Consider the following 57,671-nt stretch of genomic DNA (forward strand, 5'->3'; position numbering starts at 1 on the left):
TCGACCTGAGCCGGACCCTCGGCTGGTTCACCAGCCTCTATCCGGTCCGGCTGACCGACCAGGCCGATCTCGCCACCAGTCTCAAGACGGTCAAGGAAGGGCTACGCCTCATCCCACGTGGCGGCCTGGGCTATGGCCTGCTCCAGGCCCAAGGCGAAGCGGGATTGCCGGAGACCGCCGGTTCGCTGCTGTTCAACTACCTGGGCCAGCTCGACAGCGACCTAGGCGGCTTCCGTCTGGCGGAGGAGTCGGCCGGGCGGGCCCGCGACTCCCGCACCCCACTCGAAGCTGAACTGGCCGTGGAAGGCGCCGTCGGCGGTGGCGAGCTGCACTTCGTCTGCACCTACAGCGGCCAGCGCCATGAGTCATCGCGCATCCAGGCGCTGCTGGATGCCTTTGGTGCGGCGCTGGACGAGGTCCTCGCCCTGTGCCGCCAGGCCCGCGGCGCGACCCCCTCGGACTTCCCGCTGCTGGCCCTGACCCAGCCGCAACTCGATGCGTTGCCGCTGGCCACCATCGAAGAGCTCTATCCCCTCACGCCCATGCAACAGGGGCTGTTGTTCCATGCCGAACTGGGCGGCGCGGGCGATCTCTACGTCAACCAAGTCAGCGTCGAGTTGGACGGTCTGCCCAAGGCGGCCTTCCTCGACGCCTGGCGGCAGGCCATGCGGCGCCATGCCGGGCTGCGCGCCGCCTTCCTGCGGCTGGCCGGTGAAGGCCGGGCGGTGCAGGCCATCTGGCGCCACGTCGAACTTGCCGTGCGCGAACTGGACTGGCGCGACCGCCCTCTGGACCCGGCCGCCCTGGCTGACCTGCAGCGGGAAGAGCGCGAGCGTCTCTTCGATCTCGCCACGCCACCGCTGATGCGCCTGCTGCTGGTGCGACTGAACGACGAGCGTTGGCAACTGGTCTGGACGCTGCATCACATTCTGCTGGATGGCTGGAGCAGCGCGGCGCTGCTGGCGGAAGTCCTCCAGGCGACTCGTGGCGCGGTACTTCCTGCACCGGGTCGCTACCGCGATTACCTCGCCTGGCTGGCCAGCCGCGACGCGGCCCGCAGCAGCCAATTTTGGCAAGGGCAACTGGCCGACTTCGAATTGCCGACCCGTCTGGCCGACAGCCTCCGCCGCTCGGCCACGGCGGACGACCCCCGCAGCGGCGAACAGCACCTGATCCTCGACCGGGCTCCCCTCGAAGCCGCCGCGCGGCGCTTGCGCGTCACCCTCAACACCCTGGTGCAGGCGGCCTGGACGCTGCTGCTGCAACGCTACACCGGCCAGCGCCGCGTCGCCTTCGGCGCCACCGTCGCCGGTCGTCCGGCCGAGGTTGCCGGCAGCGATCGGCTGCTAGGGCTGTTCATCAATACCCTACCGGTGGTCCAGGCACCCGGGCCAGAACTGACTGCCGCCCAGTGGTTGCCGGCCTTGCAGGCGCACAACCTGGCCCTGCGCGAGCACGAGCATACGCCGCTGTTCGAGGTGCAGCGGCTGGCCGGGCATGCTGGTCAGGCACTGTTCGATACGCTGCTGGTGTTCGAGAACTATCCGGTGGACGCGGCTCTGCGCGGCGCCACGCCCGCGGCGCCGGCCATCGGCGCGGTGACAGTGAGCGAGCGCACCCACTATCCGCTGAGCATCGCCGTCATGGCCGGTGAGCGTTTGGAACTGCACCTGCATTACCAGCGCGCCCGCTTCGCGCCGGTGCAGGTGCAACACCTGGCCGCCCACCTGGGGCAGTTGCTCGACGGCCTGGTCCGCCAGCCGGAAACGCCCCTGGGCGACCTGCCGCTGCTCGACACCGAGGGCCTGGCAACCTGGCAATGCTGGAATCCACCGGCAGCGGCGCGCCTGGACGAGCCACTGCTTCCTGCCCTGATCGCCGAGCAGGCCCGCCGCCAACCCCAGGCCATCGCTCTGGTGCATGGCAAGGAGCGGCTGGACTTCGCCACCCTGGAGGCCCGTTCCAATCGCCTCGCGCACTGGCTGCGCGGGCAGGGTGTCGCGGCGGAAACCCGGGTAGGCGTGGCCTGCGAACGGGGTGTCGAGTTGTTCGTCGCCCTGCTGGCGGTACTCAAGGCGGGTGGTGCCTATCTGCCGCTGGACCCGGACTATCCAGCCGAGCGCCTGGCGCTGATGCTGGAAGACAGTGGAGCTCGTCTGTTGCTGACCCAGCAGCACCTGCTCGACCGGCTGCCCCAGGTGGCTAGCGTCGAAGCTGTCGCCCTGGACCGACTGGATCTCACCCCTCAGCCCGACACGGCGCCGGACGTGGCCCTGCATCCCGAGCAGCTGGCCTACGTCATCTACACCTCCGGTTCCACCGGGCGGCCCAAGGGCGTGGCCGTAGCCCATGGTCCCCTAGCGCTTCACTGCCGGGGGATCGCGCAACGTTATGAACTCACCACGCAGGACCGCGAACTGCACTTCCTCTCCATTAGTTTCGATGGCGCCCAGGAGCGCTGGCTGACGCCGCTGAGCCAAGGCGCCCGCATCGTCATCCGCGACCAGGCCCTGTGGAGCGTGCAGGAGACCTGGCAGGCGCTGGAGGAGGAGGGCATCACCGTGGCCGCCTTCCCACCCAGCTATCTGCGCCAACTGGCCGACTGGGGCCGGGTGCAGGGTCGCGGCCCTGGTGTGAAGACCTATTGCTTCGCCGGTGAAGCCTATGACCGGGACCTGCTGCGCGAGGTGGTGGAGTACCTGCAGCCCGAGTGGGTCATCAACGGCTACGGCCCGACCGAAACCGTCATCACCCCAACCCTCTGGCGCGCCGCGGCGGCGACTGCGGACTTCACCAGCGCCTATGCGCCTATCGGCGACCTGGTCGGCGAACGCCAGGGTTATGTGCTGGACCAGGATCTCAACCTGCTGCCCGTGGGCGTTGAAGGCGAGCTGTACCTGGGCGGCGCCCTGGCTCGTGGCTACCTGGAGCGCCCCGGCGAAACGGCGCAACGCTTCGTGCCCAATCCCTTCCGCGCCGGCGAGCGGCTCTACCGCACCGGTGACCGGGTGCGGCTCAATGCCGAGGGGCTGCTGGAATACCTCGGCCGTGCCGACCAGCAGATCAAGCTGCGTGGCTTCCGTATCGAAACCGGCGAGATCGAGGCGGCGCTCAAGGCCTGTCCCGGCGTACGCGAGGCCCTGGTCATGGTCCGCGAGACCCCGGCCGGCATGCGGCTGGTGGGCTATGTCGGTGGCACCCAATTGCAGGAGGCGGCGCTGCTGGAGCGACTGCGCCAGCAACTGCCGGGCCATCTGGTGCCGCAGCATCTGGTGCTGCTGGAGCGCCTGCCGCAACTGCCCAATGGCAAGCTGGATCGGCGGTCGTTACCGCTGCCTGAGGTGGCGTCGAGCGACGCCTATGAGGCGCCGGCCACTGCCCTGGAGCAGCGCCTAGCCGAATTGTGGCAGGCCCTGTTGCATGTCGAGCGGGTGGGGCGTCAGGACAACTTCTTCGCCCTGGGCGGCCACTCCCTGCTGGCGACCCAGCTCATCTCCCGTCTGCGTCTGGAAGAAGGGCGGGAGGTGCCGCTGCGCCTGGTATTCGAGGCCCCGCACCTGGCGGAACAGGCCGAGCGGATCGCCGCCTTGGCGTCCGCGCGCCAGGGGCCCGAGCTGCACGCCCAGGCGCTGGACGAGGCGCCACAATCCCATGCCCAGCAACGGCTGTGGTTCCTGGCGCAGCTGGAACCCGAGAGCGCGGCCTATCATCTGCCGGGGGTACTGGAGTTGCAGGGTGTCCTGGATGAGCAGGCCCTGAACTCGGCCTTTACCGCCCTGGCGGCGCGGCATGCCAGCCTGCGTACGCTGTTGCTGCCGGGCGAGCCGCCCCAGCAGCGCATCCTGCCGCCGGCCCCCGTGGCAGTGGAGCGCTTGCCGCTCGCCGTCGGCACCGACGAGGAGGCCGAGTTCGCCCGCCTGTTGCAGGCTTTCATCGCCCGGCCTTTCGCCCTCGCCAGCAGTCCGCCCTGGCGGCTGGCCCTGGTGCGCCTGGACGAACAGCGCCATCGCCTGCTGCTGTGCCTGCACCATGCCATCTCCGATGGCTGGTCCGTCGGTATCTTGCTACGTGACTTCGCCGAACTCTATCGGGCAGCGCTCAGCGGCGCGGCACCGAAGCTGCCGGCGCTGCCGGTGCAATACCCCGACTATGCATGCTGGCAGCGCGAGCAACTGAGCGCCGGCGAGGCGGAACGGCAACTGGCCTACTGGCGCGCCCAACTGGGCACCGAATCGCCCACCCTGGACCTGCCAGCGGACCGGCCACGTCCGGCGCGGCGCAGCGGTGCCGGGCAGCGGCTGGACTTCCGCCTCCCCGCGGAGCAGGCCGCGGCCTTGCGCCAGACCGCCCGCGCCCAGGGCGTCACGCCCTTCATGCTGCTGCTGGCCAGCTATGGCGTGCTGCTGGGCCGGCTCAGCGGACAGCGCGACCTGCGCATCGGGGTCCCGGTGGCGGGGCGCACGCGCGCCGAGCTGCACGACCTGATCGGCTGCTTCGTCAATACCCAGGTCTTGCGCCTGGACCTCACCACCCCAGCGGATTTCACGGCCCTGGTGCACCAGGTGCGCGAGACCCTGCTCGAAGCCCAGGCCCACCAGGATTTGCCTTTCGAGCATCTGGTGGAGCACCTGCAGCCGGAGCGGAGTCTCAGCCAGCATCCGCTGTTCCAGGTCAGCTATGACCATCAGCTGCGCGATCACCGCGCCCTGGCCGACTTGCCGGGGCTGCAGGCCCGTATCCTCAAAACGCCAGCCACCCAGACCCAGTTCGACCTGGCCCTGGCGACCTGGGAAGACCCGGACGGGCAACTCGGCGGTAGCTGGACCTTCGCCCTCAACCTCTTCGAACCGGCGCGTATTGAGCAGTTGCACGCCCGTTTCCTGGTGTTGCTGCAGGCACTGCTCGACGCGCCACAGCAACCCCTGGCCGAAGCACCGCTGCTGTTACCCGAAGAGCCCAAGCGCCTGGCCTCCTGGAATGCCACCACGGAAAGGTATGCGCCACTGCCGGCTGCTGGCGTGCTGGGCGGTTTCCTCGCGCAGGTTGCCGCCCACCCTGAGCGCGAAGCCCTATGCCTGGACGAGCGCCGCCTGAGCTACGCCGAGCTGGACCAGGCCGCCAATCGCCTGGCCCACCACCTGCGCCGGCGCGGCATCGGTCGCGAGAGCCGGGTCGGCGTGGCCATGCTGCGTTCGGTGGAGATGGTGATCGCCCTCTACGGGGTGCTCAAGGCCGGCGCCGCCTATGTGCCGCTGGACCCGGATTACCCGGCCGAGCGCTTGGCTTTCATGCTGGAAGACTGCGGCGCCAGCCTGCTGCTCAGCCACGGGCCAGCAATCGCGTTGTTGCCTGAAAAGCTGTCGCTGGATGTCCTGGATCTGGAACGGCTTGACCTATCCAGCGAACCGGCCAGTGCGCCCGACCTCCAGGTACATCCCGAGCAACTGGCCTATCTGATCTACACCTCGGGCTCCACCGGCCGGCCCAAGGGCGCCGGCAATACCCAGGCGGCGCTCTACAACCGCCTGCAGTGGATGCAGGCAGCCTATGGCTTGGATTCCCGCGATCACGTCTTGCAGAAGACCCCCTTCAGCTTCGATGTCTCGGTCTGGGAATTCTTCTGGCCGCTGCAGACCGGCGCCCGCCTGGTGTTGGCCCGTCCGGGCGAACATCGTGATCCGGCGGCGTTGAGCGCCCTGATCGCTCGCGAAGGCATCACTACGCTGCACTTCGTACCCTCCATGCTGGCCGCCTTCCTGGCCCAGGACGATCTGTCCGATTGCGCCAGCCTGACCTGCATCGTCTGTAGTGGCGAAGCCCTTCCAGCGGAGCTGGCCCAAGAAGTCCGCCGACGGCTGCCCCAGGCGGCGCTCTACAACCTCTATGGTCCCACCGAGGCGGCCATCGACGTCACCCACTGGACCTGCCAGCCGGAGGACCGCCTGGCAGTGCCCATCGGCCGCCCCATTGCCAACCTGCAGATCCATATCCTCGACGAACGCCTCAATCCGCAGCCCATCGGCGTGGCCGGTGAGCTGTACATCGGTGGCATTGGCCTGGCGCGCGGCTATCTGGGTCGCCCCGGGCTGACCGCCGAACGCTTCGTCCCCGATCCCTTCACCCCTGGCGGACGGCTGTATCGCAGCGGCGATCTGGTCCGCTGGCGCGACGACGGCGCCCTGGATTACCTGGGCCGGCTGGACCACCAGGTCAAGCTGCGTGGCCTACGCCTGGAGCTGGGTGAGATCGAGGCCGCGCTACGCGAGCTCGCCGGCGTGAGCGAAGCCGTGGTGTTGCTGCGTCAGAGCGCCACCGGTCCGCAGCTGGTGGGTTACCTGGTGACGCCGAGCCTGGACGAAGCCGCGCTGCGCCAGGCGCTGCTGGCGCGGCTGCCGGACTTCATGGTGCCCAGCCATCTGCTGGCGCTGGACCAACTGCCGTTGACCCCCAACGGCAAGCTGGACCGCAAGGCCCTGCCAGAGCCCGAAATCACGCAACAGACCTACCGCGCGCCGGAGCCGGGCATCGAGACCGAACTGGCCATGCTCTGGGCCGAATTGCTGCAGGTGGAGCGGGTAGGGCGGGACGATGATTTCTTCGCCTTCGGCGGACATTCGCTGCTCGCCCTGCAGGTGGTCGCCCGGTTGCGCCGCGATCACCACTGGGAGGTACCGGTCCGGCTGCTGTTCGAAGCCGCTACCTTGGCGGCGTTCGCAAGGCGCCTGGTCGACGTGGCCCAGGTGGACGAGGCGCCGCTGCGGCGTCGTGACTGGCCCGGTACGCCCGCCCGGGCGCCGCAATCCTTCGCCCAGCAGCGCCTCTGGTTCCTCGCCCAGCTCGATCCGGACAGTGCGGCCTACCACCTGCCGGGTGGGCTGCACCTGCGTGGTCGACTCGACGAAGCGGCGCTGCGCACGGCCTTCCAGCGGCTCACCGAGCGGCACGCCAGCCTGAGGACCACCTTCGGCCATGGCGAGCGTGGCGCTCAGCAGCTCATTCTCGCCGCTCATGAACCCGACTTCGAGGTCGTGACGCTGGATACGGCGGCGGCCGCTGCCTATCGCCGCGCCTTCATGGCCCAACCCTTCGACCTGGAAGACTCGCCGCCCTGGCGTCTGGCTCTGGTACGCCTGGCGCCGGACGAGCACCAGCTCCTGCTGTGCCTGCATCACCTGTTGGCCGATGGCTGGTCGATGCGGTTGCTGTTGGAAGACTTGGTTAGTCTCTATCGCCAGGCCCTGGGCGATGAGACGGTGCAACTGAAGCCCCTGCCGCTGGACTATGCCGACTACGCCGCCTGGCAACGCGAGCGCCTGGCCGCCGGGGAGGGCGCACGGCAACTGGCCTGGTGGCGCGAGCAACTGGGGAGCGAGCAGCCGCTGCTGGAGTTGCCGGCCGACCATCCACGCCCCGCCCAGCGCGATGGCCGTGGCGGGCGCGAAACCTTCGCCCTGAATGCCTCTGCCTCTCAACGCCTGCGCATCACGGCCCAGGCCCTGGCGGTGACTCCGGCCATGCTGCTCTTGGCCAGTTGGCAGACCCTGCTGTTCCGCCTCAGCGGCCAGACCGACCTGCGCATTGGTGTACCGGTCGCCGGGCGGGTGCGCGCGGAGACCGAGGCCCTGGTCGGCTGTTTCGTCAACACCCTGGTCCTGCGTGGCGAACTCGCCGGGCGGATGCCGGCCAGTGCCCTGGCTGCCCAGGTGCGCACCCGACTGCTAGAGGCACAAGCCCACCAGGAGCTGCCCTTCGAGCAACTGGTCGAGGCGCTGCAGCCCGAGCGTCATCTGAGCCACAATCCCCTGTTCCAGGTGACCTTCAACCATCAGGCGCGTGGCGAACAGGCGCTGGCCCGGCTGCCCGGTCTCACGGCCGGAGCCCTCGACGGCGCGGGCGACCAGGTGCACTTCGACCTGTCGCTGGGCACCTTCGACGAGGCCGACGGCGGTATTTCCGGTTACCTGGACTTCGCCAGCGATCTCTTCGAGCGAGCCACTGCCCAGCGCTTCCTGCGTACCTGGCTGACCCTGCTCGACGGCCTGGTCCGCCAGCCGGAAACGCCCCTGGGCGACCTGCCGCTGCTCGACACCGAGGGCCTGGCAACCTGGCAATGCTGGAATCCACCGGCAGCGGCGCGCCTGGACGAGCCACTGCTTCCTGCCCTGATCGCCGAGCAGGCCCGCCGCCAACCCCAGGCCATCGCCCTGGTGCACGGCCAAGAGCGGCTGGACTTCACCACCCTGGAGGCGCGTTCCAATCGCCTGGCGCACTGGCTACGCACACAGGGTGTCGCGTCCGAAACCCGCGTGGGCGTGGCCTGCGAACGGGGTGTCGAGTTGTTCGTCGCCCTGTTGGCCGTGCTCAAGGCCGGCGGTGCCTATCTGCCGCTGGACCCGGACTATCCGGCCGAGCGCCTGGCGCTGATGCTGGAAGACAGCGGCGCCCGTCTATTGCTGACCCAGCAACACCTGCTCGACCGGCTGCCTAAGGTGGCTAACGTCGAAGCTGTCGCCCTGGACCGACTGGATCTCACCCCTCAGCCCGACACGGCACCGGACGTACTGCTGCATCCCGAGCAACTGGCCTATGTCATCTACACCTCCGGCTCCACCGGGCGGCCCAAGGGCGTTGCCGTGGCCCATGGCCCCCTGGCGCTCCATTGCCGCGGGATCGCGCAACGCTATGAACTCACGGCGCAGGACCGCGAACTGCATTTTCTCTCCATCAGCTTCGACGGCGCCCAGGAGCGTTGGCTGACACCGCTGAGCCAGGGCGCCCGCATCGTCATCCGCGACCAGTCGCTGTGGAGCGTGCAGGAGACCTGGCAGGCCCTGGAAGAAGAGGGCATCACCGTGGCCGCCTTCCCGCCAAGCTATCTGCGCCAGCTGGCCGACTGGGGCCGGGTGCAGGGTCGTGGCCCTGGCGTGAAGACTTATTGCTTCGCTGGTGAAGCCTACGACCGCAGCCTGCTGCGCGAGGTGGTGGAGTACCTGCAGCCCGAATGGGTGATCAATGGCTACGGTCCGACCGAAACCGTCATCACCCCGACCCTGTGGCGAGCGCCGGCAGCCACGGCGGATTTCAGCAGTGCCTATGCGCCCATCGGTGACTTGGTAGGGGAACGCCAGGGTTATGTGCTGGACGCCGATCTCAACCTGCTGCCGGTGGGCGTGGAGGGCGAGCTGTACTTGGGCGGTGCCCTGGCTCGTGGCTACCTGGAGCGCCCCGGCGAAACGGCGCAACGCTTCGTGCCCAATCCCTTCCGCGCCGGCGAGCGGCTCTACCGCACCGGTGACCGGGTACGGCTCAATGCCGAGGGGCTGCTGGAATACCTCGGCCGCGCCGACCAGCAGATCAAGCTGCGCGGTTTCCGCATCGAGACCGGCGAGATCGAAGCGGCGCTCAAGGCGTGCCCGGGCGTGCGCGAGGCCTTGGTGATGGTTCGCGAGACCCCGGCCGGTGCCCGCCTGGTGGGCTATGTCGGTGGCACCCAATTGCAGGAAGCGATGCTGCTGGAGCGACTTCGCCAACGCCTGCCGGGCCATCTGGTGCCGCAGCACCTGGTGCTGCTGAAGCGCTTACCGCAGTTGCCCAACGGCAAGCTGGATCGCCGGGCGTTGCCGCTGCCGGAACTCGCCAGCCAGACCCTCGACGAACAGCCCCAGGGCCCACGCGAGGAACTGCTGGCCGGACTCTGGCGCGAATTGCTGGGTGTCGAACGGATCGGGCGGGCGTCCGGCTTCTTCGAGCTGGGCGGGGATTCCATCCAGTCCCTGGCGCTGATCAGTCGCCTGCAGCGCGCGGGCTGGCAACTGGGGCCCAAGGCCGTCTTCCGCAGTCCAAGACTCGCCGACCTGGCGCTCTGTCTCGAACCTCTCGCCACGCAACCGGTCTGGGAGCCGGCCCAGGGCGAGCAGCGCCTGACGCCGATCCAGGCGCATTTCTTCGCCCAGCAGCTGCCCAACCCGGCGCACTGGAACCAGGCGTTGCTGCTGGAGGTGCGCGAGCCCCTCGACCCGGTGCGGCTGGAAGCCACGGTGGCCTGGCTGCTGCAACGGCACGACGTGCTGCGCCTGGCCTTCTGGCCGACCGCGCAGGGCTGGCAGGCCGGCTACCGCGACGATGTGGGTGTCGAACAACTGCTGCAGCAGGTCGAGGTGGCCGATGCGGCGGCGCTGGAAGCCCTCTGCGCACGGACCCAGCGGAGCTTCGATCTGGCGCGTGGTGGCTTGCTGCGGCTGGTCCTGGCGCGCTATCCAGGCGGCGATCAGCGGCTGTTCATCTGCGCCCACCACCTGATCATGGATGGCGTTTCCTGGCGACTGCTGCTGGACGACCTGGGGCGGATCTATTCGGCCCTGGGGCGCGACGAACCCCTGACCGACGAGCCCCGCCCGCCGGCCTACCAGGCCTGGGCCGAGCGCCTGGCCGGCTGGGCGGCGCAGTCCGCCGCCCAGGCCCGCTTGGAATTCTGGCAAGCCCTGGCGCCGCGGCCGGACTGGCCGGTGGACCGGCCCACGGGCGGTGCCACCCAGGGCCAGGTGTGCACGGCCGAGCTGCAACTCGATCCGGCGCGCACCCGCTGGTTGCTGCGCGAGGCCCCGGCCGCCCTGGGTGCGCGGCTCGACGAGGTGCTGCTCGCCGCGCTGGCCCAGGCGGTGCGCGACTGGAGCGGCCAGGACGGACACGTCATCGCCCTGGAAGGTCACGGCCGCGAGGCCCTGTTCGCTGATCTCGATCCGGGCCGCACCCTGGGTTGGTTCACCAGTCTCTATCCGCTGCGGTTGAGCTGTGGCGAGAGCCCACGGGCCACCCTGCAGGGCCTGCGCGCCCAGCTTGCCGCGGGTGGCCAGCGCGGTCTGGACTATGGCGCGCTGCGCTACCTGGCCAAGGCCGCGGCCCTGGTCGACCAGCCGGAACCGCCGCTGGCCTTCAACTACCTCGGCCAGCTCGACGGCGCCCTGGGCGACGGCCGTTTCGTCCCGGCGCGGGAAGCCTTTGGCGAACTGGTCGATCCGGCCACCCCGTTGCTGCAGGAGTTGGAGATCAACGCCCAGGTCTACGACGGCCGGCTGGGGCTGAGATGCCGCTACAGCGGTGAACGCTATGCGGCGGCCACGGTGGAGCGGCTACTGGCGGCCTTCGACCAGGCACTGGCTGCACTCACTGCCAGTGCCGAGGAATCGACGCCCATCGCCACCACCCAAGGCGCCGATCCACGAATCCAGCTGACGCCGAGCGCGACAGGTCGGCCACCGCTGTTCTGCCCCCATCCGGTCAGCGGGACCGTGGTGGGCTATTACCCGCTGGCAAGTCAGCTGGCTGGCCAATGGGATGTCTGGGGCCTGCAGAATCGCCAGATCCTCGACCCAAGCTGGCGCGATACCAGCCTGGCGCAACTGGCGCGCGACTATGTCCGGGTGCTGCTGGAGACCCAACCACGCGGACCCTATCGGCTGCTGGGCTGGTCCCTGGGCGGCGCCCTGGTGCTGGAAATGGCCAGTCTGCTCGAACGCCTGGGTAAGCCGGTGGCCTTCGTCGGGCTGGTCGATGGCTATGTTCCCGGCGCGGGCCTGGTCCGGCGGCCAGCACCAGCGGCAGGCGATGCCGAGCTCGAGGAGAGCGGTGCCTGGGCCCAGTTGCTGGCCGTCGAGGCCCATTTGCATGGCCTGGCCCACCAACACCCGCAGCTGCAGCCCCTGCGCGCTCCGGTCCACGCCTGGTGGGCCAGCCGCTCGCCGGAAAACAACCATAACGGCCAAGCCCTGCTGGAACAGGGACTGGGACGCCCCCTGGCGCAGTCCCGTTGGATTGATGCCGACCACCTGGGCATCGTCCGCGATCCGCGCCTGCTGGCCGACGTCGCCGAATGCCTGAATTCATCTCTTGCCCACAGCGCCCGTACCCCGGGTTTCGAGGAATACGCTCATGTCCGCTAGTCATTCGTTGCCGCGCGTCCCCGCCGATGCCGACTACCGCTTCACCAGCACCCCACGCCTGGAGCGCCAGGCTGCCCTGGAATCCAACGCCCGTAGCTATCCACGGCGGTTGCCGCTGGAGTTGCGCCGGGCCCAGGGCATCCATGTACAGGACAGCGAGGGCCGCTGGTTCATCGACTGCCTGGCCGGCGCCGGTACCCTGGCCCTCGGCCACAATCACCCGGTGGTTCTCGACGCCATGCGCGGCCTGCTGGACGGCGAGCGCCCCCTGCACACCCTCGACCTGATGACCGAAACCAAGGACGATTTCATCCGCGAGCTCTATGCCCTGTTGCCGGAAGGTTTCGCCCGCAACGCCCGCATCCAGTTCTGCGGTCCGGCCGGTACCGATGCGGTAGAGGCCGCCATCAAGCTGGTCCGTACCGCCACCGGCCGCCGCCAGTTGCTGGCCTGTCACGGTGCCTATCACGGCATGACCCAGGGCGCCCTGGGACTGATGGGCAGTCATGGACCCAAGCGCCACCTGGACGGCATGAACGGTGGTGTGCAATTCCTGCCCTTTCCCCACGCCTATCGCTGCCCCTTCGGCCTGGGCGGCGAACTGGGCGAGCGGGCGGCGCTGAACTACCTGGAGACCATGCTCAACGATCCGGAGAGCGGGGTGCTGCCGCCGGCGGCGCTGATCGTCGAGCCGATCCAGGGGGAGGGCGGGGTGAATCCGGCGTCCATCACCTGGCTGCGCGAGGTTCGGCGGATCACCCGGGAGGCCGGCGTCCCGCTGGTGCTCGACGAGATCCAGTCCGGCATCGCCCGCAGCGGTCGGCGCTTCGCCTTCGAACACGCGGACATCGAGCCCGATGTGCTGGTCCTGTCCAAGGCCATCGGCGGCAGCCAGCCGCTGGCGGTGGTGGTCTACCACGAGTCGCTGGATCGTTGGTCGCCCGGTGCCCATGCCGGCACCTTCCGTGGCAACCAGCTGGCCATGGCCGCCGGCACCGCCACCTTGCGCCTGGTGCGCGAGCAGCGTCTGGAAGTGCACGCGGCCGCCATGGGCGAACGCCTCGCCGGCCACCTGCGAGCCTTGCAGCGCGACTATCCGCAATTGGGCGACGTGCGTGGTCGAGGCTTGATGCTGGGCGTGGAAGTGGTGCGTCCCGATGGCCCGACCGATCGCCAGGGACACCCCCTGGCCGACGGCGTCTTGGCCGCGCGCCTGCAGCAGGAATGCCTACGCCGGGGCCTGATCATCGAAGTCGGCGGTCGCCACGGCGCCGTACTGCGCTTCCTGCCACCACTCATCGTGCAAGCCGAGCAGATCGACCAGATCGCCGACTGCCTGGCGACCGCCCTGCGCTCGGTCATGGCGGCTGGCTAGCCATACCTGCGGGCCAGGGAAGGCAGCAGCCCGTTTTATTTTCTAAATAGTAACGATTCTGATTTGATATCTTATTGCCATGTAATAAAGTAGGGCCGGTTTAGGGGGAGGCGCGCCTAGCGCGCGGTTTTAAGGATCATTTCAAGGACAGTTGCTAGCCATGCACAAAGTCGTAGCTCACGGATTCCATATCACTCTGCTGGCGGCGGCCGTCGCCTGGCATACCCAGGCGGTGGCCCAGGCGAAGGAAGCACCCGCCGCCATCGCGCCGACGACCATCACCGCCGAGGCCGAACCCTCGCCGGTCGGCCCGGATGTGGGCTACAAGGCCAACAACAGCGCGGCCGCCAGCAAGACCAATACCCCGCTTGCGGAAACGCCGCGCTCGGTGTCGGTCGTCACCCAACAGCGCATCGAGGACCAGCAGGCGCAGACCCTGACCGATATCCTGGGGTATACGCCGGGCATCTTCGCGCCGCCGTTCGCGGTGGGCGATGGTCTGGCCGGCGACTACTTCTTCATTCGCGGCTTCAATGCCACCGACTACGGCTACGGCCTCTATCGCGACGGCTTGAGAGTGCAGGGCAACCGCTACGACACCAGCACCGAGCCCTACGGCTTGGAGCGGGTCGAGGTGTTCCGCGGGCCCAGCTCCATCCTCTACGGCGAGAACGCCCCCGGCGGCCTGGTCAACCTGGTCAGCAAGAGACCCACCGCCGATGCGCGCGGCGAGGTCCAGGCCAGCTATGGCAGCAACAACCGGCGCCAGCTGGGCGTGGACGTTTCCGGGCCGCTCACCGACGACGGCAGCGTGCTCGGGAGGGTCGTCATGCTGGGACGCAAGTCCGATACCCAGGTGGACCATGTCCCCGACGACCGCTTCTATATCGCGCCTTCGGTTACCTTCAACCTGAACGACAGCACCGCCCTGACCCTGCTCTCCAGCTACCAGCGCGACCGCACCGCCATCGAACTGGGTTATCCGGCGGCGGGCACCCTGCTGCACAACCCCAATGGCAAGTTCAGCCGGCACGCCATGCTCGGCGACCCGGACTGGGACAAGTTCGAGCGCGAGACCTGGAGCCTCGGCTACGAATTCTCCCACCAGTTCAACGACGTCTGGACCTTCCGCCAGAATTCCCGCTACATGCAGTCGCGCATCGACCGCCACGAGATCTGGCCGAACACCCTGAACCAGGGCGGCTTCGGCACCACCCTGTCGGCCTCGGCCTACGATCGCCAGAACAAGGCCATGGTCTACTCCCTGGATAACCAGCTCGAAGGCAAGTTCGATACCGGCGATTTCCATCACACCCTGCTGTTCGGCGCGGGCTATGACCGGACTTCCTTCAACCAGGATTGGGCTGCCGGGGCGATCAGCAGCATCAATGTGTTCGATCCCGTCTACCGCGTTGAACCGACCACTCCCTTCTCGGTGACCAACAGCCTGCTCACGCAACATCTGTACGGCACCTACAGCCAGCTGCAGACCAAGTACGACAACTGGATCTTGCTGCTGGGTGGCCGCATGGACTGGGCCCAGAGCGAGTACCGCAACAAGCGTACCCAGCTCAATCCCGCCCAGGACGATGACGACTGGAACCACAAGTTCACCTGGCAGACCGGGCTGATGTACCAGTTCGACAATGGCCTGTCGCCCTACGTCAGCTATGCCCGCGGCTTCGTGCCGGTGCAGCAGCCGCCGGTGAACGGCCCGGCTTTCAGCCCCATCACCAGCGAGCAGTACGAAGTCGGGGTGAAGTACGAACCCAAGGGCTGGAACACCAGCGTCACCGCCTCGGCGTTCGACCTGCGCAAGGACAACGACGTCATCACCGAGAACAACCTGCCGCGCCAGGTCGGGGAGAGTCGCTCCAAGGGCTTCGAGCTGGAGGTCAACAGCAACCTCACCGACAACCTGAACTGGGTAACGGCCTACACCTACACCGATGCGCGCATCACCAAGGATGCCCCTGGTTCGCGCTTCGAGGATCGACAGATGACCGGGGTGCCGCGCAACTTCGCCTCCAGCTGGCTGACCTACCGCTTCAAGGACGGTGAGCTACGCGGCCTGCGTCTCTCCGGCGGGGTGCGCTACATCGACAGCGTGTACTCCTACACCACCACCTACGGCAAGCTGTCCACCGGCGACGTCACCCTGGTGGATGCCGGTATCGGCTATGACTTCGACCGGCACTGGTCGCTGGACGTCAATGCCAAGAACCTGTTCGACAAGGAGTACGTCTCGGGTTGTAACGATGCCGGTCGTTGCTACTGGGGCGACGAACGCAGCGTCATAGGCACGGTTGCCTATCGCTGGTAAGGTCGAATCCCACGCCGTCGTCGGCGTGGGTCCCGCTCTCCCGTCACGGGCGAAGCCAACTGGCTTCGCCCGCGTTGCTTAAGCGAAGTCTCCATGTCGCAGTCTCCCAGGGGCGCCGTTTCGCGGTCGCCCGCTTGGTCTCTTTCCATCGGTCTGGGCGGCCTCTTGCTGCTCGGCCTGTTCCTCTGGCAGGCGTTGTTCGCCTCTGGCTGGCCGAATGCGCAAGCCTGGATCGCCCCTTGGTCCGCCACTCCTTCCTGGCCGGGGTTGGCACTCTGGTGGCTGCAACTACCGCGCGCCGTGGCCGGCCTGGTGGTAGGGGCGAGCCTGGGGATCGCCGGGGCGCTGATGCAGGTGGTCACCCGCAATCCGCTGGCCTCTCCCGACCTGCTCGGCATCACCGCCGGGGCCCAACTCGGCCTCATCCTGAGCCTGCTAATGCCAGCCTTTCTCGGCCTGCCGCTGGTGTTTCTCGGCGGCTTGCTGGCCGCGCTGTTCACCTTCGCCATGGCCGGCGGTTGGCACACCACGCCGCTGCGCCTGACCCTGGCCGGGGTGGCCATCGCCCAGGCCGCGGCTGCGGCCATCACCCTGTTTCTCAGTCTCAACGACCGGGCCGCCATGGTCCTCTCGTTGTGGAATACCGGCTCGTTGCGGCAGCTGGGCTGGGATCACCTGGAGATCGCCGCGCCGCTGCTGCCCCTGGCCTTGCTGCTGGTCTGGCTGCTGCGGCGGCCGTTGGACCTGTCGCGGCTGGGTGACGGCCAGATGCGCGGCCTGGGTCTGCCGCCGGCCGGGGTCAAGGTCATCAGCCTGCTGCTGGCCAGCGCCTTGACCGCCCTCGCTATCCAGTTGGCCGGCCCGTTAGGCTTCATTGGCTTGATCGCTCCCAACCTGTTACGTCTCGGCTTGGGCGTAAGCAAACCCTCCCAACTGGTCGCGCTCTCCGGCCTCTGGGGCGCCGTGCTGACCCTGGCCGCGGATATGCTGGTACGCCTGCTGTCCGGTTGGATCAGCCTGCCCCTGGGGGTGCTCTCGGCACTTCTGGGTTCGCTTTGCCTGCTGCTGTTGTTGCCGCGTCTCGGCGGCGGAACCCGTGCCGCCATCGGGTTGCTGAATAGCGAGGCACCTACGCGGCGGGGCGCTGCCTTGCCCCTCGCTGGCGGCCTGTTGGTGCTGTTGCTGGGCCTGGTGCTGGCCGGCCTCTGCGGCGGGGTCGGCCCGGGCGCCTGGGCCTTCCTACAGGCGCTGCTCCATGGCGCGCCCGAGGCCCGGGTGCTCCTGGATCTGCGCTTGCCACGGCTACTGGTGGATGCCGGGGCCGGCGCCCTGTTGGCCACCAGCGGGCTGCTGCTGCAGGCGGTGACGCGCAATCCCTTGGCCGGACCGGAAATCCTCGGGGTCAGCCAGAGCGCCGGCCTGGCGGTGCTGGCCGCGATCATCCTGGTGCCGGATCTGGCCGCCGAATGGCGCTTTTCCCTGGCCTGGCTTGGCGCTGGCCTCGCCCTGGCCTGGGTGATAGGTGCCAACCTGAGGTGCGGGCTGGAGCCCCTGCGCTTGGTGCTGACCGGCTTTGCCATCAGCGGCCTGGTGCTGGCGCTGTCCAGCGTGCTGATCGCCCAGTATGCGAGCAACGTGGCCCAGGCGCTGACCTGGCTGGTGGGCAGCAGCTACGGTCGCACCTGGGACGACGTCGGTGCGCTGCTACCCTGGCTGGTGCTGGGATTGGGGGCTGCCGCCCTGACCGCACGTTGGTTGGATCTCTTGGGGTTGGACGAAGGCGTGGCCACTGGCCTGGGCCTGTCCGTGGCCAGTCGCCGGCTGCTGCTGGTGGCCTTGGCCAGTGTGCTGATCGCGGCCGCCGTGGCCGTGGTGGGGCCGGTGGCCTTCGTCGGGCTGCTGGTGCCCCATGGCGTGCGCCTGCTCGGCTTGCACCGGGCGCGCCAGCGGCTGCTGGTGGCGCCGCTGCTGGGGGCCTGCCTGCTGGTGCTGGCCGATCTGGTGGCGCGCTGGAGTCTCGCACCGCTGGACATTCCCCTGGGCATCACCACCGCGGCCCTCGGCGCACCGGCCTTTCTATTGCTGCTGGCGCGCAGCTATCGGCGGGCACGCCGATGAGTATTCGTTCCTTACTCGTCCTGCTATTGGCCCTGTGGTTCGCCACGGGCGCGGCGCGCGCGGCCGACGACCTGATCGCCCGCCAATCGGCGCAGCTACCCGAGCGGCCGCTGCGTATCGTCACCCTCGACGACGTGGCCACCGAACTGGTGACCTCCCTGGGCCTGGCGCCGGTAGGGGTGGCCAACCTGGCAGGCTATCGACGCTACGTCGGTCTCGGCGCTGACCTGCTGAAGGACAGCCAGCCCCTCGGCAGTGGCCAGCAGCCCGACCTCGAAACCATCGCCCGGCTGCGGCCGGATTTGATCCTCGGCTCCGGCTATCTCCACCTGGGGTTGTTCCGCCGGCTGGAGAGCCTGGCGCCGACGCTGCTCTACCGCTACGGCCTGGAAACCGCGGACGATGACGCCGTGGCGCGCGCCAGTGCGCTGCTCAGCGATCTCGGTAGGCGGCTCGGACGGACCGGGGAGGCGGCAGCGGTGAATCTCCAGGCGGACCGCGCCCTGGCCGACGCCGAGGTCGCCGCCCAGCAGGCGGGCGTCGTCGGGCGGCCCTTGGCCGTACTCTTCCCGTTGCCGCAGCAGGGGGTGTTCATCGCCCTCAACCGGCGCGTGCTGATCAATGCCCTGGTCCGCCGCCTGGGTGGTCGTGATCCCTGGCCGCTGGCCTCCGACCGGGTGCTGCATCGCTACCATGACGTCCAGGAGATCGCCGCAGTACCGGACCTCACGGCGCTGTTCGTCGGCGAGCAGACCGGGCATCCCTTCTTTCGCTCGGCGCTCTGGCAGGCCATGCCGCTGGCGCGCAGCGGTCGCTATGCCAGCCTGCTCAGTCCCTACTGGACCTTCGGCGGCCCGGCCAGCGTGGCGGTACTGGCGCACCAGGTCGCCACCGCGCTGCGGGGCCTGCCGCCACCGCCATGAAGGTTACTGAACAGCCGCGCGCCTCGTTCGTCCTCTAAGAGGAAAGCCGCACGAGGCGGTTGCCCTGCAGGAGGATTGCCATGAGTTTCGACAGCGACACCACCCAGTTCCAGGTCGTCATCAACGCCGAAGAGCAGTATTCGATCTGGCCGGACTACAAGGCCCTGCCGGCCGGCTGGACCGCCGTCGGCGTCAGCGGCGACAAAGCCACCTGCCTGGCCCATATCGAGCAGGTCTGGACCGACATGCGCCCGCTGAGCCTGCGCCAGGCCATGTCCAACTAGCCGGGAGGCCCGCCATGACCACGCTACCTGCGGATCTCCTGGAGCTGGAGCCCGGTCTGCCGCTACGCCTGTCCCCGCGCGAGCCGGGATGCGGGTTGGGCGATGTCTTCACCGCGCTGCGGGAGCGGGTGGACCAGCACCTGGAGACCTCCGGCGGTATTCTCCTGCATGGCTTCGCCGATCCCGGCGTCGCCGGCTTCCAGGCCTTCGCCACCCGTTTCGGCCATCCGCTGCTGAACTACGAGTTCGGCTCCACCCCGCGTAGCCGGGTGACGGCCGATGGCGTCTACACCTCCACCGAATACCCGGCGCGCCAGTGGATACCGCTGCACAACGAGCAGGCCTACACCTGCGACTGGCCCATGCGCATCTGGTTCTATTGCGCCCAGGCCGCGGAAGAGGGCGGCGAGACCCCCATCGCCGATAGCCGCCAGGTATTCGCCCGTATCGATCCGGCCTTGCGCCGGCGCTTCGCCGAACGCCGGCTGAGCTACGTGCGTAACTACGGCAACGGCCTGGATGTGGCCTGGCAGCAGGTGTTCGACACCGAGGACCGCGCAGCCGTGGAGCGCTTCTGCGCCGACCGTGGCATCGCCTGCGAGTGGAAGTCGGATGGCGAATTGCGCACCCGCCAGCTGTGCCAGGGCGTCGCCCGGCATCCACGCACTGGCGACTGGGTCTGGTTCAACCAGGCGCACCTGTTCCATGTCTCTGCGCTGGAGCCGGAGATGCGCGAGGTCCTACTCGAGACCGTCGGCGAGGAAGACCTGCCACGCAATGTCTTCTACGGTGACGGCGCGCCGCTGGAAGACAGCGCCCTGGACGAGATTCGCGGTGTGCTCGACGAGAGCCGCATCCTCTTTCCCTGGAGCACCGGCGACATCCTGCTGCTCGACAACATGCTCACCGCTCATGGACGCGCCCCCTTCAAGGGGCCGCGCAAGGTGGTGGTGGCCATGACCGAAGGCCGTCACGAAGACCCCCTGCCACGCGAGATCCCGCTATGACCTCGGTCCTGCAATTGCCGGGCGGGTTGCGCCTGGTCCACGAAAGCCTCGATGGCGACAGCCTGTGGCGCGTCGGCGACGAACTCTGGTTGCGTTGTCGCGAGCAATCCGTGCCGGAGGGGCTGAAGGTCGCGGTCAAGGGCGGGGGCGCCGACCTGACCGTCGAACGCCTGGCGGTGCTCGCCCTGGGCTTGCTGCTGCGCGCGCCCGAGGCGCCTGCGCTGCTCTGGGAAGGCTTGCCGACGCTGCCCGAGGCCTTGCGTCAGGGATTGCTTGCCCAGACCGCCGAGGGCGACTTGCGCACCTGGCGTGCCCAGTTCTGGCAAAGGCCACAACCCTGGTTGCGCCAGCCGAGCAGCGCGGGCTATCCGGCCTTGCCGCAACTGACCGGCCAGCGCCGTCACCCGCGCCGCCCACCCAAGCCGACGGAGGAAGTCTATCGCCGTTACGATCATCGGCTGGGCGCCTGGATCGCCCTGCGTGCCCTGGCGGTCGAGGAGGACCTGCCGCTGTTCCATCGCTGGCAGAATCAACCGCGGGTAGCGGCCTTCTGGCAGGAGGAGGGCAGCCTCGCGCAGCACCGCGCCTACCTGCAGCGGCAGGCCGCCGATCCCCATGTGCTGACCCTGATCGGTAGCCTGGACGACCAGCCCTTCGCCTACTTCGAAGCCTATTGGGCGGCCGAAGACCGCATCGCGCCGTTCTACGCCGTGGATGACTATGATCGTGGCATCCATATGCTGGTGGGCGAAGAGAGTCTGCGCGGCCCCCAGCGCGTGGCCTGCTGGCTGCCGGCGCTGGTGCACTACCTGCTACTGGACGAGCCGCGCACCCGGCGCATCGTCAGCGAACCCCGCGCCGACAACGAGCGCATGATCGGCCACCTGCAATGCCAGGGCTTCTATCGGCAGAAAGACTTCGACTTTCCCCATAAACGCGCCGCGCTCATGCTGCTCGAACGCGAGCGCTTCTTCGACCGTTGCGTGTTGGCATGAGAGGGAAGTTGCCGCCGCACTTGGCCTCAATCGGGCAGCCGCCTAAGGTAACGGGATGAATCCCGATCTCATCGCTATCGGATCGCCCAACCGATGATTCCCGCTCTCGCCCCTCTGTTCACCGGCCCCCTCCAGTCGTTCGCCACGGTATTGCGGCTGCCGACGGCAGGGGAGTCGGTGATCCCACTGGGCCGGTTGCTCGAAGAGGGCTTGCCGGATCTGCTGGACAGCTACGGCGGGGACCCGAGGCTGGATCGGCGGGCACTGCTCTCTGTCTGGTCCAAGTACTACTTTTCGCGACTGATTCCGCCGGTGGTGGCGGCGGCGTTATTGCTGCGCTGGCGCCTGCCCTTGGCGGTGGATCAGTTGGGGCTGGTGCTGAACGACGCCCGGGTGCCGGAAGCCTTCGTGCTGCCCCACGCGGGCGCGGCCTTCGCGGCGGACCATCCCGACCTGCTCCAGCCGCTGGTGCTGGAGAATCTACGCCCCTTCATCGAAGGCGCCTGTGCGCAGATCAGGGTGTCACCCAAGGTGCTCTGGAGCAACGCCGGCAACTACCTGGAATGGTTCCTCGGCGAATTGCGCAAGGTGCGGCCCCGGGCCGGTGCGCTACCACCCTTCGAGCACTGGCTGGAGCAGCCGACCGATGCCCAGGGCGCGCGCAATCCGCTGTTCAAGCCGGTGATCTACGTCGAACTGCCCCTGGAAGGCGGGGCCGAGTCGTCAACCTGGCAGTGGCGGCAACGGCGGGTCTGTTGCATCCGCTACCGCTTGCCCGAGGAAGAACTCTGCAGCAACTGCCCGCTGCTCAAGGACCCGCAGCCCGCGACGGCGGACTAACGGTGTCGGGCTAGCGGTGAAAACCCAGCGGGGTGCCATCGTGGGGATGGGGTAGGACATCCATGGGAATGCCATAGATGGCCTGCAGCGTATCCCCGTTCATCAGCTCGGCAGGGCTGCCCTCGATCAATACGCGGCCCGCCCTTAGCGCGATCAGGTGGTCGCAATAACGCGCCGCCATGTTGATCTCGTGCAGCACCAGGATGATACCGAGGTCCAGTTGCCGGCCCAGCGCCTGGACCTGCTGCAGGACCTCGACCTGGTGCGCGATATCGAGCGCGGAGGTGGGCTCGTCGAGCAGCAGATAGCGGGTGTCCTGTGCCAGCAACATCGCCAGCCATACTCGCTGCCGCTCACCGCCCGAGAGGGTATCCACCAGTTGGTCGGCGAATCTATCGGTCCCCGTCAGCTGCAGCGCCCGCGCGATGTGATCGCGATCCTTTTGCCCGTAGCGACCGAGGGCGCCGTGCCAGGGATAGCGGCCCATGCCAACGAGTTCTCTGACGGTCATGCCTTCCGCGGGCGGCAACTGCTGCGGCAGGTAGGCCACCTGCCGCGCATAATGCTGGGTCTTCCAGTTGGCCAGATCCTCACCGTCCAGGGTCAGGGTGCCGCTGGAGGGTGTGAGCTGACGCGCCAGCAACTTGAGCAACGTGGACTTTCCCGAACCATTGTGGCCGATCAAGCCGATGACCCGCCCGCGTGGCAATTGCAGGGATACCGGATGCAGCAAGGCGCGACCGTTGAGCGAAAAGCTTACATGGGTTAAGTCGAACATCGCTTTCCCTGGGCAGTTACAGCGTTAGATGAGAATCGTTCCGCAATGCTACCTGGGCGATGGGCAACCAGCCAGATCAAATAGCTACCTGGGGTTAGGGCACCTTCTACTCCGGCTTGGTCCCGATCTGCTCGCGTAGCAATTCCAGATAGCGCCGCGCCCCCAGGCCCTGGGGGCGGTTCTTGATCCAGATGACGTCGATCCAGCGGCGGATCTGGCTGGCCATGTTGTCGAATTGCACCTGTTCGAGCAGCCCGGCGACGATCAGCGGCCGTACCAGCGGGTGGGGCAGATAGGCCCAGCCGAGGCCGGCTTGGACCAGGTCGAGGGTGGCCAGGTAACTGTCGGTCAGCCAGACCCGCTGCGACAGCACGATCTGGGGATCCGAGGCATTGCGGTCGCCGCCGGCCACCACGATCTGGCGGGTGTCGGCCATCAGCGTTTCGTCCAGCGGCCGGCCGCCACTGGTGAAGGGATAGCCAGGGGCGGCCACTGCGGTCAGCAACTGGCTGCCGGCCTCGGCGAAGCCCTCGTGCTCGTCGATCCCGGGACGCTCGAAGATCAACGCCATGTCCACGCTGCCTTCGTGCAGCAGACGAATCGCCTCGGCCCGCGCCGCTGAGCGGATCTCGATCTCCAACGCCGGGAATTCCTCGGCGAGGGTGGCGAGCGGCCGGCTCCAGGCGCCGGTTTGCAACTCGGGCGCCATCACCAGCACGAAGCGCCGCTCCAGGCCCGCATGCAGCTGCAGGGCATGGGCGTCGAGCAGATTGAGCTGGCTGGCCACCTGGCGTGCCTGGGGTTCGAGGGCGCGGGCTGCGGGCGTGGGCAGGGCCTTGCGGGTCGCGCGGTCGAACAGCACCAGGTCCAGCTCCGCTTCCAATTGGGAAATGGCCATGTTGACGGCGGACGGTACCCGGCCAAGCGCCCGGGCGGCCGCGGAAAAGGAGCCTTCGTCGATCACGGCCAGAAAGACCCGGAGCGTTTCGCTGGTGAAGGCCATGGTTGTCAGTTTCTCTGATAACGATCGTCTTTTTGTATCAGCCAGAGGCGCCTAGAGTCCATCGAAACAGCGAGGGAGCGCAGTCCGCTATGTTCGAGACGATGACGGGTCAGGTGGCCTTGATCAGTGGCGCGGGGAGTCGATCCGGCATTGGTATGGCCATCGCTCGGCGTCTGGGGGCCGCTGGGGCGAAATTGATCGTCACCGCCAGCGGCACGCGGATCAGCGAACGGGTCGAAGAACTGAAGGATGCTGGCTTCGCCGTGGAGGGCGGGGCGCTGGACCTCACCGAGGAAGCGGCGGTCGTCGATTTCGCCCAATGGGCCGAGGCCTGCTGGGGACGTATCGACATCCTGGTGAACAATGCCGGTATGGCCATGCAGGGCAGTCCCGAGCCCCTGGCCGAGGTGGCGCACATGAGTCTCGCCGAGTGGAACCTGTCCCTGGCGCGCAACCTGACCACTGCCTTCCTGCTCACTCGCGCGGTGCTGCCCGGCATGCAACGGCGCGGCTATGGCCGCATCGTCCATGTCAGTTCCGCCACCGGTCTCCGCGCCGGCAATCCGGGTGAGGCGGGCTACAGCGCGGCCAAGGCCGGCTTGGTCGGCCTGAACATGAGCCTGGCCCTGGAAGTGGCCGGGCAGGGCATCACGGTCAACGCCGTGGCCCCCGGCTGGATCGCCACCGGCTCCAGCCTGCCGCAGGAACTCCGGGCGGCGACCCGGGTGCCGGTCGGTCGGGCCGGGCGCCCCGATGAGGTCGCCGCGGCGGTGGCCTTTCTGGCCTCGCCCTCGGCGAGCTACATCACCGGTGAGTGGCTGGTGGTGGATGGCGGCAACAGCCGTATCGAAAACAAAGGAGCCTGATATGCAGCCAGTCGTGTTGATCACGGGAGTCTTGGGTGGCATCGGTCAGGCCATGCGTGCTCAGTTCGCCAACGACGGCTGGCAGGTTTTCGGCACCGATCTCGATGCCGCGGCCCTGGCTGAGCTGCAGGCCGAGGGAGCGTTGGCCGGTTGCCACGCCGCGGACCTGCGACGCGCCAGCGCCGCCCAAGAGGTGGTCGCGGCCGCGCAGGCGACGCTGGGGCGCCTCGATGCCCTGATCAACTGCGCAGGAATCTGGCGGGAGGGCCCGGCGGAGAGCTTCAGCGAGGAAGACTTCGACCTGGTACTGGACGTCAATCTCAAGGCGACCTTCTTTCTCTGCGCCGCCGCCATCCCGGCGCTGCGCGCCACGCGGGGCGCCATCGTCAACATCAGCAGCGACGCCGGTCGCCAGGGCAACCGCAACGCCGCCGTCTATTGCGCCAGCAAGGGGGCGGTGACCCTGCTGACCAAGGCGCTGGCGCTGGATCTGGCACCCAGCGGCGTGCGCTGCAACAGCATCTCCCCGGGCGATGTGGCGACACCGATGCTGAGCTTCCAGGCCGAGCGCTATGGCAATGGCGATCCAGCCGGCTACCTGCAGGAGCTGCTGGCGAAATATCCGCAAGGCGAGGAGGCACGTTTCATTCAACCCGAAGAGGTCGCCGAGCTGGCCTTTTTCCTGTGTCAGCCCGCCGCCCGCTCCATCACCGGGGCGGACATGGCCATCGATTGCGGCGTGTCGGCCGGCCATTGAGCCCGGTCGTCCAGCCCTTAGCGCAGAGGATTTTCCATGACTACCAGTGGCATCGGCGAGGCGGCGATCGAGACGTTCACCGCCCGCGAGCGTGAGCGTTTCCTGGCGCGCAATCCCAAGTCCCTGGCCTTGGCCGAGCGAGCGCGGCACTCCTTGTTCGGTGGCGTACCCATGCACTGGATGAACGACTGGTCGATGCCCAGCGCACTCTTCGTCAGCCACGCTCAGGGCGCGCGTTTCTTCGATGTCGATGGGCACGAATACGTCGATTTCTGTCTCGGCGATACCGGCAGCATGTTCGGCCACTCGCCCGTGCCCATCGCCCGGGCCTTGGCCGAACAGGGCGCACGCGGCCTGACCACCATGCTGCCGGGCGAGGATGCGGTGATTGCCGGCGAATTGCTCGCCGAGCGCTTCGGCTTGCCGTTCTGGCAGGTGGCGACCACCGCCACCGATGCCAATCGCTATGTGATCCGCTGGGCGCGCGCCATCACCGGGCGCAAGACGCTGCTGGTATTCGACGGCTGCTACCACGGCACCGTCGACGACGTGATGGTGCGCCATCAGGACGGGCGCACCGTGCACCGGGGAGGCCTGATCGGTGAGGTGCGCAACCTCGCCGAGACCAGCCGGGCCGTGCCCTTCAACGATGTCGCGGCGCTGGAGGCGGCGCTGGCCCAGGGCGACGTGGCCGCCATCCTCTGCGAGCCGGCCATGACCAACATCGGCATGGTCTTGCCGGCCCCCGGCTTCCTGGACCAGGTGCGCACCCTGAGCCGCAAGCATGGCACCTTGTTGATCATCGACGAGACCCACACCCTGTCCACCGGCCCGGGCGGCTGCACCCGGGCCTGGAACCTGCAACCGGACTTCATCACCTTCGGCAAGCCCATCGCCGGGGGCGTGCCCTGTTCGGCCTATGGCTGCACCCACGAGATGGCCCAGGCGATGCGGCTGGCGCAACAGCACGCCCGCGCGACCAGCCATGGACACGGCCACAGCGGCATGGGCACCACGCTTTCGGCCAACGCCCTGGCCATGCGCTGCCTGCGGGTGAACCTGGAAGAGGTGATGACGCCTGCAGCCTATTACACCCAGATGCTGCCGATGGCCGCGCGCCTCGCCAGCGGCTTGCGTGAGCTGATCGCCCGTCACGGCCTCGCCTGGTCGGTCACCGAACTCGGCGCCCGCTGCGAGTTCCAGTTCTGCGCCACGCCGCCCACCAATGGCGCCGAGGCCGAGGCGGCCTTTCACGACAGCCTGCAACAGGCGCTGCACCTCTATCTGATCAATCGCGGCATCCTCATCACGCCGTTCCACAACATGACCCTCTGTTGCCCGGACATTCAGTTGGCGGATGTCGACCGGCTGCTCGCCACCCTCGACAGAGGCCTTACCGAGCTGCTGGCGCTGCCGGGTGCCCGGGTCTGACCGCACGAGATATCCATGAGATTCGCCGACCCCCAGGAAGCCCGTAGCTTCCTCGCTGCCCATCCCGAGGTGCGCAGCATCGAACTGCTGCTGATCGACGCCAATGGCGTGCCCCGCGGCAAACTCTTGCATCGCGACGAACTGCTGGCGATCTACGAGCAGGGCCGACCCTTGCCCAGCTCCATCCTGGCCCTGACCCTCCAGGGCGAAGACGTCGAAGCCACCGGCCTGGTCTGGGACGTGGCCGATGTCGACTGCTGGACCTATCCGCTGCCCGGCAGCTTGACCCTGCAACCCTGGCGCAGCACCCCGACCGGACAGGTGCAGGTGAGCATGCACCCGACCCAAGGCTTGCCGGCGGCGCCCGCCGATCCGCGCCATGCGCTGGTGCGAGTGATCGAGCGCCTGCAAGCCGATGGCTACTACCCGGTGATGGCGGTGGAGCTGGAGTTCTACCTGCTCGATCGCGAGCGCGACGCCCAGGGCCGCCCGCAACCGGCGCTGCAGATGAATGGCACCCGGCCCGGAGCCCCCCAGGTCTATGGCGTCTATGAACTGGAACAGCTACAGCCCTTTCTCGATGATCTCTACGCCGCCTGCGAGGTGCAGGGCCTGCCGGTGCGCACGGCCATCTCCGAATACGCCCCCGGCCAGCTCGAACTGACCCTGCTGCATCGCCTCGATGCGCTCCAGGCTCTCGACGAAGGCGTGCGCTACAAACGCCTGGTCAAGGGCGTGGCCAACCGGCACGGGCTGCAGGCCTGCTTCATGGCCAAGCCCTTCGGTGACCAGGCCGGCAGCGGTCTGCACCTGCACCTCAGCCTGGCCGATGCCGCCGGCAACAACCTCTTCGCCAGCGAGGACCCACAGGGCACGCCGCTACTGCGCCACGCCATCGGCGGCATGCTGCACCGACTGCTGGATTCCCTGGCCATCTTTTGCCCCAACGCCAATTCCTATCGGCGCTTCCAGGCCAATAGCTACGCGCCGCTGGCCAAGAGTTGGGGCGTGAACAATCGCAGCGTGTCCCTGCGCGTACCCGGCGGTCTGGCCAGCAGTCGCCATATCGAACATCGCATCTGCGGCGCCGATGCCAATCCCTACCTGGCCGCTGCCGCTATCCTGGCCGCTGCCCACGAAGGCATCCGTGATCAGCGCGGTCCCGGCCCCGCCATCGTCGGCAACGGCTACGAACAGGCCACCGAGTGCCTGCCCACCGACTGGTTCACCGCGCTGCAGGCTCTGGAGCGCTCCGCCTGGATCCGCGAGGCCTTGGGCGAGCGCTTCGTCGAGGTCTTTCTCGCCATCAAGCGTGCGGAGTATCGACAGTTCATGGCTGAAGTGGGCGAGCAGGATTGGCGGTGGTATCTGACCCATGTCTGAGTCTGCACCTTGGGCAGCTATTCTCGCGTTCGACTGATCGACGGGTGTTCAACTGGGCAGTGCACTGATCCGGTTGACGCTGATGATGCCGCCGCTCCAGATCATCTCCACGGGCGCGGCCTGAACCACGGCGGTGACCGATCTGGGTGTCAGCAAGGCCCAGCAGTGCCCGCCCGACCGTCGCACCGAGTGATAACTCAATCCTGGGCAGCCCGCTCGTTTGGCATCCAGCCCCAGCGCGCGGGCGGCACCATAGTGCTGGGGGTCGTATATGGGATCGCTGATGGCGACCGACATCGCATCGCGCAGACCTTGGTCGGAAAAGCTCACTGTCAGGGCGCGAAAGACGAAGCGTTCATATTTCAGCGCCGGGACCTTCGACCAATAGGCCTCCTGGTGATGGCGAACTTCGGCCAATGCCGTATCGGGGTGGTCGGCCAGGTAAAGAACGCCGAAGCTACCATCGCTGAAACGCGAACCCGCGGGATTCACATGAGTGAAGGGGGCTACCGCATAGGTGCATCCGGAAATACCAAATGGAATCTGATCTCGCGGGATCAGCTCCAATCTTCCCAATTCGTTCTGTAACCGCGGGTTGGTCAGCATCTGCAACTGGTAAAGAACCTCGAAGTCCTCGGCATCGGCGACATCCTCGAACAGGGCAATGGGCGGAAACTTGGAGTTGACCAGCCGATGCCCCTGCAGGCCCTGGCCCGGTCGCAGGGGCAGAGCCTCCAGCCTTACCACCCGGCACCCCGCAGAACATCGATTCGCCGAAAGGTTTCGTAGAGCGCGATCATGTCACCCTGAGCCATGACTTCAAGCGGCGAACGGCCATTGAAGAACTCGTGGTAATTCGCCATGGCGACGAAACCGTAGACGTTTTCCGGGTTGTCAAAGACTACGCGGAGAGCGGAATGGATGTTGAGCACCAGACTGATGCGCTGAAGTTGATCGGTATCCAGACTCACCGACCAATCGCCCTCGCGTTGCAGCGCTCGCGTGTAGGTACTACGCGAGATGCGCAGGATCCTACAGCTCTGCTCACAGGAGGCCTGCCATCTTTCCAGAATATTGAGCGCCGCTCGTAAGCCAACCGCACTTTGACTTTTCGAAAACTTGGCGACTGCTGCTGCGTTGGACATGATATTTCTCCATCCTTAGAGGCAAATATAGATTTTTTGCGTCCATAGATAAACAGCTGTTCGTCTAGTTACGACAGCCCCTGGCTAGAGTGGCGTCTACGAGCCAAGACTCGCCTGCCAACGGCGATCTCGCAACGAGGGACGGCGATGCAGCCGCTCATCCAGCAGCGCCTGCGCCTTGGCAGGCTCGCCGCCGCGCATCAGGGCCACCAGCAGGGTATCTTCGATGACTTCGCGCTGGGCACCACTGCCACCGATCCGCACTACGTCCACCCGCACCGGTTCCAGCAGGCGCGCGCAGCCCCGGTAATCCTCCTCGGCGAAGGCCAGCAGGGCGCGGCAGAGGGTGGCGACGACCGGTCCGGCCGCTAGCTTGCCGGCCTGGCTGAGTGCTTCGAGACCCTCCACGCGCGCGGCTACGGCGGCGCGATCCCCGGTCGCCGCTGCGATCAGCGCCATATGCACGTCGATGAAGGCCAGGCCCGGTTGCTCGAACAGCCCGGCGGCGCTGGCGGCCATGGCTTGCCAGAGTCCTGGCGGCACCTCATGGCCATAGAGCGAAAGACGCCAGAGGAAGGAGGCATTGTCGCTCACCCGATTGAGCGGACCCGCGGTAGAGACGGCAGGCGCCACATAGCGCTCGTAGAAGCCCAGCGCGCCTTGGCTGTCCCCCTGTTCCAGGGCCACCAGGGCGCCATGCCAGGCGATATGGCCGTGCAGGGTGCCGTGGCGCGGATACTCGGGCAGCCAACCGGCGATCAGCGCCTTGGCCGCCGGGCTATCGCCGGATTCGTGCAGCACATGGGTCAGCGCATGGGCGGCGTTGACATTGTTCCGACGGAGTTCGAGGGCTCTTTCGGCTAGCGCCCTTCCGCGGATGACATCGCCGTTCTCGCCATGGGACCAGCCGCGATAGGTCAGGAACCACCAATCGTCCGCCGCAAAATGGCGGGCGTGGCGCTCGCACAGGTCGACTCGCGCCTGGTCGTGATCGGCCCGCCCGGAAAACGCCAGCAGCCCGAAGGCGCCTAGCGGCAGACCCAGGATGAGGATGTCGCGCGGCCAGCGATCGGCATGGTCCAGCGCCCCTTGCAGCGCCCGCGCGGATTCACCCGCCACCAGCGCCTGCACCACCTGCACATGGCTGAGCTCACGCTCCGTCCCACGCCGCTCGACCAGCCGCCGCGCCAGGGCGATGGCTTGGCGCGCTGCGCTGATCTGGTTATCGATCAGGTGCAGGCGCGCCCGGGCGGCATGGGCGAGGGCGAAGTCAGGGTCCAGGGCAATGGCTTCGTCCAGGGCTTGCGCCGCACCGGGCCACAGCGACAGGAGCAGGTCCACGCCATTGTCGTAGGCGTCGGCAGCCTGGGTGGAAGCGGTCGAAAGGGGCAGGCCGTAGCGGTCGGTAGGGGGCACGGGTGTCTCGGAGCTGGCTAGCGAAACCGCCATCTTCCCACAGTGCCTCTGCATGCGATGCCCAAGGCTGCTCATCCAAAAGGAGCTCGCTAGGTTCAGCCAGTGAGCAACCTGTACAGCGGCGATAGGGTCGCCAGCAGCAGGAGGGTTGCCATGGCTAGATTGAACGCCTGGGCACGGCGTGGCTCTGTCAGCCAGTTGCGCAGAGCGCTACCGGCCACAGCCCAGATGCCGACGCAGGGGACGCTCAGCATGGCTAGCAAGGTGGCCGCCAGGGCTACGTTCAGTCCGTGGTTTTCCACCGGGATATAGGCCGCCGCCGCGCTGATGGATAGGGTCCAGGCCTTGGGGTTGAGCCACTGGAAGGCGGCGCCGCCGAGCAGTCCTGGGTGCCCGCTGGGTTCGGCGTCGAGGCGTACCGGGCCGCTGGTGGCGATCCGCCAAGCCAGCAGCAGGAGATAGGCGAGTCCCAGCACGCCGAGGAGCCGCTGCAAGCCAGGCAGGGCGTCAAGGATTACGCCGAGGCCAAGGCCCAGCACCGCCAATTGCAGCCCCACGCCGAGGGCGATCCCGAGGATCAAGGGTAGGGTGCGTCTGACGCCGAGGTGCGCGCCACTGGCGAGGACCAGCGCGTTATTAGGGCCGGGTGTGGCGGTCATGATGAGGCAGAACAGCAGGAACGGCAGGAGCACGGCGAGATCGGTCATGAGCAAGGACGTTGCGTAGCGGCTGGGGGAGCGCCTATTTTATTGCTCGGTATCCGGTCTAAGATTGCAAAGATTGGGTAAGTCCATGCAGGAATGCAATCAATGATCGAGCTGGATCGTCTCAGCCGCCGAATATTGCGTGAGCTCGAAAGAGACGCGCGGCAGACCAACGTCAAACTGGCCGAGCGGGTGGGGCTTTCACCCTCTGCGTGTCTGAGGCGCGTCCAGGAGCTGGAGCGTTCCGGTGTCATCAAGGGCTATCGCGCGGTGGTGGATCGCACGCTGGTAGGTCTTGGCTTCGTCGTCTACGTCGCCGTGGGCATGTCCTGTCACACTCGCGAGGTGCTGGATGCCTTCGAAAAGGCCATCAGCGTTTCGGCCGACGTGGTGGAGTGCCATACCGTGACCGGCGCCGTGGAATACCTGCTGCGCGTGGAGGTGGCCGATATGCAGGCCTACCGCGCCTTCCACACTCAGGTCCTGGGGGTGCTGCCGCATGTGCATTCGGTGGTCAGCTATATCGTCATGGATACCGCCAAGGACGAGCGCGCCTAGCTCAATAAACCGGGGTAGGCGCTCGCCCTGCAGCTGCACTCAGTCTTTCTTCAACATCCCCGCCAGGGCGGCGAAGGGATTGTGGGTGGCCTTGGCCACCGAGGGGGTGCTCAGCGAGCCCTCCGTGAAGTACTGCTGATCGGTATAGCGGCTGTGTTCGTTATCGTGACAGTACAGGCAGAGCAATTCCCAGTTGGAGCCGTCCTGGGGATTGTTGTCGTGGTTGTGGTCACGGTGATGCACGGTGAGTTCGCTCAGGCGCTTGCCGGAAAACTCGCGGGCGCAACGGCCGCAGACGTGGGGGTACATCTTCAGCGCCTTTTCCCGATAGCCGCGTTCACGCTCGCGTTGGGTTTCGGCGAGGATGCGGTCGAGCTTGGACGTATCGTTGGCCATGGGGCACCTCGGGGTAGGAAGTGGCGAGTATAGTGCGCGCGCTGCCGCATGCCACTCGCTGGCGATACCGGTTGGGAGCCGTGGTGCGAGCGCGGGTCCTGCCAGGATGCCGCGCCGACTCGAGCGCTGCCAGCGCCAAGCCCTGTCTGCTGACCAACAGCTCTTCAACAGAATGTTCGTCTGACAACTGTCAGGTAGCGCAAACTTACCTTAGATGTCTGAAAAACAACGACTTTTTGATTTGGCATGGGGCGTGCTCTACCTGCTGGGTATCCTTCTGGGAGTCCCTGTATGGCCGCTGTCACTCCGCTCAATGCCATTCCCCGCGCCGCCCCCGAACGTCCCGCCACCGTCCTGCGCGACGCCGCCGAAGCCCTCGACGCGGCAGCCGCCCTGGCGGACGACTTCGCCCGCGAGGCGCGTAGCCGCGATCAGGAGCGGCGTCTGCCCTGGGCCGAACTCGAACGCTTCTCGGCCAGCGGGCTGTGGGCCATCACCGTGCCGCGCGCCTTCGGCGGCGCCGGGGTCGGTTTCGGCACGGTGGCGGAAGTCATTGCCCGCATTTCCGCGGCCGATCCGTCCCTGGGGCAACTGCCGCAGAACCACCTGGGGGTGGTCAACAACCTGTTGTTGACCGGCAATCCCGAGCAGCAGCGGCATTACCTGGGGTTGGTGCTCCAGGGCTATCGCTTCGGCAATGCCTTTTCCGAGGCGCGCAGCAAGACCGTCACCCAGTTCGAGACGCGCATCCGCTTCACCGGTGACACGGCCTGGATCGATGGCGAGAAGGCCTATTGCACCGGTGCGCTGTTCGCCCATGTGGTGCCCACGGTGGCGCTGGACGAGGAGGGGTTGGCGCATCTGGCCCTGGTGCCGCGCGACGCCGGCGGCCTGACGGTGATCGACGATTGGGATGGCTTCGGCCAGCGCACCACGGCCAGCGGCCGCGTGCTGCTCAAGGGGGTGAGCGTGCCGCGCAGCGCGGTGCTGCCGGCCTGGAAGGCCTTCGAGCGACCCACGGCGGATGGCCCGGTGTCCCAGATCATCCAGGCCGCGGTGGATGTCGGCATCGCCCGGGGCGCCTTCGCCGCGACCTTGGCGGCGGCGCGCCAGGCCCGCCCCTGGACCGACAGCGGCCTCGAACATGGCTGGCAGGACCCGCTGAGCCAGGCGCTGATCGGCGACCTGAGCTGGCGCCTGGCCGCGGCCGAGGCGCTGCTGGAAGAGGCGGGGACGGCGGTGGATCGGGCGCTGGCCGCCCCCTCGGCGAAGGTCGTCGCCGAGGCCTCGGTGGTGGTGGGTCAGGCCAAGGTGGCCTCGACCGAGATCGCCCTGGCAGCGGCCAATCGCCTGTGCGAGCTGGGCGGCACCCGTAGCGTCTCGGAACGCTTCGGCCATGACCGTCACTGGCGCAATGCCCGCACCCATACGCTGCATGATCCGGTGCGCTGGAAGTATCACCTCATCGGCAACTACCTGCTCAACGGCGTCGAGCCGCCCCGTCACGCCTGGAACTGATGCCATGACCGATCTCGCCTTCGCCACCCAAGCAGAGTTGACCTTTGCCGAACAGGTTTTCGAGCAGCTGCGCCAGGCGCTGCCCAAGTCATCACGCGCCCGCGACCCCTTGGTGATCGCCGCGGTCGGCGACCTGCAGGTACGCCTGGCCGCGGCGCGCGCCCTGCAACGCGCCAGTGCTGCCGATGATGGACCGGTGCGGCAGATTCAGGCACGCCTGGCGGCCGACAGTGCCCGCCAGCTCGCTGCCGAACTCCAGCGCGAATGGCTAGGCGGAGCACCCTCGCAGCGTCCGCTCGGCGCGGCGCCCCGTGACCTCAAGCGCCTCCTGGGCGAGCACCACCTGACGATCACCGACTAAAACAGAAAGGATTCCCATGGCTCTTCGCACACTGCTCCGCTCCCTCCTGCTGTTACCCCTGCTGGCGACTACCACCCTCGCGTTTGCGGACGAGATTCCTTCGCTGGCCGGCAAGCGCATCGCCATCAGCATGACCGGCACCAGCCACTACTTCGATCTCAAGGCATTCCAGGCCCAGGTGGAGGAGGTCAAGCGGCTGGGCGGCATTCCCATCACCCTGGACGCCGGTCGTAACGACAAGAATCTGGTGACCCAGCTGCAGACCCTGGTGACCCAGAAGCCGGATGCGGTGATCCAGACCCTCGGCACCCTGAGCGTCATAGATCCCTGGCTGAAACGCATCAAGGCGGCCGGCATCCCGCTGTTCACCATCGACGCGCCGTCCCAGTACAGCCTCAACAACACCACTTCCGACAACGCCGCGGCCGGTCGTGAACTCGCCGAGCAACTGGCCAAGGACACCGGCGGCCAGGGCAATATCCTGGTGTTCAACGGCTTCCAGGGCGTACCCGTGTGCGCCATCCGCTACGCCGAGCTGCGCAAGGTGCTGGAGGCTCATCCGGGGCTGAAGATCATCCAGCCCGAGTTGCGCGATGTGATCCCCAATACCGTGCAGGACGCTCGGGGCCAGATCGCGGCGCTGCTCAACAAGTATCCCAAGGGCCAGATCGCCGCCATCTGGTCGGCCTGGGACATTCCCCAGCTCGGCGCCAGCCAGGCCTTGATCGAGGCGGGCCGTACCGAGATCAAGACCTATGGCGTCGACGGTACGCCCGAGGTGCTGGAACTGCTCAAGCGCGACGACAGCCCGGTGGGCGCGGTGGTCGCCCAGCAACCGGCTCTGATGGGTCGTACCGCGGTGCAGAACGTCGCCCGCTATCTGGCCGGCGCCCGCGACCTGCCCAAGGAAACCCATGTGCCGACCCTTCTCACCACCAAGGCCAATCTGGACCAGGTCGCGGCGCTGCGGGGTGATCAATGAGTGCGGCGGTACTCGAACTAATCGGCATCGCCAAGCGCTACGGGGCGACCCAGGCGCTGGCTGGCGTCGACCTGACCCTGAGGGCCGGCGAGATCCACGGCCTGATCGGCGAGAACGGCGCCGGCAAGTCGACCCTGATCAAGGTGCTCGGCGGCCTGGTGACGCCCGATGCTGGCGACCTGCTCCTGGCGGGCCAGTCGCTGCTTGGCGCCGGACCTCGGGAGTTGGCCCAGCGCGGGGTGTCCATCATCCACCAGGAGCGGTTGCTGCCGCCCAACTTCACCCTGGCCGAGGCGCTGTTCTTCGGTCAGGAACGGCGCCGTGGATTACTGCTGGATCGCCGCGGCCAGGAGCGCGAAGCGGAACGGCTACTGGCCGAGCGCTTCGGTCTGCAATGCCGGGCGCGCACCCGGGTGGCGGAATTGAGCAGCGCCGAACAGCAACTGCTACAGATCAGCCGGGCGCTACTGGGTACGCCCAAGGTGCTGGTACTCGACGAGCCGACGGTAGCCCTGGCCCATGGCGAGGTGGAGCGCCTGCTCGGGCTGCTGCGCCAGTTGCGCGATCAGGGCCTGGCCTTGCTCTATGTGTCCCACTACCTACAGGAGGTGGAACGCCTCTGTGACCGCGCCACGGTCCTGCGTGGCGGCCAGGTGGTGGCGGAGGTCGAGCCCCGCGTCACGCCAGCGGCCGCCATGGCGCGGTTGATGATCAACCGGGAACTCGGCGAGGCCTATCCCAAGGCGCAGGCGGTGCCGGGCGAGGTGCTGCTGGAGACCCGCGGGCTCGGTCGACCGGGTGCCTTCGCCGAGGTCGATCTGCAGGTTCGCCGGGGCGAGGTGGTGGGCGTCGCCGGCCTGGTCGGCTCGGGCGCCAAGGAATTGCTGAAGACCCTGTTCGGTCTGCTGCCGGTGGCGGAGGGCGAATTGCTGCTGGAGGGCCGGCCGCAGCGTTTCGCCCAGCCCCGGGCGGCGGTGCGGGCGGGGCTGGCGCTGTTGCCGGAGAATCGCCGGCAGCAGGGCGTGGCCCTGGATCTCACCGTGACCGAGAATCTCACCCTGGCCGCCCTGGAGCGTTTCAGCCGCTTCGGCCTACGCCGGCCCGGTGTCGAGCGCCGCGCGGCACGGGAGCTGCGCCAGGCCCTGGACATCCGTACCCCGGACTTGGATACCCCGGTACGGCAGCTCAGTGGCGGCAACCAGCAGAAGGTCGCCCTGGGCAAGTGGCTGGCCCGCGACGCCCGACTCTATCTGCTGGACGAACCCAGCGTGGGCATCGACCTCGCCGCGCGGGCCGAACTCTATCGCCAGATCGCTCGGCTGGTGGAGCAGGGCGCCGGGGTGCTGATCCTCTCGGTGGATCTGCCCGAGTTGCTCAATCTCTGCGACCGCATCCATGTGATGCATCGCGGGCGCTTGCTGCCGGCGCGCCCGGCCAGGGGGCTGAGCGCCGAGGAGCTACTGGCAACGGCGACCGGCGCGGTCGCACCGGTCGCGGAGTTGGAGAGGAGGGCGGATCTTGGCCTCGTCTCCTGAATCCTTGACGGCACCCGTCCCGACGGGGCGGCTGGACCCCTGGCGCCATGGCGCGCTGTTGGCCTTTGCGGTGATCGCCGTCCTGTTCGCCTGGCGAGCGCCAGGGTTCCTGGGGGCCGGTAATCTCGCCAGTATCCTGGCCCAGGCCGCCATTCCGGGCATCCTGGCGCTGGGCCTTACCTTGGTGATCGTCGGCGGGGGCGGCAACGTGCTAGCCGGTGGCCTGGATCTGTCGCTGGCGGCGAATCTCGGCCTCTGCGCGGCGGTCCAGGCGACCCTGGTCAACGCGGGATACGGCGCGCCGGTGGCGATTGGCCTGACCCTCGCCTGCGGCCTACTGGTCGGGGCGGTCAACGGCCTGGCGGTGACCCTGCTGGGGCTGCCGCCGCTGCTGGCGACCCTGGCCAGTCTTAATGTGGTGGCCGGCCTGGAGCTGGTGCTGAGCGAGAACACCGTGTTGCCCGCCAGCGCGCCCTGGCTGGATCTGCTCGGGATGGGCAGTTTCCTCGGCATCCCGGCGGCGGGTTGGGTGCTGCTGGGCAGCGCCCTGGTGCTGGCGGTCCTGCTGCAACGTACGCCCTATGGCCTGCGGCTGGCGGCGGTGGGGGACCACCCCGAAGCGGCTCGGGCCGCCGGCTTGCCGGTGCGTACCCTGGTATTTTCCAGCTACCTGCTGGCGGGTGGCTGCGCGGGTCTCGCGGCGCTGCTGTCGGTCGCCTGGTTCAGCGGCAGTACTCCGGGTTCGGGTGAGTTACTGCTGCCGGTGGTGGCCATCGCCTTTCTCGGTACGGTGTTTTCCTGGCGCTCGCAACCCAGTGTCGGCGGCACCCTGTTGGCGGCCTTGCTGGTGGGCATGCTCGGCAACGGCTTCCAGTTGCTCGGGGTGAGCAGTTTCCTGGTCAACGGCGTGCAGGGCACGCTGATCCTGCTGGTAGTGGCAGCGGCCAGTCTGCGCCAGGAGGGCAGCCGATGAGTGCGACGATCTCTCTCGGCCGCCCGGGCCTGCGCCTGGCGCTGCCTCTGCTGTTCCTGACCCTGGTGTTGGTCTTCGCCCTGGCCGCGCCCGGCTTTCTCAGCCAGGGCAACCTGCTCAGCCTGCTGCTGAACAATGGCCTGGTGCCGGCGCTGGTGGCCCTGGGGCTGACCTACGCCATCGCCGCGGGCGGCATTGATCTCTCGGTGGGTATCGCCCTGGACCTGGCGGCCTTCGGTTGCATCGCCTTGCTCAACGCCGGTTGGCCGCTGGCCGTGGCGCTCGCCGGTGGCTTGGGTCTCGGGCTGCTGGTGGGCGTGGCCAATGCCCTGCTGGTGGCCGGGGTAGGGCTGTCGCCCTTTCTGGCCAGCCTGGGGCTGCTGTTCATCGGTACCAGCCTGCAACAGCTGTTGTCGGAGGGCGGGCTGCCGCTCTATCTGAAACCCGAGTTCCGGCCGGCGGCGAGCAGCTGGCTCGGCGTACCGGCGGCGGTCTGGACGGTACTGCTGCTGGCTGGGGTCTACGGCCTGGTGCTGGCCCGTGGGCGCCTGGGTCGCGCGCTGCTGGCCCTGGGTAGCCAGCCGCTGGTGGCGCGTTATTCGGGGCTGGCGCTACGCCGCCTGGCGCTCTGGACCTGTCTGGCCACCGCCCTGGCCGCGGCGGTGGCGGGGATGCTGCTGGCGCTGCGCATCGATGCCTATGTGCCGCTCTCGGGCAATGCCTATCTCATCAACGGCATCGGCGCCGTCTTCATCGGCGCCAGCCTGAACCGCCATGGTCGGCCCAATGTGCCCGGCACCCTGCTGGGCGTCCTGCTGCTGGCAATAGCCGCCAACGGCCTGCTGCTGGTGGGCTGGAATTTCTACTGGCAACAGGTGGCCACCGGCCTGCTGATCCTCCTGGTGCTGACTCTCAATCAACTCGCCCGGCGCCACGACGCGTCCCTCTAGGAGCCCCCATGTCCCGTGAAATCCGCCTCAACGCCTTCGACATGAATTGCGTGGCCCACCAATCCCCTGGACTCTGGCGCCACCCGCGCGACCGCTCCTGGGACTACAAGGACCTCGACTACTGGACCGAGCTGGCGCAGCTGCTCGAACGCGGCCTGTTCGACGGGCTGTTCATCGCCGATGTCCTCGGTCTCTACGACGTCTACGGCGGCGGCCCCGAGGCCACCCTGCGCGAGGCCACCCAGGTGCCGGTCAACGATCCCCTGGCGCTGATCACCCCCATGGCGGCGGTGACCCGCCACCTGAGCTTCGGGCTCACCGCTTCCCTGAGTTTCGAGCATCCCTATCCCTTCGCCCGCCGGCTCTCCACCCTGGATCACCTGACCAAGGGGCGCATCGGCTGGAACATCGTCACCTCCTACCTGGAAAGCGGCGCGCGCAATCTCGGCCAGTCCGCCCAGGCCGACCACGATGCCCGCTACGACTATGCCGAAGAGTATCTGCAGGTCGTCTACAAGCTGCTGGAGGGCAGCTGGGAGGAGGGCGCGGTGCTGCGTGATCGCGCCTCCGGGCGCTTCACCGATCCGGCCAAGGTGCATCCCATCGGCCATCACGGCCGGCATTTCCAGGTGCCGGGTTACCACCTCTGCGAGCCCTCGCCGCAGCGCACCCCGGTGCTCTATCAGGCCGGCGCCAGCAGTCGCGGTCGCCAGTTCGCCGCCGAGCATGCCGAGTGCGTCTTCGTCGCCGCGCCCTCCAAGACGGTGCTCAAGAAGACCGTGGCCGACATCCGCCGCCGCGCCGCCGAGGCCGGTCGCGATCCGCGCCAGGTGCTGATCTTCAACCTGCAGACGGTCATCGTCGGCGAAACCGATGCCCAGGCCCGGGCCAAGTGGCAGGAGTACAAAGGCTACGTCAGCTACGAGGGTGCTTTGACGCTGATCTCCGGCTGGACCGGGATCGACTTCGCCGCCTACCGCCCGGACCAGGTGCTCAAGCACCTGCACACCAACGCCATCCAGTCGGCGGTGGAAGCCTTCTCCACCGCCGACCCCGGCAAGCAATGGACGGTGCAGGAGCTGGCCGACTGGGTCGGCATCGGCGGCTTCGGCCCGCTGCTGGTGGGCAGCCCCGCGACGGTCGCGGACGAATTGCAGAGCTGGGTAGAGGAAACCGACGTGGACGGCTTCAACCTGGCCTATGCCGTGACCCACGAGACCTTCGCCGACGTGGTGGAACTGCTGGTCCCCGAGTTGCAACGGCGCGGCGTCTACAAGCACGCCTATCGGGAGGGCACCCTGCGCGAAAAACTTGGCGGTGCTGGCCCGCGGTTGCCGGTGGAACATCCCGCCGCAGGCTATCGCGATCTGGCGCGGCTGCGGGAGGCGAGCGCGGTGCCTGTGACAGGCAAGCGTTACGCAGACGTCAGCTCCAGCGCCTGACGTTTCCCAGCCCTTGGAAACAACGGCACGCTGGCCAGGGCGCAGCCAGCCGCCGCCAGCCATACCGCTGCCCAAGACAGTCGACTCGCCAGGGCCGCCACCGCGATGGGCGTGAGAAACAGCATGACGAACACGCAGGTGTTACCCATGGCCAAGGCTGTCCCGGCGCGCTGGGTACCGGCCAGGGTGGCCAGCTCGGTGTAGGCGACACCATGCCAGGCCGATACGGTGATGCCGGCCACGATCATCACCGTGATAGTCACCCAGTTGGCCAGAGGTACGGTGCTTAGAGCAGTGGTACTGAGCGCACTGACGCTGATGCCCAACACCAGGAAGGCAAGAGCGCTCAGCCAGGCGCAGCGCTTGAGGTAGGAACGGCGGTTGTCATGCCTGTCGGTCCAGTAGCCGCTCCAGATGCGGCTGATAATGGCACCCGCCTGGATGATCGCGAGGGTGGCGGAGACGAACCTGATGTCGACCCCGCCAACGTCATGCAGGAATACCGCTGCATAGGTAAGGATGGCGAATTGCGGCGCGCAGAGTAGGCCGATGGCCAGGACGATCCGCCAGACCGCGGGATCGTATAGCGGCCCCTTGCTGGCCGGGATCTCTTTGGCCCTGGCAGGGCTAGTGAAATCAGGCTCGAACAGCCACGCCCAGGCGAAGAGACCTGACAGTAGGCACAGCGCAGCGGAGGCTGCGAAAACCTCGACGAAGCCATAGCTGTGCGCCAGCCAGGGCAGCAAGATCGCGCCCAGGGCATAGCCGCCCGGTACGGCGGTCTGGCGCAGGCTCATGGCCAGGCCGCGCTCGCCCTCCCGGAACCAAGCCAGGATCGCGCGACCGCTGGCACCGTTGACGCTGCTGCCCAGTAGGCCCACCGCGAACAGGCCGGCCGCCAGCAGCATGACCACAGGCGCCAGGGAAGCGAGCAGCGCCAGCATCGACAAGGCCACGGCCGAGCTGAACAAGCCCATCAGCAATACCGGACGGTCTCCCCAGCGGTCGGTGAGCAGGCCCCAGGGGATCTCGCTGGCAGCAATGCCCAGTCCTAGTACGCCCAGCACCATACCGAGTTCACTGTCATCCAACTGGTAGGAGGTGCGCAGGTATACCGCGGTCGCGGGAAGACCGCCGACCAGACTGGAGAAGCTGGCGTTGGCGGCAATCCCGACGCCCAGGACTTTCCAGCGGTGATTGTTGTTCAGGGTCATGGCGAGGCTCGCTGTCCAGAAAAGGTGGGCAGGAAACTCTCATGACGGTATCGTTCGGAAAATCAAATTATTTTTCGTTGTCGTCCCATAAATCAGGATGGTCATGCGGCTGGTCAATCTAGATCTCGATGCGCTGCGCAGCTTCGTGACGGGCATGGAAGTGGGCAGTTTCGCCAAGGCTGCGAGCAAGTTGGCGCGCTCTACGTCGGCCATCAGCGCTCAGTTGAAAAAACTGGAAGCCCAGGCCGGAACGCCCCTGTTCAAGAAGGCGGGTCGGCAACTGGAGCTGACCGACGCGGGAGAGGTGCTGCTGGGCTACTCTCGCAAGCTGCTCAGCCTGAATGACGAAACCGTCGCGGCGGTTGCGGAACTCAAGCTCAAGGGCTGGGTGCGCCTGGGCTTGCAGGAGGATCTTGGCGGTTTCCTGCCCCAGGTTCTGGGCCGCTTTATGCGTGCTCATCCGAACGTGCAGGTGGAGGCTTGCATCGCCCGTAACGCCGATTTGCTCAGCCGGCTGGACAAGGGGTCGCTGGACTTGGCCGTAGCCTGGGACGGCGTGGATCGCGCTGGTTACCGGGAAACGGTAGCCGAGCTACCGATGAGCTGGATAGGTTCTTCCCAGCACCCACTGGCCTGGCATCCGGATGGTCAGGTGCCGCTACCGATCATTGCCTTCGAGGCGCCTTGCCCGTTCTTCGCCCTGGCCACCGAAGCCCTCGACCGCGCCGGTCTGCCCTGGCGCCTAGCCTTCACCAGTTCGAGCCTCAGCGGCCTCGCTGCGGCTACCGAGGCGGGCCTGGGCTACACCATCCGTACCCGCCTGGGCTTGCAGCGGGGTACCGAACCGTTGCCGGTGGGTAGCCAGGATTTGCCGCAACTGCCATCCATTGCCCTGACCCTGCATCGCCCTGAGGCAACTGCCGATCCTGTCACCGAAAAGCTATCAGCCATCGTGCTGCAGGCTATCCGCAGTGAATTGGCCGCTGGACAGCCATAACGTATTCGCCTGCCGATAAGAGCCAGCGATTGGTCGTCACTCCGCCGCCACCGGCCGCTTGCGCCGTCGATAGGCTCCGGGCGGCAGGCCGTATTCCTTGCTGAAGGCGCGCACGAAGGCGGCCACGGAGCGATAGCCGACCCGCTCGGCCACGGCTTCCACGCTGCGGTCCGCATCCAGCTCGCGGCAGGCGCGGCGCAGGCGCAGGGCCAGCAGCACCTGACCCGGGGACTGGCCGCTGACTTCGAGGAATCTCTTGCTGAAGGCCGAGCGCGACAAGCCGGTCACGGCAGCCATGTCCACCAACGACCAGGGCTGCTCCGGCGCCTCGATCAGGCGCTCCAGCAGCGGACCGAATTGGGCGTGGCGGGCCAAGGCCACCAGCCCGCCGAGTTGTTCGGCCGGCCGATTCAACTGGTCGCGCAGCACATAGAGAAACAGCAGCTGACTCAGGCGCTCCAGCACCAAGGCCGAGCTTTGCGGATCGGCGGCTTCCTGGCGGATCAACTGGAACAGCGCCTGGGGGCCCTGGGCCTGGGCGTCGTCGGCCCGCAACACCAGCACCGCTGGCAAGGCCTCGATGATGAGCCGCGACAGGCTACCGGTGAAGTCGAAGAAGCCGCAGACCAGCCCGGCGCCCTCGCCGGGACGCTCGGCCAGGGCGCCAATCTGGCCCCGGGGCAACTGGCAGGCATCAGTTGAGTTGGCACTGCTGGCCAGGCGAAAGGGCAGGTCGTGCAGCAGGAAGACCGCATCGCCACTGGTCAGGGCCTCCGGCGGCTGGCCGTCCAGATGCAGCCAGCACTGGCCGTCCACCAGCAGATGAAAGCTGGCCCGGGCCGAGCCCTGGGTGGAGGCCTGCCAGCCACCGCAGTAACGACCGGCGTGGAACAGGCTGGCGTCGCATTCGAGGCTGTCCAATAACCATTCGGTAGAAGCACAGGAAGAAGTCATCTAAGGCTTGGACTCTGGAGCAAGTGATGGCGACTTTAGAATATGGATCTCTGTTCTTATTACCAAGACACTTGTCGACATTCCTTATCTGCCCTGGAGTCGAAACCATGTCGCGTCTGCCCATCCTCACCCCGGAAACCGCCCCGGAGGCCGCTCGCCCCTTCCTGGAAAACGCGCGCCAGGCCTCGGGCTTCATCCCCAATCTGCTGGGCGTGCTGGCCAACGCACCGGCGGCCCTGGAGACCTATGTCACCGTCTCCGGCCTCAATGCCAAGGCCAGCCTGGGGCTGCCCGAGCGCGAGGTGGTGCAACTGGTGGCGGCGACCACTCACGGCTGCGATTTCTGCGTGGCTGGCCATACCGCCGTCGCCACCCACAAGGCCAAGCTCGATCCGGCGACCATCGCTGCGCTGCGCGAGGGTAAGACCCTGCCCGAGCCGCGTCTGGAGGCCCTGGCGGCCTTTGCCCGGGCGGTGATCGCCAGTCGGGGCGCGGTAGCCGATGCCGACCTGGCGAACTTCCGCGAGGCGGGCTATAGCGACGGCCAGGCGCTCGAAGTGGTCCTCGGCGTCAGCCTCGCGACCCTGTGCAACTTCGCCAACGTCCTGGCGCAGACGCCGCTGAATGCCGAGCTGGCGGCCTACCGGTGGGAGCCGAGCCGTGGCTGAATTCGATCCCCGCGGGCCAGCCGCTCCCGGCGCGGCGCTGGGCGACTGGCTCGACGAGCGCGCCGAGGCGCTGGACCAGGGAATCTGCGATCCCGAGGCGCTGCTGCCGCAACTGGCCGAAGGCGGTTGCTTCGGCCAGGGCGTCGCCCCGCTCCTGGGCGGTAGCGGCGGCACCCTGGGTGACGCGGTGGAAGGCATCGCCTGGCTCGCCGAGCATTCGCTGACCGCCGCCTTCGTCTGCTGGGGGCAGCGCGCCTTCATCGAATACCTGCTGCAAAGCCCCAACGGCGGCTTGCGCGACCGACTGCTACCCAGGTTGCTCAGCGGCGACCTGGCCGGGGCGACCGGTCTTTCCAACGCCATGAAGTTCCTGTCCGGCCTCGAGCAATTGCAGATCGAGGCCCGGCGTACCGAACACGGCTGGCGCCTCACCGGCTGCATGCCCTGGGTGACCAACTTGCGCAAGAGCGGCTTCGTGGTGGCGGGCGCCGTGGCTCGTGCCGGTGAGGCGCGACCCTTCGTCACCGCCCTGGCCAGCCATGGCCCCGGCCTGTACCGCTCGCCCGATCTGCAACTCATGGGGCTGCAGGGGAGCAACACCGCCGCCCTGACCCTGACCGACGTCGAGTTGACCGAGGACTGGCTGCTGCACGACGAGGCACGCCTCTATCTACCCCGGGTGCGACCGGCCTTCCTCGGCCTGCAGTGCGGCCTGGCCATCGGCCTCGCCCGGCGCAGTCTGGCCGAGGCGCAGCGCTTGGAAGGCGAGGGGCGACGCGCCCTGCAAGCCGAACTCGACGCTCTGGGCGAGGCGCTGGAGCGCAGCGTGCGGAGGCTGCACGAAGGACTGGCGGACCAGCGCTTCATCGAGCAACCAGCAGAGCTGTTCCGCCTGCGCATCGCCCTGGCCGAACAGGCCGCCGCGGCGGTGCAACTGGAGCTGCAAGCCAGTGGCGGCGGCGCCTATCTGCGTGAGCGCGGCGAGGCCTTCGCGCGGCGCTGGCGGGAGGCTGCCTTCGTGCCCATCGTCACCCCCAGCCTGACCCAGTTGCGCGGCGAGCTGGCGCGCCAGGCGGCCAGCGCATGAGCGCCATCCTCAGCGCCCAGGGGCTGGCCATCGGCTATGCCGGCGCGGACGGCTGGCAACCGGTGCTGGACGGCTTCGACCTGGAAGTCAAACCCGGTGAGGTGGTGAGCCTGCTCGGCCCCTCCGGGGTCGGCAAGTCCAGCGTGCTGCGGGCCCTGGCCGGGTTGCAACCGGCCGCCCAGGGAGAGGTGCGCCTGCTCGGCGAGCCGCTGCGGCAGCCGCACCCCCAGGTCGCCGTGGCCTTCCAGGACCCCTGCCTACTGCCCTGGCTGAATCTGCGCGACAACGTGGCCTTCGGCCTGGATTTTCGTCGCCAACCGCGGCTGCCGGCAGCCGTGGCCCGGCAGCGGGTGGATGAAGCCATCGCCGCGGTCGGCTTGAGCGCGGCGGCCAGGCGTTATCCCGCCGAACTCTCCGGTGGCATGGCCCAGCGCACCGCCCTGGCCCGCTGTCTGGCGCGGCAGCCCCGAGTGCTGCTGCTGGACGAGCCCTTCGGTGCCCTCGACGAGGTCACCCGCGCCGACATGCAGCTACTATTGCTGCGCCTGGTGGCGGAGCAGGGCACCGCGGCCGTGCTCATCACCCACGACATCGACGAGGCGCTGCTGGTCTCCGACCGAATCCTGCTACTGGGCGACCACCCGGCGCGGGTCATCGGCGAGTGGCACCTCGACCTGGCGCAACCGCGCACCGAGGCCATCGAGGCCTTGGGCACCCTGCGTATTGATATCCTGCAAACCCTACGGCGGGCGAGCCGACCCCATCCTTCACCTTCTGCAGCGGAGCCTGCCCATGTGCCTGCAAGATCCCCGTCCCTCGCGCCGTGAATTCCTCAAGCTGGCCGCGCTGTTCAGCGCTGCCGGTGCCTTCCCCCTGTTGCGCAGCCTGGAGGCACGCGCGGCGGCCGAGCCCGATGCGCCAGTACGCATCGGCTACCTGCCGATCACCGATGCCACGCCCTTGCTGGTGGCCCACGCCCGCGGCCTGTTCGATGCCGAAGGGGTCAAGGCGGAGAAGCCGGTGATGCTGCGCAGTTGGGCGCAGGTGGTCGAGGCTTTCCTGTCCGGCCAGGTGAACGTCATCCATCTCCTGTCGCCGATGACCGTCTGGGCCCGCTACGGCAGCCAGGTACCGGCCAAGGTGGTGGCCTGGAACCACATCGACGGCTCGGGCCTGACCGTGGCGCCGGACATCCATGAGGTGCGCCAACTGGCCGGGCGCACCGTGGCAATTCCCTTCTGGTACTCCATCCATAACGTGGTGCTGCAGGAATTGCTGCGGCAGCATGGCCTCAAGGCGGTGAGCCGCCCGGCCGACGCCAGCCTGGCCGCCGATGAGGTCAACCTGCTGGTGCTGGCCCCGTCCGACATGCCACCGGCGCTGGCCAGCGGACGTATCGCTGGCTATATCGTCGCCGAACCCTTCAACGCCCTGGCGGAAAGCCAGCAGGTCGGGCGCATCCAGCGCTTCACCGGCGACATCTGGCGCAATCACGCCTGCTGCGTGGTGTTCATGCACGAGCGCGATCTCAACGAGCGGCCGGAGTGGTCGCAGCGGGTGGTCAATGCCATCGTCAAGGCCCAGGTCTGGACCCGGGAGAACCGGGCCGACGCCGCGGCCTTGCTGTCCCGCGAAGGCAGCGGTCACTACACGCCTCATCCGGAAAGCCTGCTCAAGCAGGTGCTGGTGCCCAATGCCGCGGCGCGTGGTCGCTACCTGGCCGATGGCGCCATCCGCCACGCTGACTGGCACGAGGAGCGTATCGACTTCCAGCCCTATCCCTATCCCAGCTACACCCGCGAATTGGTGAAGAGACTCAAGAACACCCTGATCCAGGGCGACGCCGGCTTCCTCGCCAGCCTGGACCCGGAATTCGCCGCCACCGATCTGGTGGACGACCGCTTCGTTCGCCAGGCCATCGCCGCGGTGGGCGGCATGGGCACCTTCGGCCTCGCCGAAGGCTTCGCCCGCCAGGAGGAGATCCAGGTGTGAGGGAGTCTCGCCTCGAACGCATCCTGCTCGGCAGCGCTGGCCTGCTGGTTCTGGTGGTGCTCTGGTGGGCGGCGGTGCAGGGTCTTGCGGCTCCGGGCAGCATGGCCCGGCGCTTCGGTCCTGGCACCACCTTCGTCAGCCTCTGGCACCTACTGGCCAGCGGCGAACTGTGGCCGCACATTCTGGTCAGCCTGGAGCGGGTACTGATCGGCCTGGGCCTGGCCTTGCTGGTCGGGGTGCCGCTGGGCTTGCTGGTGGGCTCCTGGCGCGCCCTGGAAACCGCCACCACGCCAGCCTTCCAGTTCCTGCGGATGATCTCGCCGTTGTCCTGGATGCCCCTGGCGGTGATGGTCATGGGGGTAGGGGACAAGCCCATCTACTTCCTGTTGGCCTTCGCCGCGGTCTGGCCGATCCTGCTCAATACCGCGGCCGGCGTGCGCAACCTGGACCCGCGCTGGCTGCAACTGGCCCACAGCCTGAGCGCCACCCGTTGGGAAGTGCTGCGGCGGGTGGTACTGCCGGGCGTGCTCGGCCAGGTGCTGACCGGGGTGCGCCTGGCCATCGGCATACTCTGGATCGTGCTGGTGCCTTGCGAAATGCTCGGCGTCAGCGCCGGCCTCGGCTACTACATCCTCGATACCCGCGATCGCCTGGCCTACGGCGAGCTGATGGCCCTGGTGCTGCTGATCGGCCTGCTGGGCTTCGCCCTGGACTTCCTGGCGCGGCAACTGCACCAGCGGTTTTTGCCCAGGGGCTAAGGCGGAGCGGGGCGCGCTAAGGACTCATCTGGGTTTCGCCTAGGTTCTGCCGAAACCTTCCGCAAGCCCGGCCCGCTTCCTATGCTCTGTACGAAAAGCCGCCGAGTGAAGGTCAGGCGAGGCCTAGGCGGCCCCGTGAAAAAGGCTGAGGAAGCGGACCGGACTCGCGCTCGACCAGGCTCGCGCTCGAGTTTACGAGCGGTAAATGAGCATTGCGACGGGGCTGGCTAGGCCGGGCTGGCGACCCAGGCCTTTTTCAACGAAGCATCACCGAGCGCAGGTATTTTCCGTACGCTTTGATTGGCTGGCCCTCTCCCTCCGGGCCAGCCCTCAGCCTTCGCGGCTGGCCTGAGGCTGCCTGGGATTTCTTCACCAAGAATCTCAGGCTCTGCAGATTGACCGCTCGCCGCTGTGCTCTGTCACCACCCATCGCCTCCTCGCTATTGCCGTAGCGGAATTTTTTTGCCGCATCACGGCTATTTATTGCCCATGCAGCAAGGCAAAAAAAATTAATTAAACAAAAGACTGGCTATTAAGCCTGTCGCCTCGCTTGTTGTCCGCCCTGAAGAATGTAACCCCAATATTTAAAATAAACCGTATTACAATATGGATTTGGCATGCAAGCTGCAATTGTCGAGTGTGCAGCCAAAACTCTTGTTTGGCGTGCGCTATAAAACGAAGCCGGCAGCCGCCAACATAGAATGGAAGTACGACGATGAGCCCTTCTTTGATTTCAGCCAATAGTGGCTTTGACACCACTTCAAAGTTTATGAGCAGCCTGTCCAGGAACAAGGGTGAAACCTCATCAAAGATCACTGACGAGACCGCTAACGGCGCTGATAGCAAAGCGAAACGTAGGGACGAACTGGGTAAGAATCAGTTTCTGAAGTTGCTCGTGACCCAGATGAATAATCAAAGTCCCTTACAGCCTCAAGCAAATGGCGAGTTTATCGCCCAGCTTGCGCAGTTCAGTACGGTCGAAGGTATCGAAAACCTGAACAAGAATGTGAAAGCCCTTCTTGATGGGGGGAAGGCTTCCCAGGCGCTGCAAGGGGCTGCTCTGGTTGGGAAGAATATAATCGTTAGTACCGACAAAACCCAGGTCAATACGGCAGAAGGCACCAAGGGTGCAGTAACCATCCCTAACGCTAGCGCAAATGTTTGGGTCAATGTCTACGACCCCGCAGGAAAGTTGGTCAATCGCCTGGATCTAGGGCAACAGCCGGCTGGAGTGAGTAGCTTCAAATGGAATGGAAACGATTCCAGTGGCAAGAAACTCAGCTCTGGTATGTATCGATTTGAAGCTCAGACCACCCTTAAAGGCGTCAATACCGCCCTGAAGACCGATCTCTCCGCCAAGGTCGAAAGTGTGACTCTCGGAAGAAACGGCAGTGAGATGATGGTTAAAGTGGCGGGCGTTGGAAGCATCCCGCTATCAAAGATCCAGGCAATCGGTCAATAGCAGACAGGTATCCCGTTTGAAGCGAGGTCTGTCGGAGCCTTTGATCGTTATAGATGCGAGCACGGCCAAGTGGTTGAGCAAACACTGGAAAAGGATTTAAAAGATGCCTGGGATAGTGGGGATAGGCGGTTCAGGACTCGATATTGACGCTATCGTCAAAAAAAGCGTTGAGGCTGAGAAGGCACCTAAACAAAATCAAATAAGCAAGACTGAAAAATCGACCACGATCAATATCACCGCATTGGGAGCGCTCCGGAGTGCCATTAGCGAATTCCAAAGCGCTTTGGCGGAGCTCAGCAAAAGCTCGAGCTTCACCGTTCGATCAGTCAGCTTGTCAAGCAAGGGTCATTTCACCGCAAGTGCCGGTTCGAATGTCACCACTGGCTCTTACAAAATAGAGGTTACGCAACTTGCCAGCAGCAGCAAAATTGCCCTGGCCGCGATACCCGCAGGTGCAAAACTAGACTATGGAACCCTGACCATCAAGGTTGGCAGCAAGATCGCTTTAGAGGTCAACGTCGATAAAAACAACAACAGCCTGGCCGGTATCCGAGACGCGATAAACAAGGCTGGGAAGGAACAAGGGGTCAGCGCTACGATAATAAATGACGCCTCTGGCTCTCGCTTGATCCTTTCAACAACCAATACCGGCGCAGGAAATGACATATCGGTTAGCGTGAAGGAAGGCCAGCGAGCAGGTCAGCAGAGCTTGCAACGGCTAGCGTTCGCGCCAGGAAATGGTAATGGTAACGCCGGCTCCGGTGATGATGGCGCCAAAGTCATAAGCAAAGCCGCTGACGCATTGTTAACGGTCGACGGTCTGAAGTTGTCCAGTGCCTCAAATGTCGTGAGTAACGCCATAGAGGGTGTGACCTTGACACTTACGGCAACGACTCAAAAGGGCAGTGCCGTTACGCTGGGTATAGAAAAGGATGAAGGTGCGATCAAAGGCAACGTCAAGAAATTTGTAGACTCCTACAATAAATTGATGGGCGTCATTGCGACGCAAACCAAAGTCACTATTGTGAACAATAACAGCAGGCCTGTGGCCGGAGCCTTGGTGGGCGACGCCACGGCTCGCACGCTAACAGCGACGATCAGAAATGAACTGGTAAACATGCAAGGTGCTGGCTCTGTAAAGGCCCTTGCCCACTTGGGTATCACAACGACGAAAGAAGGAACCCTGGCACTCGATGATGCAAAGTTGAGTAAGGTTGTTTCGGAAAAATCAGATGATATTACCGATTTTTTTACCAGCTCTCGCGGTCTTGCTTCTAGAATGAAAGCAAAACTCGATCCTTACGACAAAGCCGGCGGAATCCTGGAGCAACGTAATTCTGCACTTACCGATAAATTAAAGAAAGTCGACTCGCAAAAGGCACAGCTCGATATGAGAATGACTGAGCTCCAGGTTCGACTATACAAAAAATACAACGCCATGGATGCACTTTATTCAAGGCTTTCGGCCACGGCGGACAGCTTATTGAAAAGCTTGGCATCAACGCCTTTTGCTAGAAAAGACTAGCATTGATTGTCGGCAGTATTTCAATGAAGCCTTCGAGAGCCCATGGATGATCGCTCACAGGCGATTAGCTGTTGCAGAACGATGGGAATTGGCAGGATGAAATCCATCGGTACCCATGACGATGCGCGTAAGCTCAGTTTAAGCCGAAGCGGCACAGCAACAGACAGAAGCCTGGGTCTGAGCAGGCCCGCAACGGCCACTCGATCTGGGGGCGAGCCCGAGCATGACCTGCTGGGCAGGCAATTCCGGTCGTGCGGGCTGCTGGCGGAAGTCGCGGACTCAGCCCTCCGCGGGTGCGTCTAGCTGTTGTCGATGGGCTGTGCGGACCGCCGCGGTCTGAGCGCCAATGGATACTTACCGGGCGTGATCAGATCCGGGAGTGGCTCCTCAGCCCAGCGCCTGGGTCAGCAGGGCGAACTGATCCAGGCCGTCGCGGGGCTCGGGTGCCTTGCCCTTGGCCATCTGTTCCACCTCATCGACCTGCGGGATGCCCCGCTCGATGAGCCAGGGATTGAGGCCACTGCGCCCGGTCACGTCGAATCTCACGTAACGGCCCTCGGCGTGGCGCAGCAGGGCCAGGCTGAGCGCCTGGGCCTGCGCGGTGGATTCGGCTATCACCGGGCCGACCGACAGACCGCGGCCATAGGGGCGGAGCAGGGCGAAGCCGCGTAACTGGCCGTCGCGCTCCAGGCCGACGATAGTTTCGGCCTGCGGCAGCAGTTCCCGGAGCAGGGCGGTGCGCTCCAGTCCGGTAGCGGCCTGGGCCAGGCTTTCCAGCTGCGGGGCATCCGCCAGGGACAGCACACGAACCTGCGCTTCCAACGGGTGCGGCGCGCCCATGGCCGGTAGCGCCGCGATCTGGTGCTGATAGATGCGCTCGTAGGAGGCGAAGCCCTGGCTGCGGTAGAGCGGGGCGCCGCGCAGGGTGGCGACCAGCAGCGGGGTGCGGCTGCCGGCCAGTTGCAGCAGGCCGTCCATGAGGCGTCGGCCATGGCCTTGGCCCTGGTGGCTATCGGCGACGATCACCAGGCCGATGGTGGCGTAGTCGCCCTGGGGTACACAGAAACCGGTGCCGAATACGCCCTGGTCGTCCTCCAGCACCAGGCCTTCGCCGGTATGGAACAGGCATTGCCAGTCTTCCAGGCGATGGGGCCACTGCAGCGCCTGGGACAGGCGGTGGGCGGTGGCGAGGTCGGTTTCGCGCAGGGGTCTCAGGGTGACATTGGACACGGCAAGGCTCCGGTTCGGGTCTGACAGATTCGGGCATCAGCCTAGCAAGCGCCGACGGCAGATTCGGTTGCGCTGTGGTGGCCGCACCGGCGCGAGCCGCCGAAGGTCTGGGCCAGTTCGGCAAAAGATGATGACCCGTCCGCCTAGCATGGGGCCAAGCCCACAGCCCTAGCGGAGCGCGCCATGGCCTCGTTCGACCCCACCGCAGTTGCGGTTCGTTGTGCTCATTTCATCGGCGGTCGCAGCCGCGAAGCCGCCGCCGGGCTGGAGGTGTTCCGGCCCTCCGACGGCGAGTTGCAGAGCGGCTTACCGTGCGCCTCGGCCGACCTGGTGGACGAGGTGGTGGAGAGTACCTGGCGCGCTTGGAAGACCAGCGACTGGGCGACCCGCCCGCCGCGGGAACGGGCGCGGGTGATGCGCCGCTGGGCCGACCTGGTGGAAGCCGATGGCGAGGTACTTGGCCCCCTGGAAGCCGTGGGCTCGACCCGTCCGCTACGCGAGGTGCTGGCCTGGGACATCCCCTATGTGGCCGAGGGCATCCGCTTCTTCGCCGAATTCGCCGACAAGCACGGCGGCGAGGTGGCGGCGACCGCTACCTCCCATCTGGGTATGCAGATCACCGAGCCCTATGGCGTGGTGGGCGCCATCGCTCCGTGGAATTTTCCACTGAGCATGGCCGGCTGGAAGATCGCCCCGGCGCTGGCCGCGGGTAATGCCGTGGTGATCAAGCCGTCGGAGCTGACCCCGTTCTCCATCCTGCGCCTGGCCGAACTCGCCACCCTGGCCGGGTTGCCCGCCGGTATCCTCAGCGTGGTCCAGGGCGATGGCCGGATGACCGGCGATGCCCTGTGCCGTCATCCACGCATCGGCAAAGTGACCTTTACCGGCTCGACCGGCACCGGCAGCGCCATCATGACCGCCTGCGCCGAGAGCGGTCCCAAGCCGGTGACCCTGGAATTGGGCGGCAAGAGTCCGCAACTGGTATTCGCCGATGCGCCGGATCTCGCCCGTACCGCCCGCAGCGTGGCCGCCGCCATCACCGGCAATGCCGGCCAGGTGTGTGTCTCGGGTTCGCGGCTGCTGGTCCAGCGCGCTGCCCTGGAGCCCATGCTCGAGGGCATTCGCGCCGCCTTCGCCGAATTGCGTCCAGGGCCGACCTGGTCGGCCGAAGCCACCCTGGCACCGATTATTTCCCATCGCCAGGGCCAGCGCATCCACGACATCGTCACGCGCAGCCGGGCGGCCGGGGCGGAGATCCTGGTCGGTGGCGAACTGCAGGACGGACTGGGCGGCGCCTACTACCAGCCGACTCTGATCGCCGGCGTGAGCGCGGACAACCCGGCGGTGCGCGAAGAGATCTTCGGCCCGGTGCTGACCGTGCAGGTATTCGACGACGAAGCCGAGGCCTTGGCCTTGGCCGAGCACCCCACCTATGGCCTGGCCGCGGGCGTGCACACCGCCGATCTCGGCCGGGCGCTGCGCCTGACCCGGGCGCTGGAAGCGGGCACCGTCTGGGTCAACCGCTATGGGCGCAGCCACGACTGGATCATCCCTACCGGCGGCTACAAGAGATCCGGTATCGGCAAGGACCTCGGCCGTGCGGCCTTCGAGGCCAACCTGCGCAGCAAGAGCGTATTGATCGATCTGGAGCACTCCTGAGTGCCCCGCAAACAATGCTGGAGCCTGCCCGTAAAACGGTTTTTTCTGTCTTCGGTGGTGCTTGAAAGCGGACAACTACCAGGCCCGCCGATGCTGTAATGCTTGCCAGGGACGCCACCGGCGCCCCAGCCTCCACTCACGACTCTCCGTCAAAGGACCCTTGCCATGACCGCCTTTCGGCCCAAGTACATCACCTTCGACTGCTACGGCACCCTGACCCGTTTCCGCATGTCCGACATGGCTCGCGAGATGTTCGCCGACCGCATCCCGGCCGAGGCCATGGACCAGTTCTGCAAGGACTTCAACGGCTATCGCTTCGACGAGGTGCTCGGCGCCTGGAAACCCTATTCGGAGGTGCTGTACTCGGCAGTGGAACGTACCTGCAAGCGCTGGGGCATCTCCTTCACCGACGCCGAAGCCAATGCCTACTACGAGGCGGTGCCGACCTGGGGCCCCCATGCGGACGTGACCGCTGGCCTGGCCAAGATCGCCGACAAGATCCCGCTGGTGATCTATTCCAATGCCGCCGACGAGCAGATCATGTCCAACGTCGACAAGCTGGGCGTGCCTTTCCACCGCGTCTTCACCGCCGAGCAGGGCCAGGCCTACAAGCCGCGCCTGCAGGCCTTCGAATACATGCTGGACAACCTGGGCTGCGGTCCTGAAGACGTGTTGCACGTCTCCTCGAGCTTCCGCTACGACCTGATCCCGGCCGACTACATGAACATCAAGAACAAGGTGTTCGTGAACCGTGGTCACGAGCCGAGCACCCCGTACTACAGCAACACCGAGATCAAGGACATCGGCGGCCTGGCCGCTGTGGTCGGTCTCGAGTAACCCCCTTGCCGCAGGAGAGCCCGCCCATGAGTCACGGCCCAGCATCGTCCGAATCCTACTGGCTGGCGACCGCGCCGACCTTTACCGGCGGCGCCCAGGGGCCGGTCGCGGGGGAAGTCGATGTCGCCGTCATCGGCGGCGGCTTCACCGGGCTGTCGGCGGCCGTGGCGCTGCGCAAGCGCGGTGCCAGCGTGGCGGTACTGGAGGCCGGCCGGGTGATCGGCGAAGCCTCCGGCCGCAACGGAGGGCATTGCAATACCGGGGTCGCGCAGGACTATGCGTCCCTGCGTGCCAGCCTGGGCCCCGAGCGGGCCCAGGCCTTCTACCAGGCCTATGCCGATGCGGTGGCCAGCGTCGAGGCGGTGATCGCCGAAGAGGGGATCGCCTGCGACTTCCACAAGGCGGGCAAGCTCAAGCTGGCGGCCAAGCCGCAGCATTATGACAACCTGGCGCGCACCTGCGAGCTGATCCGCGCGGAGGTCGATCCGGACGTGGAACTGCTCGGCCCTGCACAGACGCGGATCGAGGTGGCCTCCGACGGATTTTACGGCGGCCTGCTGCAACGCAATGGCGCCCAGATGCACATGGGGCGCTTCGGCGTGGGCTTGGCGGAAGCGGCGGTACGCCGTGGCGCCCAGGTCTACGAAGGGGCGGCGGTGAGCGATCTGCAGCGCCTGCCGGACGGCAGCTTCCGCGTGGTGAGTGCTAAGGGCGAATTGCGTGCCCGCCAGGTGCTGGTGGCCACGGGCAATGCCAGCATTGGGCCCTTCCAGTGGTTTCGCCGACGCATCGCCTCGGTGGGCAGCTTCATCATCGCCACCGCGCCACTACCGAAGGAGCAATTGGATGCACTGCTGCCCAACCGGCGCACCTATGTGACCAGCCGCATCATTGGCAACTATTTCCGCACCACACCGGACCACCGGCTGATCTTTGGCGGCCGGGCGCGCTTCGCCTTGTCCGATCCGCGCCAGGACGCCAAGAGCGGTGCCGTGCTGCGCAACGCCCTCGGCCAACTCTTTCCCAGCTTGGCCCAGGCGCCCATCGACTATTGCTGGGGCGGCCTGGTGGACATGACCGCTGACCGTCTGCCCCGGGCTGGTGAGCAGGATGGCCTGTTCTACGCCATGGGCTACAGCGGCCATGGGGTGCAGATGTCGGTGCACATGGGCCGGGTGATGGCCGAGGTGCTGGAAGGGCGCAGCCAGGCCAATCCCTGGCGCGTGCTGGATTGGCCGGCCATTCCCGGCCACTTCGGCAAGCCCTGGTTCCTGCCGCTGGTAGGGCTGTACTACCGGGTGCAGGATCGACTGCACTGAGCGCCTGCATTAACCGCTGAACACCGCGAACCGCCAGCCGCGGCGCTCCAACAGAAGAGCCGCGGCTGGCGGTTTTTGCCTTTCTACCTCGCCAGGACCGTCCCCTGCCGCTCTGGCCAGGTAGGGCAACACCCCGGAGCAGAAACTGCTGAAACGTCCGGCTTTTGGACCCTTGCAAGCCTTTTAGCGCCGCCAGAAACGCCGTTCGGCAACCAGGCAAGATAGCCTTCAAACGCGCCAAATCCGGGCATTGGCGGCCCTGTTGCGCCGTCGCGAAGCACACCGCAAACAATGCTGAGCCAATCGGGCAAAACAGTCTTTTCTATCTCGTCACAGGCTCAATTCGACGGTAATCGACAGGGGCCCGGTGCTGTAATGAACCAGGCCGCGAGACAAGGCGGCCGAGAGGACAGCTCCGTGCTCCCGGGGAGGGGGGCGCGGACTGGCGACAGAGCCCCCAACGAGCGAGCCGACATGACAGAGAAAAAGACTGGAAGTCCCCTGATAGGTCCTGCAGAAAGCGTCCGGGCCTTCGAGGCCATGCAACGGGGGGTGTCGCGACGCGATGCGCTGCGGCTGCTGGGCGCCGCCGGGCTGATGGCGACGGGTGTGGGCAGTCTGTTGGGCCGTGATGGTCACGCCTTGGCCGCCGAGGACGCCAGCGGCGGTACGCCGCGCCGGGGCGGTCGGGTTCGTGCCGCCGCCGCTGGATCGTCCACCGCCGACACCCTCGACCCGGCCAAAGGCTCGTTCTCCGGCGACTATGCGCGCCAGTATTTCTTCTACAACGGCCTGACGGTGTTCGACAGCCATCTCGTGCCGCAGATGGCGCTGGCCACCAGCATGGACACCCAGGACGCCACCACCTGGACCATCAAGCTGCGGCAGGGCGTGCAATTCCATAACGGTAAGACCTTCGACAGCGCCGACGTCGTCTACTCCCTGCTGCGCCACAAGGACCCGGCGGTGGGTTCCAAGGTCAAGGCCCTGGCCGACCAGTTCGCCGAGGTCACCGCGATGGCGCCCGACGAGGTGCGTATCCGCCTGGTATCGCCGAACTCAGAGCTGCCGGCGGTGCTGGCCATCTCGCACTTCCTGATCATCGCCGACGGCACCAAGGATTTTTCCACCGCCAACGGCACCGGGCCCTTCAAGGTCAAGGAATTCAAGCCGGGTGTCCGTACCGTGGGCGCGCGCAACGAGAATTACTGGAAGTCCGGCAAGCCCTACCTGGACGAGATCGAACTCATCGGCATCACCGACGAGCCCTCGCGGGTCAACGCGTTGCTGGCCGGTGACATCCAGCTCACCGTCTCGGTAGACCCGCGCTCGGCCGACCGCCTCAAGCAGGGCGACAAGGTCAAGATCGTGGCCAACACCTCGGGCAGCTACACCGACCTGATCATGCGCATTCCCAACCGGCCGTTCAACGATCCCAACGTGGTCGAGGGTATGAAGCTGCTGTTCGATCGCGAGCAGATCCTCAAGTCGGTGTTCCTCGGCTACGGGGTCGTCGGCAACGACCAGCCGATCATGCCCGGCACCCCCTATTATTCGGCCGATGTACCCCAGCGGCCCTACGATCCGGACAAGGCCAAGTTCCTGTTCCAGAAGGCCGGTATCGCCGGGGCCAAGCTGCCATTGGTGACCTCCACCGCCGCCGACAACGCCAACGAGATGGCCCTGGTATTGCAGCAATCGGCGAAGCGGGCCGGGCTCGACCTGATGGTCAACCGCGTCAGCGCCGATGGCTACTGGAACACCCACTGGATGAAGGACCCGCTGGGCTTCGGCAATATCAACGCGCGGCCCACCGCCAACATCCTCTTGTCGCAATTCTTCAAGTCCGATGCACCCTTCAACGAATCGGGCTGGAAGAACGAGCAATTCGACCAGTTGGTGGTGGCCTCCCGCGGCGAAACCGACCTGGCCAAGCGCAAGCAGATGTACGCCGACATGCAGCTGTT

Annotated in this window: 43 protein-coding genes (2 of these 43 running past the window's edge); 33 read left to right on the forward strand and 10 right to left on the reverse strand. The window is 66.6% G+C overall.

The annotated features are described in order from the left end of the window. The 9 genes from CCZ28_RS03650 to fhuF all read left to right on the forward strand — a co-directional run. Positions 1-11,939 carry the 3' portion of a non-ribosomal peptide synthase/polyketide synthase gene (locus CCZ28_RS03650; RefSeq protein ID WP_140215988.1) on the forward strand. It extends 4,060 nt beyond the left edge of the window, so the window shows 11,939 of its 15,999 coding nt (coding positions 4,061-15,999); the start codon falls outside the window, past its left edge; its stop codon occupies positions 11,937-11,939. Further along, the gene (locus CCZ28_RS03655) at positions 11,929-13,314 is read left to right on the forward strand and encodes a diaminobutyrate--2-oxoglutarate transaminase (RefSeq protein WP_140215990.1); all 1,386 of its coding nucleotides are present in this window, start codon (positions 11,929-11,931) and stop codon (positions 13,312-13,314) included. The genes CCZ28_RS03650 and CCZ28_RS03655 overlap by 11 nt, the downstream gene beginning before the upstream one ends. A 160-nt stretch (positions 13,315-13,474) precedes the next feature. Next, entirely contained in the window at positions 13,475-15,637 is a 2,163-nt protein-coding gene (locus CCZ28_RS03660; RefSeq protein WP_140215992.1) for a TonB-dependent siderophore receptor, read from the forward strand. Positions 15,638-15,730: 93 nt separating this feature from the next. Next, on the forward strand, positions 15,731-17,755 hold the full coding sequence (locus CCZ28_RS03665; RefSeq protein ID WP_240795226.1) for an iron ABC transporter permease: 2,025 nt from the start codon (positions 15,731-15,733) through the stop codon (positions 17,753-17,755). Next, positions 17,752-18,678 carry an ABC transporter substrate-binding protein gene (locus tag CCZ28_RS03670; RefSeq protein WP_140215994.1) on the forward strand — a complete coding sequence of 309 codons (927 nt, stop codon included), beginning with the start codon at positions 17,752-17,754 and terminating at the stop codon, positions 18,676-18,678. The genes CCZ28_RS03665 and CCZ28_RS03670 overlap by 4 nt, the downstream gene beginning before the upstream one ends. An 80-nt stretch (positions 18,679-18,758) precedes the next feature. Beyond that, a complete protein-coding gene (locus CCZ28_RS03675) occupies positions 18,759-18,962 on the forward strand; it encodes an MbtH family protein (protein ID WP_140215995.1) in 204 nt (67 codons plus the stop codon). Positions 18,963-18,976: 14 nt separating this feature from the next. Then, on the forward strand, positions 18,977-19,969 hold the full coding sequence (locus CCZ28_RS03680) for a TauD/TfdA family dioxygenase (protein ID WP_140215997.1): 993 nt from the start codon (positions 18,977-18,979) through the stop codon (positions 19,967-19,969). Further along, positions 19,966-20,964, forward strand: coding sequence for a GNAT family N-acetyltransferase (locus CCZ28_RS03685; protein ID WP_140215999.1), 999 nt, complete (start codon positions 19,966-19,968; stop codon positions 20,962-20,964). The genes CCZ28_RS03680 and CCZ28_RS03685 overlap by 4 nt, the downstream gene beginning before the upstream one ends. A gap of 93 nt (positions 20,965-21,057) precedes the next feature. Then, positions 21,058-21,804, forward strand: a complete 747-nt coding sequence (gene fhuF / locus CCZ28_RS03690) for a siderophore-iron reductase FhuF (RefSeq protein ID WP_140216001.1) — start codon at positions 21,058-21,060, stop codon at positions 21,802-21,804. Between the two features lie 10 nt (positions 21,805-21,814). Here fhuF and CCZ28_RS03695 read toward each other — a convergent pair whose 3' ends face one another. Continuing rightward, positions 21,815-22,582, reverse strand: a complete 768-nt coding sequence (locus tag CCZ28_RS03695; protein WP_140216003.1) for an ATP-binding cassette domain-containing protein — start codon at positions 22,580-22,582, stop codon at positions 21,815-21,817. Between the two features lie 106 nt (positions 22,583-22,688). Further along, positions 22,689-23,585, reverse strand: coding sequence for a LysR family transcriptional regulator (locus CCZ28_RS03700; RefSeq protein WP_140216005.1), 897 nt, complete (start codon positions 23,583-23,585; stop codon positions 22,689-22,691). An 89-nt stretch (positions 23,586-23,674) separates the two neighbouring features. Between CCZ28_RS03700 and CCZ28_RS03705 the strand changes: the two genes are divergently transcribed. The 4 genes from CCZ28_RS03705 to CCZ28_RS03720 are packed head-to-tail and all read left to right on the forward strand — an operon-like array spanning position 23,675 to position 28,022. Further along, complete coding sequence (locus CCZ28_RS03705; RefSeq protein WP_140216006.1) at positions 23,675-24,451, forward strand: SDR family NAD(P)-dependent oxidoreductase; 777 nt, start codon at positions 23,675-23,677, stop codon at positions 24,449-24,451. A 1-nt stretch (position 24,452) separates the two neighbouring features. Next, entirely contained in the window at positions 24,453-25,208 is a 756-nt protein-coding gene (locus tag CCZ28_RS03710; protein WP_140216008.1) for an SDR family NAD(P)-dependent oxidoreductase, read from the forward strand. A gap of 36 nt (positions 25,209-25,244) precedes the next feature. Next, positions 25,245-26,639, forward strand: a complete 1,395-nt coding sequence (locus CCZ28_RS03715; RefSeq protein WP_140216010.1) for an aspartate aminotransferase family protein — start codon at positions 25,245-25,247, stop codon at positions 26,637-26,639. A gap of 15 nt (positions 26,640-26,654) precedes the next feature. Further along, positions 26,655-28,022: a glutamine synthetase family protein gene (locus CCZ28_RS03720; RefSeq protein ID WP_140216012.1), complete on the forward strand. Its 1,368-nt coding sequence runs from the start codon at positions 26,655-26,657 to the stop codon at positions 28,020-28,022. A 48-nt stretch (positions 28,023-28,070) separates the two neighbouring features. Here the strand turns inward: CCZ28_RS03720 and CCZ28_RS03725 are convergent, their stop codons facing one another. The 4 genes from CCZ28_RS03725 to CCZ28_RS03740 form a co-directional block, all read right to left on the reverse strand. Continuing rightward, on the reverse strand, positions 28,071-28,769 hold the full coding sequence (locus tag CCZ28_RS03725; RefSeq protein WP_140216013.1) for an RES family NAD+ phosphorylase: 699 nt from the start codon (positions 28,767-28,769) through the stop codon (positions 28,071-28,073). Then, on the reverse strand, positions 28,763-29,167 hold the full coding sequence (locus tag CCZ28_RS03730; protein WP_140216015.1) for an antitoxin Xre-like helix-turn-helix domain-containing protein: 405 nt from the start codon (positions 29,165-29,167) through the stop codon (positions 28,763-28,765). The genes CCZ28_RS03725 and CCZ28_RS03730 overlap by 7 nt, the downstream gene beginning before the upstream one ends. Before the next feature lie 96 nt (positions 29,168-29,263). Further along, positions 29,264-30,583, reverse strand: a complete 1,320-nt coding sequence (locus tag CCZ28_RS03735; protein ID WP_240795227.1) for a tetratricopeptide repeat protein — start codon at positions 30,581-30,583, stop codon at positions 29,264-29,266. 95 nt (positions 30,584-30,678) lie between these two features. Then, positions 30,679-31,290, reverse strand: a complete 612-nt coding sequence (locus CCZ28_RS03740) for a LysE family translocator (protein ID WP_140216019.1) — start codon at positions 31,288-31,290, stop codon at positions 30,679-30,681. Positions 31,291-31,392: 102 nt separating this feature from the next. Between CCZ28_RS03740 and CCZ28_RS03745 the strand changes: the two genes are divergently transcribed. After that, a complete protein-coding gene (locus CCZ28_RS03745) occupies positions 31,393-31,845 on the forward strand; it encodes an Lrp/AsnC family transcriptional regulator (protein ID WP_140216021.1) in 453 nt (150 codons plus the stop codon). 39 nt (positions 31,846-31,884) lie between these two features. Here the strand turns inward: CCZ28_RS03745 and CCZ28_RS03750 are convergent, their stop codons facing one another. Further along, the gene (locus CCZ28_RS03750) at positions 31,885-32,241 is read right to left on the reverse strand and encodes a YajD family HNH nuclease (RefSeq protein WP_058763016.1); all 357 of its coding nucleotides are present in this window, start codon (positions 32,239-32,241) and stop codon (positions 31,885-31,887) included. A gap of 291 nt (positions 32,242-32,532) precedes the next feature. On the opposite strand from CCZ28_RS03750, the gene CCZ28_RS03755 reads away from it, so the two are divergent. The 7 genes from CCZ28_RS03755 to CCZ28_RS03785 are packed head-to-tail and all read left to right on the forward strand — an operon-like array spanning position 32,533 to position 40,002. Next, positions 32,533-33,759, forward strand: coding sequence for an SfnB family sulfur acquisition oxidoreductase (locus CCZ28_RS03755; RefSeq protein WP_140216023.1), 1,227 nt, complete (start codon positions 32,533-32,535; stop codon positions 33,757-33,759). A gap of 4 nt (positions 33,760-33,763) precedes the next feature. Next, positions 33,764-34,120 (forward strand): hypothetical protein, encoded by a 357-nt coding sequence (locus CCZ28_RS03760; protein ID WP_140216025.1) that lies wholly within the window; start codon positions 33,764-33,766, stop codon positions 34,118-34,120. Between the two features lie 16 nt (positions 34,121-34,136). Continuing rightward, positions 34,137-35,102 carry a sugar ABC transporter substrate-binding protein gene (locus tag CCZ28_RS03765; protein ID WP_140216027.1) on the forward strand — a complete coding sequence of 322 codons (966 nt, stop codon included), beginning with the start codon at positions 34,137-34,139 and terminating at the stop codon, positions 35,100-35,102. Continuing rightward, positions 35,099-36,637 (forward strand): sugar ABC transporter ATP-binding protein, encoded by a 1,539-nt coding sequence (locus CCZ28_RS03770; RefSeq protein ID WP_140216029.1) that lies wholly within the window; start codon positions 35,099-35,101, stop codon positions 36,635-36,637. The genes CCZ28_RS03765 and CCZ28_RS03770 overlap by 4 nt, the downstream gene beginning before the upstream one ends. Then, on the forward strand, positions 36,621-37,610 hold the full coding sequence (locus CCZ28_RS03775; protein WP_140216031.1) for an ABC transporter permease: 990 nt from the start codon (positions 36,621-36,623) through the stop codon (positions 37,608-37,610). The genes CCZ28_RS03770 and CCZ28_RS03775 overlap by 17 nt, the downstream gene beginning before the upstream one ends. Continuing rightward, complete coding sequence (locus CCZ28_RS03780; protein ID WP_140216033.1) at positions 37,607-38,560, forward strand: ABC transporter permease; 954 nt, start codon at positions 37,607-37,609, stop codon at positions 38,558-38,560. Before CCZ28_RS03775 ends, CCZ28_RS03780 begins: the two co-directional genes overlap by 4 nt. Before the next feature lie 8 nt (positions 38,561-38,568). Continuing rightward, positions 38,569-40,002, forward strand: coding sequence for an LLM class flavin-dependent oxidoreductase (locus tag CCZ28_RS03785; protein ID WP_140216035.1), 1,434 nt, complete (start codon positions 38,569-38,571; stop codon positions 40,000-40,002). Here the strand turns inward: CCZ28_RS03785 and CCZ28_RS03790 are convergent. Beyond that, positions 39,975-41,216 carry an MFS transporter gene (locus CCZ28_RS03790; RefSeq protein ID WP_140216037.1) on the reverse strand — a complete coding sequence of 414 codons (1,242 nt, stop codon included), beginning with the start codon at positions 41,214-41,216 and terminating at the stop codon, positions 39,975-39,977. The genes CCZ28_RS03785 and CCZ28_RS03790 overlap by 28 nt on opposite strands. Positions 41,217-41,319: 103 nt before the next feature. On the opposite strand from CCZ28_RS03790, the gene CCZ28_RS03795 reads away from it, so the two are divergent. After that, positions 41,320-42,213, forward strand: a complete 894-nt coding sequence (locus CCZ28_RS03795; RefSeq protein WP_140216039.1) for a LysR substrate-binding domain-containing protein — start codon at positions 41,320-41,322, stop codon at positions 42,211-42,213. 36 nt (positions 42,214-42,249) lie between these two features. Here CCZ28_RS03795 and CCZ28_RS03800 read toward each other — a convergent pair whose 3' ends face one another. Next, a complete protein-coding gene (locus CCZ28_RS03800; protein ID WP_140216041.1) occupies positions 42,250-43,167 on the reverse strand; it encodes an AraC family transcriptional regulator in 918 nt (305 codons plus the stop codon). A 107-nt stretch (positions 43,168-43,274) separates the two neighbouring features. Between CCZ28_RS03800 and CCZ28_RS03805 the strand changes: the two genes are divergently transcribed. The 7 genes from CCZ28_RS03805 (at position 43,275) to fliD (ending at position 50,659) form a co-directional block, all read left to right on the forward strand. Beyond that, a complete protein-coding gene (locus tag CCZ28_RS03805; RefSeq protein ID WP_058768815.1) occupies positions 43,275-43,835 on the forward strand; it encodes a carboxymuconolactone decarboxylase family protein in 561 nt (186 codons plus the stop codon). Then, positions 43,828-44,922 (forward strand): acyl-CoA/acyl-ACP dehydrogenase, encoded by a 1,095-nt coding sequence (locus CCZ28_RS03810; protein ID WP_240795228.1) that lies wholly within the window; start codon positions 43,828-43,830, stop codon positions 44,920-44,922. The genes CCZ28_RS03805 and CCZ28_RS03810 overlap by 8 nt, the downstream gene beginning before the upstream one ends. Continuing rightward, positions 44,919-45,749: an ABC transporter ATP-binding protein gene (locus tag CCZ28_RS03815; protein WP_140216043.1), complete on the forward strand. Its 831-nt coding sequence runs from the start codon at positions 44,919-44,921 to the stop codon at positions 45,747-45,749. The genes CCZ28_RS03810 and CCZ28_RS03815 overlap by 4 nt, the downstream gene beginning before the upstream one ends. Next, positions 45,715-46,914, forward strand: coding sequence for an ABC transporter substrate-binding protein (locus CCZ28_RS03820; protein ID WP_140216045.1), 1,200 nt, complete (start codon positions 45,715-45,717; stop codon positions 46,912-46,914). The genes CCZ28_RS03815 and CCZ28_RS03820 overlap by 35 nt, the downstream gene beginning before the upstream one ends. A 20-nt stretch (positions 46,915-46,934) precedes the next feature. After that, positions 46,935-47,672 carry an ABC transporter permease gene (locus CCZ28_RS03825; protein WP_240795272.1) on the forward strand — a complete coding sequence of 246 codons (738 nt, stop codon included), beginning with the start codon at positions 46,935-46,937 and terminating at the stop codon, positions 47,670-47,672. 769 nt (positions 47,673-48,441) lie between these two features. After that, entirely contained in the window at positions 48,442-49,134 is a 693-nt protein-coding gene (locus tag CCZ28_RS03830; RefSeq protein WP_140221274.1) for a flagellar hook assembly protein FlgD, read from the forward strand. A gap of 103 nt (positions 49,135-49,237) precedes the next feature. Next, positions 49,238-50,659, forward strand: a complete 1,422-nt coding sequence (gene fliD, locus CCZ28_RS03835; RefSeq protein ID WP_140216047.1) for a flagellar filament capping protein FliD — start codon at positions 49,238-49,240, stop codon at positions 50,657-50,659. A gap of 387 nt (positions 50,660-51,046) precedes the next feature. Here fliD and CCZ28_RS03840 read toward each other — a convergent pair whose 3' ends face one another. Beyond that, positions 51,047-51,889: a GNAT family N-acetyltransferase gene (locus CCZ28_RS03840; protein ID WP_140216049.1), complete on the reverse strand. Its 843-nt coding sequence runs from the start codon at positions 51,887-51,889 to the stop codon at positions 51,047-51,049. 183 nt (positions 51,890-52,072) lie between these two features. On the opposite strand from CCZ28_RS03840, the gene CCZ28_RS03845 reads away from it, so the two are divergent. From CCZ28_RS03845 to CCZ28_RS03860, 4 genes are all read left to right on the forward strand, one after another. Beyond that, on the forward strand, positions 52,073-53,548 hold the full coding sequence (locus CCZ28_RS03845) for an aldehyde dehydrogenase family protein (protein WP_140216051.1): 1,476 nt from the start codon (positions 52,073-52,075) through the stop codon (positions 53,546-53,548). Positions 53,549-53,713: 165 nt separating this feature from the next. After that, entirely contained in the window at positions 53,714-54,385 is a 672-nt protein-coding gene (locus CCZ28_RS03850; protein WP_140216053.1) for a haloacid dehalogenase type II, read from the forward strand. A 26-nt stretch (positions 54,386-54,411) separates the two neighbouring features. Beyond that, positions 54,412-55,704, forward strand: coding sequence for an NAD(P)/FAD-dependent oxidoreductase (locus CCZ28_RS03855; protein WP_140216054.1), 1,293 nt, complete (start codon positions 54,412-54,414; stop codon positions 55,702-55,704). A 474-nt stretch (positions 55,705-56,178) separates the two neighbouring features. Beyond that, positions 56,179-57,671, forward strand: partial view of an ABC transporter substrate-binding protein gene (locus CCZ28_RS03860; RefSeq protein ID WP_140216056.1) — the 5' portion only. Its footprint extends 145 nt past the window's final position; 1,493 of the gene's 1,638 nt are visible here — the first part of the coding sequence; the start codon lies at positions 56,179-56,181; its stop codon lies off the right edge, out of view.

This window comes from Pseudomonas oryzihabitans (genome assembly GCF_006384975.1).
Lineage (GTDB): Bacteria > Pseudomonadota > Gammaproteobacteria > Pseudomonadales > Pseudomonadaceae > Chryseomonas > Chryseomonas psychrotolerans_B.

What these genes read in the sequence shown, in the direction of transcription:
- CCZ28_RS03655 (WP_140215990.1), top strand. Translation starts at nt 11,929, where the DNA reads ATGTCCGCTAGTCATTCGTTGCCGCGCGTCCCCGCCGATGCCGACTAC.
- CCZ28_RS03660 (WP_140215992.1), top strand. Translation starts at nt 13,475, where the DNA reads ATGCACAAAGTCGTAGCTCACGGATTCCATATCACTCTGCTGGCGGCG.
- CCZ28_RS03665 (WP_240795226.1), top strand. Translation starts at nt 15,731, where the DNA reads ATGTCGCAGTCTCCCAGGGGCGCCGTTTCGCGGTCGCCCGCTTGGTCT.
- CCZ28_RS03670 (WP_140215994.1), top strand. Translation starts at nt 17,752, where the DNA reads ATGAGTATTCGTTCCTTACTCGTCCTGCTATTGGCCCTGTGGTTCGCC.
- CCZ28_RS03675 (WP_140215995.1), top strand. Translation starts at nt 18,759, where the DNA reads ATGAGTTTCGACAGCGACACCACCCAGTTCCAGGTCGTCATCAACGCC.
- CCZ28_RS03680 (WP_140215997.1), top strand. Translation starts at nt 18,977, where the DNA reads ATGACCACGCTACCTGCGGATCTCCTGGAGCTGGAGCCCGGTCTGCCG.
- CCZ28_RS03685 (WP_140215999.1), top strand. Translation starts at nt 19,966, where the DNA reads ATGACCTCGGTCCTGCAATTGCCGGGCGGGTTGCGCCTGGTCCACGAA.
- fhuF (WP_140216001.1), top strand. Translation starts at nt 21,058, where the DNA reads ATGATTCCCGCTCTCGCCCCTCTGTTCACCGGCCCCCTCCAGTCGTTC.
- CCZ28_RS03695 (WP_140216003.1), bottom strand. Translation starts at nt 22,582, where the DNA reads ATGTTCGACTTAACCCATGTAAGCTTTTCGCTCAACGGTCGCGCCTTG.
- CCZ28_RS03700 (WP_140216005.1), bottom strand. Translation starts at nt 23,585, where the DNA reads ATGGCCTTCACCAGCGAAACGCTCCGGGTCTTTCTGGCCGTGATCGAC.
- CCZ28_RS03705 (WP_140216006.1), top strand. Translation starts at nt 23,675, where the DNA reads ATGTTCGAGACGATGACGGGTCAGGTGGCCTTGATCAGTGGCGCGGGG.
- CCZ28_RS03710 (WP_140216008.1), top strand. Translation starts at nt 24,453, where the DNA reads ATGCAGCCAGTCGTGTTGATCACGGGAGTCTTGGGTGGCATCGGTCAG.
- CCZ28_RS03715 (WP_140216010.1), top strand. Translation starts at nt 25,245, where the DNA reads ATGACTACCAGTGGCATCGGCGAGGCGGCGATCGAGACGTTCACCGCC.
- CCZ28_RS03720 (WP_140216012.1), top strand. Translation starts at nt 26,655, where the DNA reads ATGAGATTCGCCGACCCCCAGGAAGCCCGTAGCTTCCTCGCTGCCCAT.
- CCZ28_RS03730 (WP_140216015.1), bottom strand. Translation starts at nt 29,167, where the DNA reads ATGTCCAACGCAGCAGCAGTCGCCAAGTTTTCGAAAAGTCAAAGTGCG.
- CCZ28_RS03740 (WP_140216019.1), bottom strand. Translation starts at nt 31,290, where the DNA reads ATGACCGATCTCGCCGTGCTCCTGCCGTTCCTGCTGTTCTGCCTCATC.
- CCZ28_RS03745 (WP_140216021.1), top strand. Translation starts at nt 31,393, where the DNA reads ATGATCGAGCTGGATCGTCTCAGCCGCCGAATATTGCGTGAGCTCGAA.
- CCZ28_RS03750 (WP_058763016.1), bottom strand. Translation starts at nt 32,241, where the DNA reads ATGGCCAACGATACGTCCAAGCTCGACCGCATCCTCGCCGAAACCCAA.
- CCZ28_RS03755 (WP_140216023.1), top strand. Translation starts at nt 32,533, where the DNA reads ATGGCCGCTGTCACTCCGCTCAATGCCATTCCCCGCGCCGCCCCCGAA.
- CCZ28_RS03760 (WP_140216025.1), top strand. Translation starts at nt 33,764, where the DNA reads ATGACCGATCTCGCCTTCGCCACCCAAGCAGAGTTGACCTTTGCCGAA.
- CCZ28_RS03765 (WP_140216027.1), top strand. Translation starts at nt 34,137, where the DNA reads ATGGCTCTTCGCACACTGCTCCGCTCCCTCCTGCTGTTACCCCTGCTG.
- CCZ28_RS03770 (WP_140216029.1), top strand. Translation starts at nt 35,099, where the DNA reads ATGAGTGCGGCGGTACTCGAACTAATCGGCATCGCCAAGCGCTACGGG.
- CCZ28_RS03780 (WP_140216033.1), top strand. Translation starts at nt 37,607, where the DNA reads ATGAGTGCGACGATCTCTCTCGGCCGCCCGGGCCTGCGCCTGGCGCTG.
- CCZ28_RS03785 (WP_140216035.1), top strand. Translation starts at nt 38,569, where the DNA reads ATGTCCCGTGAAATCCGCCTCAACGCCTTCGACATGAATTGCGTGGCC.
- CCZ28_RS03790 (WP_140216037.1), bottom strand. Translation starts at nt 41,216, where the DNA reads ATGACCCTGAACAACAATCACCGCTGGAAAGTCCTGGGCGTCGGGATT.
- CCZ28_RS03795 (WP_140216039.1), top strand. Translation starts at nt 41,320, where the DNA reads ATGCGGCTGGTCAATCTAGATCTCGATGCGCTGCGCAGCTTCGTGACG.
- CCZ28_RS03800 (WP_140216041.1), bottom strand. Translation starts at nt 43,167, where the DNA reads ATGACTTCTTCCTGTGCTTCTACCGAATGGTTATTGGACAGCCTCGAA.
- CCZ28_RS03805 (WP_058768815.1), top strand. Translation starts at nt 43,275, where the DNA reads ATGTCGCGTCTGCCCATCCTCACCCCGGAAACCGCCCCGGAGGCCGCT.
- CCZ28_RS03815 (WP_140216043.1), top strand. Translation starts at nt 44,919, where the DNA reads ATGAGCGCCATCCTCAGCGCCCAGGGGCTGGCCATCGGCTATGCCGGC.
- CCZ28_RS03820 (WP_140216045.1), top strand. Translation starts at nt 45,715, where the DNA reads ATGTGCCTGCAAGATCCCCGTCCCTCGCGCCGTGAATTCCTCAAGCTG.
- CCZ28_RS03830 (WP_140221274.1), top strand. Translation starts at nt 48,442, where the DNA reads ATGAGCAGCCTGTCCAGGAACAAGGGTGAAACCTCATCAAAGATCACT.
- fliD (WP_140216047.1), top strand. Translation starts at nt 49,238, where the DNA reads ATGCCTGGGATAGTGGGGATAGGCGGTTCAGGACTCGATATTGACGCT.
- CCZ28_RS03845 (WP_140216051.1), top strand. Translation starts at nt 52,073, where the DNA reads ATGGCCTCGTTCGACCCCACCGCAGTTGCGGTTCGTTGTGCTCATTTC.
- CCZ28_RS03850 (WP_140216053.1), top strand. Translation starts at nt 53,714, where the DNA reads ATGACCGCCTTTCGGCCCAAGTACATCACCTTCGACTGCTACGGCACC.
- CCZ28_RS03855 (WP_140216054.1), top strand. Translation starts at nt 54,412, where the DNA reads ATGAGTCACGGCCCAGCATCGTCCGAATCCTACTGGCTGGCGACCGCG.